At 48.3% G+C, this 57671-nt stretch carries 52 protein-coding genes and 2 pseudogenes (1 of these 54 running past the window's edge); 25 read left to right on the top strand and 29 right to left on the bottom strand.

Going from position 1 to position 57671, the window contains the following annotated elements:
• The first annotated feature begins 52 nt into the window (after positions 1-52).
• The 5 genes from kdpF (at position 53) to AB4Y93_RS23075 (ending at position 6953) form a co-directional block, all read left to right on the top strand.
• Complete coding sequence (gene kdpF / locus AB4Y93_RS23095) at positions 53-166, top strand: K(+)-transporting ATPase subunit F (RefSeq protein WP_441895456.1); 114 nt, start codon at positions 53-55, stop codon at positions 164-166.
• A 27-nt stretch (positions 167-193) separates the two neighbouring features.
• Positions 194-1873 carry a potassium-transporting ATPase subunit KdpA gene (gene kdpA / locus AB4Y93_RS23090; RefSeq protein WP_441895454.1) on the top strand — a complete coding sequence of 560 codons (1680 nt, stop codon included), beginning with the start codon at positions 194-196 and terminating at the stop codon, positions 1871-1873.
• Between the two features lie 25 nt (positions 1874-1898).
• Positions 1899-3929 carry a potassium-transporting ATPase subunit KdpB gene (kdpB, locus tag AB4Y93_RS23085; protein ID WP_441895452.1) on the top strand — a complete coding sequence of 677 codons (2031 nt, stop codon included), beginning with the start codon at positions 1899-1901 and terminating at the stop codon, positions 3927-3929.
• Positions 3930-3955: 26 nt separating this feature from the next.
• Entirely contained in the window at positions 3956-4561 is a 606-nt protein-coding gene (gene kdpC / locus AB4Y93_RS23080; protein WP_441895450.1) for a potassium-transporting ATPase subunit KdpC, read from the top strand.
• Positions 4562-4631: 70 nt separating this feature from the next.
• Positions 4632-6953: a histidine kinase gene (locus tag AB4Y93_RS23075; protein ID WP_441895448.1), complete on the top strand. Its 2322-nt coding sequence runs from the start codon at positions 4632-4634 to the stop codon at positions 6951-6953.
• Here AB4Y93_RS23075 and AB4Y93_RS23070 read toward each other — a convergent pair.
• Both AB4Y93_RS23070 and AB4Y93_RS23065 read right to left on the bottom strand, forming a co-directional pair.
• A complete protein-coding gene (locus AB4Y93_RS23070) occupies positions 6925-7614 on the bottom strand; it encodes an NAD-dependent epimerase/dehydratase family protein (RefSeq protein ID WP_441895447.1) in 690 nt (229 codons plus the stop codon). The genes AB4Y93_RS23075 and AB4Y93_RS23070 overlap by 29 nt on opposite strands.
• A gap of 105 nt (positions 7615-7719) precedes the next feature.
• Positions 7720-8772, bottom strand: a complete 1053-nt coding sequence (locus tag AB4Y93_RS23065) for an NAD(P)/FAD-dependent oxidoreductase (protein ID WP_441895445.1) — start codon at positions 8770-8772, stop codon at positions 7720-7722.
• Positions 8773-8988: 216 nt separating this feature from the next.
• Here AB4Y93_RS23065 and AB4Y93_RS23060 point away from each other — a divergent pair, with 216 nt between their 5' ends.
• The 5 genes from AB4Y93_RS23060 to AB4Y93_RS23040 all read left to right on the top strand — a co-directional run bounded on the left by AB4Y93_RS23060 (position 8989) and on the right by AB4Y93_RS23040 (position 13530).
• Complete coding sequence (locus AB4Y93_RS23060) at positions 8989-9969, top strand: iron-hydroxamate ABC transporter substrate-binding protein (RefSeq protein WP_441895443.1); 981 nt, start codon at positions 8989-8991, stop codon at positions 9967-9969.
• Positions 9970-9976: 7 nt separating this feature from the next.
• Entirely contained in the window at positions 9977-10990 is a 1014-nt protein-coding gene (locus tag AB4Y93_RS23055; protein ID WP_441895515.1) for a FecCD family ABC transporter permease, read from the top strand.
• On the top strand, positions 10987-11994 hold the full coding sequence (locus tag AB4Y93_RS23050; RefSeq protein WP_441895442.1) for a FecCD family ABC transporter permease: 1008 nt from the start codon (positions 10987-10989) through the stop codon (positions 11992-11994). Before AB4Y93_RS23055 ends, AB4Y93_RS23050 begins: the two co-directional genes overlap by 4 nt.
• A gap of 149 nt (positions 11995-12143) precedes the next feature.
• Positions 12144-12296 carry a hypothetical protein gene (locus AB4Y93_RS23045; protein ID WP_441895440.1) on the top strand — a complete coding sequence of 51 codons (153 nt, stop codon included), beginning with the start codon at positions 12144-12146 and terminating at the stop codon, positions 12294-12296.
• 268 nt (positions 12297-12564) lie between these two features.
• Positions 12565-13530, top strand: a complete 966-nt coding sequence (locus AB4Y93_RS23040) for an iron-hydroxamate ABC transporter substrate-binding protein (RefSeq protein WP_441895438.1) — start codon at positions 12565-12567, stop codon at positions 13528-13530.
• A 129-nt stretch (positions 13531-13659) separates the two neighbouring features.
• Here AB4Y93_RS23040 and AB4Y93_RS23035 read toward each other — a convergent pair whose 3' ends face one another.
• The 9 genes from AB4Y93_RS23035 to AB4Y93_RS22995 all read right to left on the bottom strand — a co-directional run bounded on the left by AB4Y93_RS23035 (position 13660) and on the right by AB4Y93_RS22995 (position 22664).
• Positions 13660-15525, bottom strand: coding sequence for an LTA synthase family protein (locus AB4Y93_RS23035; protein WP_441895436.1), 1866 nt, complete (start codon positions 15523-15525; stop codon positions 13660-13662).
• A gap of 51 nt (positions 15526-15576) precedes the next feature.
• Complete coding sequence (locus AB4Y93_RS23030; RefSeq protein WP_441895434.1) at positions 15577-16194, bottom strand: TetR/AcrR family transcriptional regulator; 618 nt, start codon at positions 16192-16194, stop codon at positions 15577-15579.
• 193 nt (positions 16195-16387) lie between these two features.
• Entirely contained in the window at positions 16388-17128 is a 741-nt protein-coding gene (locus tag AB4Y93_RS23025; RefSeq protein WP_441895432.1) for a hypothetical protein, read from the bottom strand.
• A gap of 18 nt (positions 17129-17146) precedes the next feature.
• Positions 17147-17818, bottom strand: a complete 672-nt coding sequence (locus AB4Y93_RS23020) for a polymer-forming cytoskeletal protein (protein ID WP_441895430.1) — start codon at positions 17816-17818, stop codon at positions 17147-17149.
• A gap of 18 nt (positions 17819-17836) precedes the next feature.
• Complete coding sequence (locus AB4Y93_RS23015) at positions 17837-18466, bottom strand: YhbD family protein (protein ID WP_441895513.1); 630 nt, start codon at positions 18464-18466, stop codon at positions 17837-17839.
• A 110-nt stretch (positions 18467-18576) separates the two neighbouring features.
• A complete protein-coding gene (locus AB4Y93_RS23010) occupies positions 18577-19674 on the bottom strand; it encodes a glucuronyl esterase domain-containing protein (RefSeq protein ID WP_441895428.1) in 1098 nt (365 codons plus the stop codon).
• Positions 19675-19836: 162 nt separating this feature from the next.
• The gene (locus AB4Y93_RS23005; RefSeq protein ID WP_441895426.1) at positions 19837-21072 is read right to left on the bottom strand and encodes an MFS transporter; all 1236 of its coding nucleotides are present in this window, start codon (positions 21070-21072) and stop codon (positions 19837-19839) included.
• A gap of 2 nt (positions 21073-21074) precedes the next feature.
• Positions 21075-21506 carry a MerR family transcriptional regulator gene (locus AB4Y93_RS23000; protein ID WP_441895424.1) on the bottom strand — a complete coding sequence of 144 codons (432 nt, stop codon included), beginning with the start codon at positions 21504-21506 and terminating at the stop codon, positions 21075-21077.
• Positions 21507-21695: 189 nt separating this feature from the next.
• Positions 21696-22664 carry a quinone oxidoreductase family protein gene (locus AB4Y93_RS22995; protein ID WP_441895512.1) on the bottom strand — a complete coding sequence of 323 codons (969 nt, stop codon included), beginning with the start codon at positions 22662-22664 and terminating at the stop codon, positions 21696-21698.
• A 187-nt stretch (positions 22665-22851) separates the two neighbouring features.
• Here AB4Y93_RS22995 and AB4Y93_RS22990 point away from each other — a divergent pair, with 187 nt between their 5' ends.
• Positions 22852-23685, top strand: coding sequence for a pentapeptide repeat-containing protein (locus AB4Y93_RS22990; protein ID WP_441895422.1), 834 nt, complete (start codon positions 22852-22854; stop codon positions 23683-23685).
• Positions 23686-23790: 105 nt separating this feature from the next.
• On the opposite strand, the gene AB4Y93_RS22985 is transcribed toward AB4Y93_RS22990, so the two are convergent.
• The 4 genes from AB4Y93_RS22985 to AB4Y93_RS22970 all read right to left on the bottom strand — a co-directional run bounded on the left by AB4Y93_RS22985 (position 23791) and on the right by AB4Y93_RS22970 (position 27904).
• The gene (locus tag AB4Y93_RS22985; RefSeq protein ID WP_441895420.1) at positions 23791-24648 is read right to left on the bottom strand and encodes a M15 family metallopeptidase; all 858 of its coding nucleotides are present in this window, start codon (positions 24646-24648) and stop codon (positions 23791-23793) included.
• An 83-nt stretch (positions 24649-24731) separates the two neighbouring features.
• Positions 24732-25829 carry an ATP-binding protein gene (locus AB4Y93_RS22980; RefSeq protein ID WP_441895418.1) on the bottom strand — a complete coding sequence of 366 codons (1098 nt, stop codon included), beginning with the start codon at positions 25827-25829 and terminating at the stop codon, positions 24732-24734.
• Positions 25813-26517, bottom strand: a complete 705-nt coding sequence (locus AB4Y93_RS22975) for a response regulator transcription factor (RefSeq protein ID WP_441895511.1) — start codon at positions 26515-26517, stop codon at positions 25813-25815. Before AB4Y93_RS22975 ends, AB4Y93_RS22980 begins: the two co-directional genes overlap by 17 nt.
• A 214-nt stretch (positions 26518-26731) precedes the next feature.
• On the bottom strand, positions 26732-27904 hold the full coding sequence (locus AB4Y93_RS22970) for a YhgE/Pip domain-containing protein (protein WP_441895416.1): 1173 nt from the start codon (positions 27902-27904) through the stop codon (positions 26732-26734).
• A 179-nt stretch (positions 27905-28083) separates the two neighbouring features.
• On the opposite strand from AB4Y93_RS22970, the gene AB4Y93_RS22965 reads away from it, so the two are divergent.
• Positions 28084-28701 (top strand): TetR/AcrR family transcriptional regulator, encoded by a 618-nt coding sequence (locus tag AB4Y93_RS22965; RefSeq protein ID WP_441895414.1) that lies wholly within the window; start codon positions 28084-28086, stop codon positions 28699-28701.
• Between the two features lie 38 nt (positions 28702-28739).
• Here AB4Y93_RS22965 and AB4Y93_RS22960 read toward each other — a convergent pair whose 3' ends face one another.
• Together AB4Y93_RS22960 and AB4Y93_RS22955 are read right to left on the bottom strand one after the other, a co-directional pair.
• Positions 28740-29657 (bottom strand): aminoglycoside phosphotransferase family protein, encoded by a 918-nt coding sequence (locus AB4Y93_RS22960; RefSeq protein ID WP_441895412.1) that lies wholly within the window; start codon positions 29655-29657, stop codon positions 28740-28742.
• A complete protein-coding gene (locus tag AB4Y93_RS22955; protein ID WP_441895410.1) occupies positions 29650-30246 on the bottom strand; it encodes a hypothetical protein in 597 nt (198 codons plus the stop codon). Before AB4Y93_RS22955 ends, AB4Y93_RS22960 begins: the two co-directional genes overlap by 8 nt.
• 166 nt (positions 30247-30412) lie before the next feature.
• Here AB4Y93_RS22955 and AB4Y93_RS22950 point away from each other — a divergent pair, with 166 nt between their 5' ends.
• Positions 30413-31477: an LLM class flavin-dependent oxidoreductase gene (locus AB4Y93_RS22950; protein WP_441895408.1), complete on the top strand. Its 1065-nt coding sequence runs from the start codon at positions 30413-30415 to the stop codon at positions 31475-31477.
• Positions 31478-31526: 49 nt separating this feature from the next.
• On the opposite strand, the gene AB4Y93_RS22945 is transcribed toward AB4Y93_RS22950, so the two are convergent.
• Both AB4Y93_RS22945 and AB4Y93_RS22940 read right to left on the bottom strand, forming a co-directional pair.
• Positions 31527-32321 (bottom strand): phosphotransferase family protein, encoded by a 795-nt coding sequence (locus tag AB4Y93_RS22945; RefSeq protein ID WP_441895406.1) that lies wholly within the window; start codon positions 32319-32321, stop codon positions 31527-31529.
• A gap of 11 nt (positions 32322-32332) precedes the next feature.
• Positions 32333-32791: pseudogene (locus AB4Y93_RS22940) on the bottom strand (sterol desaturase family protein); the annotation flags it as partial.
• A gap of 172 nt (positions 32792-32963) precedes the next feature.
• Here AB4Y93_RS22940 and AB4Y93_RS22935 point away from each other — a divergent pair.
• Together AB4Y93_RS22935 and AB4Y93_RS22930 are read left to right on the top strand one after the other, a co-directional pair.
• The gene (locus AB4Y93_RS22935) at positions 32964-34169 is read left to right on the top strand and encodes an MFS transporter (protein ID WP_441895404.1); all 1206 of its coding nucleotides are present in this window, start codon (positions 32964-32966) and stop codon (positions 34167-34169) included.
• Between the two features lie 100 nt (positions 34170-34269).
• Complete coding sequence (locus AB4Y93_RS22930; protein ID WP_441895402.1) at positions 34270-34635, top strand: FlxA-like family protein; 366 nt, start codon at positions 34270-34272, stop codon at positions 34633-34635.
• A 41-nt stretch (positions 34636-34676) separates the two neighbouring features.
• On the opposite strand, the gene AB4Y93_RS22925 is transcribed toward AB4Y93_RS22930, so the two are convergent.
• The 4 genes from AB4Y93_RS22925 to AB4Y93_RS22910 form a co-directional block, all read right to left on the bottom strand.
• A complete protein-coding gene (locus AB4Y93_RS22925) occupies positions 34677-36665 on the bottom strand; it encodes an ATP-binding protein (protein ID WP_441895400.1) in 1989 nt (662 codons plus the stop codon).
• Positions 36666-36852: 187 nt separating this feature from the next.
• Positions 36853-38448 carry a histidine kinase N-terminal 7TM domain-containing protein gene (locus AB4Y93_RS22920; protein ID WP_441895398.1) on the bottom strand — a complete coding sequence of 532 codons (1596 nt, stop codon included), beginning with the start codon at positions 38446-38448 and terminating at the stop codon, positions 36853-36855.
• Between the two features lie 74 nt (positions 38449-38522).
• A complete protein-coding gene (locus AB4Y93_RS22915) occupies positions 38523-39254 on the bottom strand; it encodes a class I SAM-dependent methyltransferase (RefSeq protein ID WP_441895396.1) in 732 nt (243 codons plus the stop codon).
• A 30-nt stretch (positions 39255-39284) separates the two neighbouring features.
• Positions 39285-40184: a LysR substrate-binding domain-containing protein gene (locus AB4Y93_RS22910; RefSeq protein ID WP_441895394.1), complete on the bottom strand. Its 900-nt coding sequence runs from the start codon at positions 40182-40184 to the stop codon at positions 39285-39287.
• Positions 40185-40303: 119 nt separating this feature from the next.
• Between AB4Y93_RS22910 and AB4Y93_RS22905 the strand changes: the two genes are divergently transcribed.
• The 3 genes from AB4Y93_RS22905 to AB4Y93_RS22895 all read left to right on the top strand — a co-directional run bounded on the left by AB4Y93_RS22905 (position 40304) and on the right by AB4Y93_RS22895 (position 43523).
• Positions 40304-41764, top strand: coding sequence for an MDR family MFS transporter (locus AB4Y93_RS22905; RefSeq protein WP_441895393.1), 1461 nt, complete (start codon positions 40304-40306; stop codon positions 41762-41764).
• 104 nt (positions 41765-41868) lie between these two features.
• A complete protein-coding gene (locus AB4Y93_RS22900) occupies positions 41869-42540 on the top strand; it encodes a response regulator transcription factor (RefSeq protein WP_441895391.1) in 672 nt (223 codons plus the stop codon).
• Positions 42537-43523 carry a sensor histidine kinase gene (locus AB4Y93_RS22895; RefSeq protein WP_441895389.1) on the top strand — a complete coding sequence of 329 codons (987 nt, stop codon included), beginning with the start codon at positions 42537-42539 and terminating at the stop codon, positions 43521-43523. Before AB4Y93_RS22900 ends, AB4Y93_RS22895 begins: the two co-directional genes overlap by 4 nt.
• Positions 43524-43572: 49 nt before the next feature.
• On the opposite strand, the gene AB4Y93_RS22890 is transcribed toward AB4Y93_RS22895, so the two are convergent.
• From AB4Y93_RS22890 to AB4Y93_RS22865, 6 genes and pseudogenes are all read right to left on the bottom strand, one after another.
• Positions 43573-45537, bottom strand: a complete 1965-nt coding sequence (locus AB4Y93_RS22890; RefSeq protein ID WP_441895387.1) for an FtsX-like permease family protein — start codon at positions 45535-45537, stop codon at positions 43573-43575.
• Positions 45534-46280 (bottom strand): ABC transporter ATP-binding protein, encoded by a 747-nt coding sequence (locus AB4Y93_RS22885; RefSeq protein WP_441895385.1) that lies wholly within the window; start codon positions 46278-46280, stop codon positions 45534-45536. The genes AB4Y93_RS22890 and AB4Y93_RS22885 overlap by 4 nt, the downstream gene beginning before the upstream one ends.
• Positions 46281-46751: 471 nt before the next feature.
• Positions 46752-47486 (bottom strand): GDSL-type esterase/lipase family protein, encoded by a 735-nt coding sequence (locus tag AB4Y93_RS22880; RefSeq protein WP_441895382.1) that lies wholly within the window; start codon positions 47484-47486, stop codon positions 46752-46754.
• A 396-nt stretch (positions 47487-47882) separates the two neighbouring features.
• Positions 47883-48740, bottom strand: a complete 858-nt coding sequence (locus AB4Y93_RS22875) for a class II fructose-bisphosphate aldolase (RefSeq protein ID WP_441895380.1) — start codon at positions 48738-48740, stop codon at positions 47883-47885.
• A gap of 260 nt (positions 48741-49000) precedes the next feature.
• Positions 49001-49111, bottom strand: a pseudogene (locus AB4Y93_RS22870) (LysR family transcriptional regulator); the annotation flags it as partial.
• Between the two features lie 220 nt (positions 49112-49331).
• Positions 49332-51305, bottom strand: a complete 1974-nt coding sequence (locus AB4Y93_RS22865) for a YhgE/Pip family protein (RefSeq protein WP_441895378.1) — start codon at positions 51303-51305, stop codon at positions 49332-49334.
• A gap of 137 nt (positions 51306-51442) precedes the next feature.
• Between AB4Y93_RS22865 and AB4Y93_RS22860 the strand changes: the two genes are divergently transcribed.
• The 7 genes from AB4Y93_RS22860 to AB4Y93_RS22830 form a co-directional block, all read left to right on the top strand.
• On the top strand, positions 51443-52330 hold the full coding sequence (locus tag AB4Y93_RS22860; protein ID WP_441895376.1) for an S-layer homology domain-containing protein: 888 nt from the start codon (positions 51443-51445) through the stop codon (positions 52328-52330).
• 104 nt (positions 52331-52434) lie between these two features.
• Positions 52435-53085, top strand: coding sequence for a GntR family transcriptional regulator (locus AB4Y93_RS22855; protein ID WP_441895375.1), 651 nt, complete (start codon positions 52435-52437; stop codon positions 53083-53085).
• A 146-nt stretch (positions 53086-53231) separates the two neighbouring features.
• Positions 53232-54209, top strand: a complete 978-nt coding sequence (locus tag AB4Y93_RS22850; protein ID WP_441895374.1) for a metallophosphoesterase family protein — start codon at positions 53232-53234, stop codon at positions 54207-54209.
• A gap of 35 nt (positions 54210-54244) precedes the next feature.
• Complete coding sequence (locus AB4Y93_RS22845; protein WP_441895372.1) at positions 54245-55069, top strand: metallophosphoesterase family protein; 825 nt, start codon at positions 54245-54247, stop codon at positions 55067-55069.
• A 19-nt stretch (positions 55070-55088) separates the two neighbouring features.
• Positions 55089-55874, top strand: coding sequence for a tyrosine-protein phosphatase (locus AB4Y93_RS22840; protein ID WP_441895370.1), 786 nt, complete (start codon positions 55089-55091; stop codon positions 55872-55874).
• A 34-nt stretch (positions 55875-55908) separates the two neighbouring features.
• Complete coding sequence (locus tag AB4Y93_RS22835; RefSeq protein ID WP_441895368.1) at positions 55909-57273, top strand: ABC transporter substrate-binding protein; 1365 nt, start codon at positions 55909-55911, stop codon at positions 57271-57273.
• A 50-nt stretch (positions 57274-57323) separates the two neighbouring features.
• Positions 57324-57671, top strand: partial view of a carbohydrate ABC transporter permease gene (locus AB4Y93_RS22830; protein WP_441895366.1) — the beginning only. It continues 621 nt past the right edge of the window; only the first 348 of its 969 coding nucleotides appear in the window; the start codon lies at positions 57324-57326; its stop codon lies beyond the right edge, outside the window.

Genomic DNA, 57671 nt, shown 5'->3' with positions numbered 1-57671 from the left:
ATATGGTGCTGCTTCTAGCAGCTGTATTCGTACTCTTCGCCGGATTTATGCAATGGTGCGACCGCTCGATTCAAGAGGAGGACAAACGATGATTGTCACACTCTGTCTGGCTTTACTTATCTTTCTCTATTTAGTGTACGCCCTCATTAATCCAGAAAAATTTTAATCCCTTAAACGATCGCGGGAGGTCAATATGGATATTTTACAGCTTCTAATCGTGATTGGCGTGCTTATTCTGCTCGTCAAGCCACTTGGCTCGTACGTCTATCACGTCTACTCGAATGAGCCAAACCGAACCGACCGAGTATTCGGGTGGTCTGAACGAATCATTTACAGCGTGATCGGCTTAAAATCGCGAGCAGGCATGACCTGGAAAAAATACGCGCTTAGCTTTCTTCTAACTAATATCGTATTAGTTGCCATCAGCTATTTGATCCTGCGCTTTCAAGGCGGGCTCCCTGGCAATCCGAATAACATCGGCGGTATGGAACAGACCTTGTCCTTTAATACCGTCATCAGCTTCATCACGAATACGAACTTGCAGCATTACAGCGGGGAGACCGGGCTTTCTTACTTCTCGCAGATGGCTGTCATTATGATGATGATGTTCACATCAGCGGCTACAGGCTTCTCGGTTGCGATTGCATTTATCCGTGGTCTGACGAGCAAAGGCACAACAATCGGTAACTTCTTCGAGGATTTCGTGAAGTCGCATACCCGGATTTTTCTGCCGCTGGCCGTGCTTGTCACGCTGGTACTGGTGGCTTTGCATGTGCCACAGACATTTGATCCGAACATAACCGCAACAACGCTAGAAGGTGCCACGCAAAATATCGCGATCGGACCTGTGGCATCCCTTGAATCAATCAAGCATCTAGGTACAAACGGCGGCGGTTTCTTCGGAGTCAACTCGGCTCATCCATTCGAGAATCCAAACCCACTGACGAATGTCATCGAAATTTTATCGATGTGGGCGCTGCCTGCTTCCTTACCTTATGTATTTGGACGATTTGCGAAAAACCGTAAGCAGGGCTGGGTTGTATTTTCCGCGATGATGACCTTGTTCCTTGTCTTTCTGGCAACGGTCTATACCGCTGAGCTGCATGGCAATCCGCTACTAAACAATCTTGGTGTGGATGCCTCACAAGGCAGTATGGAAGGTAAAGAGGTACGCTTTGGTATCGCACAATCCGCTCTGTTTACAGCCGTCACAACAGCAGCGACCACCGGTACGGTTAACAACATGCACGATACACTGACACCAATTGGCGGACTCGTACCGCTTGCCGAGATGATGCTTAACGTTGTGTTTGGCGGTAAGGGTGTTGGTCTCATCAACATGCTGATGTACGCCATACTCGGAGTATTTATCGCCGGACTTATGGTTGGACGTACGCCGGAGTTTCTTGGACGGAAAATTGAGCCGCGTGAGATGAAGCTCATCGCGATCGCCATTCTCGCCCATCCCTTTATTATCCTAGTGCCGACCGCTATCGCCTTCCTTACCGACCTAGGCCAAGGCTCAATTAGCAACCCAGGCTTCCACGGCATCTCACAGGTGCTGTATGAGTACACCTCATCAGCAGCGAATAACGGCTCCGGCTTTGAGGGATTAGCCGATAATACACCTTTCTGGAATATTACAACCGGACTGGTCATGCTGTTTGGACGATATATCTCGATGATTGCCATGCTTGCCGTTGCCGGTTCACTGGTCCGTAAGCAGCCTGTGCCAGAGACATCGGGTACATTCCGGACAGATAACGTGCTGTTTGCAGGGATTCTTGTAGGAACCGTATTAATTATTGGAGCGCTGACGTTCCTGCCTGCCGTTGTTCTTGGACCAATTGCAGAGTATCTGACGCTTCGCTAACGGATAAGGATGAGGTGAGTAAAAGGTGACTACGAAACGTAAATCTATGCTGGACTCCGCTATTTTAAGCCGAGCGGTCAGGGACAGCTTTATTAAATTAAATCCACTAACAATGATGAAAAACCCCGTCATGTTCGTCGTTGAGGTCGGTACACTTGTCGTACTGCTTATGACATTGCTGCCCGGCTATTTCGGTACAGAAGATCGGGTAGGCTTTAATCTGACGGTGTTTCTTATTCTGCTATTCACGGTACTCTTCGCGAATTTCGCAGAAGCATTGGCCGAAGGGCGCGGTAAAGCGCAGGCCGATTCGCTTAAGAAGAGCAAACAGGACATTACGGCTAACAAAATGGTCGGCAATAGTGTAAAACAAGTCGTATCTACCGAGCTTCGGAAAGGCGATATGGTTATCGTCTCACAAGGCGAGATGATTCCGGGCGATGGCGAAGTCATTGAAGGTCTTGCTTCTGTTGATGAATCGGCCATTACCGGTGAATCGGCTCCTGTTATTAAAGAAGCTGGCGGTGACTTCAGCTCCGTTACCGGCGGTACACGTGTCGTCAGCGACCAGATCAAGGTTCGCATTATGAGTGATCCCGGCGAATCGTTTATTGATCGTATGATCTCACTTGTTGAAGGCGCAAAGCGGCAAAAGACGCCAAACGAACTGGCTCTGAACACCCTGCTTACAAGCCTGACGCTTATCTTCTTGATCGTTGTCGTTACCCTGGCCCCTATCGCCAAATATGTTGGTGTAGAGCTGGATGTGCCCGTGCTGATTGCCCTGCTCGTCTGTCTCATTCCGACCACAATTGGCGGTCTGCTGTCAGCCATCGGAATCGCCGGTATGGACCGCGTGACACAGTTTAACGTATTGGCAATGTCAGGCAAAGCCGTTGAAGCAGCCGGCGATATTAACACAATGATTCTGGATAAAACCGGTACGATTACATTCGGGAACCGGATGGCCAGCGATTTCCTTCCTGTTAAGGGCTCAACCATCCAAGAGCTTGGCGAGTGGGCAGCACTCAGCTCGGCCAAAGACGAGACGCCGGAAGGACGCTCCGTATTAGAGCTGATGAAGACCAAGCAGCTCTCCTACCCAACTGAGCAGATTGAGCAGGCTTCCTTCATTCCTTTTACAGCTGAAACACGGATGAGCGGTACCGATTTGCCAGATGGAAGAAAAGTACGTAAAGGCGCCGTTGATGCCGTTAAAAAATGGGTATTGTCTCTAGGGGGTACTATCCCAGCCGATCTCGATTCCACCGGTGAAGCCGCTGCTGTCCTCGGCGGAACACCACTTGCTGTTTCCGTTGATAACCGGATTCTAGGTATTATTTATTTGAAGGATACCGTTAAACCAGGCATGCAGGAGAGATTCGCTGAGCTCCGCCGGATGGGTATCAAGACCATCATGTGTACGGGCGATAATCCGCTGACGGCAGCAACGATTGCCCGTGAAGCAGGTGTCGATGACTTTGTGGCGGAAAGCCGCCCTGAGGATAAAATCGCGCTGATCAAAAGAGAGCAGGCCGCAGGCAGTCTTGTTGCGATGACCGGCGACGGCACGAATGACGCCCCTGCTCTTGCCCAGGCCGATGTTGGGCTTGCGATGAACAGCGGTACAATCGCAGCGAAGGAAGCTGCGAATATGATCGATCTGGATTCCGACCCGTCGAAGATTATCGAGGTTGTGGCTATCGGCAAGCAGCTGCTAATGACCCGCGGCGCTTTGACCACGTTCAGTATTGCGAATGATATCGCCAAATATTTTGCCATCATCCCTGCGATGTTCATGATTGCGATCCCGCAGATCGATGTCCTGAACATTATGAAACTTGGCTCGCCTTCATCGGCGATCCTCTCGGCCCTTATCTTCAACGCCGTCATTATCCCGCTCCTCATCCCGCTTGCGATGCGAGGGGTTGCTTACAAACCGATAAATGCATCCAAGTTGTTAAGCAAGAACCTGCTTATCTACGGGCTTGGCGGCGTCATTGCACCGTTCATTGGTATTAAGCTGCTTGACCTTATCGTTCATATTTGGATCTAATGCGTTATTCGAAAGGAAGAGATCATATGAATCAATCCGCTTCATCATCCGCATCAGGCGGTGGCTCAATCCTGATCATCGCCATCAGAGCGAGTATCGCATTTATTATATTATGCGGCATTATATATCCGCTCGTGTCTACGGGTTTAGCGCAGCTGCTCTTCCCGCATCAGGCGAACGGAAGCTTGATTAAGAACGCAGAAGGCCAGATTATCGGCTCGTCCCTTATCGGGCAAAGCTTTACCGACCCTGCCTACTTCCAAGGGCGTGTATCGAGCATTGACTATAAAGCAGAAGCTTCCGGATCCAACAACTATGCGCCCTCTAATCCAGATATGCTCAAGCGGACGCAGGAATCGATTGCCGCATGGAAGGCAGCCAATCCAGACGTTCCAATCAGCAAGCTTCCGATTGCTCTGATTACCAACTCTGGTTCCGGCCTCGACCCGCATATTACGCCAAGCTCAGCTGAGGTTCAAATCCCGCGGATCAGCAAGTTGACCGGCTTATCGACCGATACGTTGGAACAGCTTGTCCAAAAGCATACCGAAGGACGTGACCTTGGTGTATTTGGTGAACCGCGCATTAATGTACTGGAGCTCAATATCGAACTAATCCAGCTTAGAAAATAAAGCAGAACGCCCCGCTTGCACTTGCAGGCGGGGCATTCACACGCTAAGAGGAAAGGAGGAACAACCCGTCATGGACAACGGCTACCGTCGAAAAACACCCGAGGAGCTTCTGCAAGCGATAACGAAGCTCCATCATGGACGGCTTAAAATCTATATCGGTGCGGTTAGCGGCACCGGTAAAACCTATCATATGCTGCGCGATGGCCAGCAGCTTCAGAAGCAAGGCATTGATGTCGTTGCCTGTGCTGTCTCGACGATGCAAAGGCCCGAGACGATGGAGCAGCTCATAGAAATCGAACGGATTCCCAGCATCCACTGGTTTAAGGAAGGAGTCGAATGGAAGGATCTGGACTTACGGGCCATCAAGACGCGTAATCCCGAAGTCTTGCTCGTTGATGGGCTGGCCCATCGCAACCGACCAGAGGCAGAGTTCCCTTCCCGGCTTGATGATATCAAGCATCTGCTCGCATGCGGAATAAGCGTCATGACGACGATCAATGTGTATGAACTGGACGGCGTCTGCGATCTTGCTTATCAATTAACAGGGATCGAAGCCGAGTATACCGTACCCGACGATATTCTCGAGCTTGCGGATGAGGTACGTCTTATCGACGTTTCGCCTGAGACCATCTTGACACGATTAAATGAAGGCCATTTGCGCAACGCCAAGACCCCTCACCTTCTCCGGAGGGGAAATCTTGATAAGCTGCGCGAACTCGCTCTGCGCCTGATGGCTGAGGATGTCAACGGATCATTGGAGCATCATCGGAGGAATCAAGGCCTTATTGGCCCCTCCGGCGCATCCGAACGAATACTTGTGACGGTACAGTATCATTGGAACGGCTCCATCCATGTCCGGCGCGGCCAGCAGGTGGCGAAGCGGCTCAGCGGGGAACTGCTCGTTGTATCGTTCATATCGGATAACACCTCTTTATCAAAAGAAGCAGCTGCATTTAAGCGTTCGATTGTGAAGCTCACGCAAAAGATTGGGGCATCCTTCGAGGAGCTGGTTGTCCCCCACCTTCATCGGCGCCTGCTGTCCCAGCATATTACCGAGTATGCGATGGCCCATGGTGTAACCCGCATTGTGCTGGGCCACTCCAAGCATACCTGGCTGCAGGAGCTGCTTCATGGCTCCATCGCTAATGGGATCTTGCAGCAAGCCAAACCAATCGATCTCTTCTTTGTTGCCGATCGTACAGATCAGGAAGGAGAACGTATTCTTCCTGCGAGGCATCGCACGGAGACCCGCTCTACTTATAAAAGACTCAGCATTGCCGAGAAGAAGCAAACGACTGAGCGTATGAAACGCGGCACCTTCAAAGTATATATTGGTGCTGCACCCGGAGTGGGAAAAACGTACACCATGCTCCGTGAGGGCAATGTCCTCCTCCGCAAAGGCATTGATGTCGTGATTGGTCTTCTTGAGACACATGGCCGCAAGGACACAATGGAGCAGGTGGCGGAGCTGCCCTCCATTCCAAGGGCACAAATAGCTTATAAGGATATGCTGCTGGAGGAGATGGACGTCCCTGCTATTCTTAAGCGATTTCCTGAGGTGGTCCTTATCGATGAGCTTGCCCATACGAATGTGCCGGGCAGCTTAAACAAGAAGAGATATGAAGATGTCCGTATCATTCTGGATGCCGGCATTTCCGTTATTTCCACCGTTAATGTCCAGCATCTCGAAAGCTTAAATGACGCTGTCGAGCAAATAACAGGGGTACGGGTCAGAGAGACGGTACCCGACAGCATGCTGCGCATCGCCGATGAAGTAGAGCTTATTGATGTATCGCCTAGAGCGTTGCAGGAACGGATGCGGGAAGGCAGAATCTATGCCATGGGCAAGGTCGAACAGGCGCTAGGTGCCTTTTTTCAGCTTGGTAACTTGATTGCCCTGCGGGAGCTTGCCTTGCGCGAAATTGCGGATGATGTGGATGAAAGGCTTGAGGCTTGGGAACGGACAGGGTCGCTGCGTGGCCCGTGGCGGAGGCAGGAGGTCATATTTGTAGCCATCACAGACCTTGCACAAGCGGATCGACTGATCCGCAGAGGCTTCCGTATTGCCCACCGGCTTAAGGCCGAGTGGCATGTCATGGTCGTTTATAATGGCGGCGGACATGCAATAGATCGTCGTATGAAGGAACTCCTTCAATTAACGGAGCAGCTAGGCGGAACGTTTGTTGTTAAAGAGGTGAGGCAGACACAGTATCTCCCGGCTTTTCTGCTCACCCATGCCAATGCGCTTAATAGTACTCAGTTCATCATTGGTCAGGAGAAAAGGAGCTGGCTCGCAAGAATGCTCCGGCCGTCCATCGTAAAAAAGATATTGCAGAACGGCCGTAAAATGGATGTGATGGTCGTTAGCTGCCTTCCTTTGCAAGAGCAATAATATCTTTTGGATCGAGAATATGGCGTTCATAACTCGTGTAAAAGGTTTGGATCATGGCAAGACCAACCTGCCGAAGCGTAATAAGATGATTGGGGAACAAAGGTCTTAAGATCGGATACAGCCATGTCAGCGCATAGGCCCATTTCGGGACTCTCATCTGCCCCTTCGTTGGGTGCATATAGCCTGGACGGAACATGAATGCACGTCGGAACGGTAGCTGCAGAAGGTGATTCTCCGTTCTTCCTTTCACTCTAGCCCACATCACTTTGCCCTGCTCCGTGCTGTCTGTGCTGGCGCCGGTTACATAACAGAATACCATGTCCGGGTTCAAGCTCGAGAGCAAGCGTGCAACATGCATCGTCAGATCGTAGGTGACACGGGTATAGTCTGCTTCCGACATGCCCACCGATGAGACGCCAAGGCAGAAATAGCAGGCATTGTATCCTTTAAGTTCATCTTGAATCGGGGTTAAGTCATAAAAATCCTTATGTATGATTTCCTTCAGCTTCGGGTGCGTAACACCACTTGGCCGGCGAGTAATAGCAAGTACCTGTTCGACATCCGGATGCTGCAGACATTCCATCAGAACACCTTCCCCGACCATACCTGTAGCTCCCGTAATAATGGCTCTTATTTTCTCTTTCGGCTGCTTTGCTTCCATTCTCGCATCTCTCCCTTATTAACAGGCACTACAATCATTATGGCATAGCCCTAGAAACAAAAAAAGACGAGGCAGATTCGTTCTGCATCGTCTTTCATCTATATACTAAGCCATCATTTGCTTCACAAGCTCGCGGTTCCGTTCTTTGAATACTTCATTATGGGATGAGACCATTCCGTATGCATTCGCATCCGGTTGGATGTAAGATTTCGCTCTATTCACCGCGTTGGCCGCGTCCTGGAATGCCCCAGCAATTAAATGCAGCTTGCCGTCATGCATCAGAATATCGCCTGCCGCAAACATTCCCGGCACGGACGACTCTCCGCTTGGACTGCCTTTCACATACCAATTATCCACCATCTCTATGTTAAGCTTGCTGTTCTCGAGCAGGGAGGAATCTCGTTCGTAACCGTGGTTAATAACAACTTCATCAATAGCCAGCTGCGACACTTCACCTGTCTCGCTATTGGTAAGCTCCACGCATTCAACGAGCTCATCGCCAGAGGTTGCTAGCAGCTTCGTAATCTCTGTATGGAACAAGCATTCCACCTTCGGGCTGTTCATCAATGTCGTTACATTCGCTTCATGCCCGGACAAGGCCTCTTTGCGATATGTAATGTAGATCTTCTTCGCGAATGGCAGCAGCTCCATCGCCCAGTCAACGGCCGAGTTGCCCCCACCGGAAATGATCACATTCTTATCCTTAAATCTCTTCAACGATTTCACCGTGTAATGAAGGTTTGTTACCTCAAACTTCTCTGCGCCCTCAATTGCGATCTTCTTTGGATTCAGAATACCGCCGCCAACTGCGATGATGACCGTCTTCGAATAATGGATACGTCCGGAGGAACCTTGCAGCTCGAAAATATTGTCTTCGTTACGCGTAATGGATTCGATCTTTTCATTCAGGACAACCTCCGGATCGAAAGTCAGCCCCTGCTTAACGATCTGCTCAATTAACTGTGCTCCTGGAGTAGGCGTTAAGCCCCCGATATCCCAGATCATTTTCTCCGGATATACATGCACCTTGCCGCCCAAGAACGGCTGGAATTCGATCAGCTTTGTTTTCATTTCTCTAAGCCCACTATAGAAAGTCGAGTACAGTCCCGCAGGACCTCCCCCAATGACAGTAACATCAAATAATTCTTCTTGCAGCATGAACACCCTCCTCAGAAAACCCACCATTAGCACTGATTATCATTATCAATAGTATAAGGCCTTTGAGAACATTTTTCAATAAGCGGTTGACAATTAGACTAAATCCCTATAATTTAGTAAATGGCACTAGACAATGATAATCATTATCATCATGTGTTGCATTATATAGCCTAGGTCGTTCATGTATTCCATTCTATTATAAGGAGATTAACACCCATGAAAAAAAACCTCATCTCCCTCATGATGCTCTTCGTAATTATTCTGAGCGCATGCGGAAACAACAACAACACGGGCAATAACGCCGGAGCAGAGAACACAGCTTCAAGCAACAATGACGGGGCAGCAAATGCATCGCCACCAACAGACACTGCTGCTGAAGCAACAGGAACCATCACCTTCCAATCAGAAAGTGGTCCAATGGAAGTGCCTGCCAACCCACAGCGTGTTGTTGTATTGTCTTCTTATACTGGTGACTTATTACAACTTGGCCTTACTCCTATTGCCGTCGACTCTTGGGCGAAAGATAATCCTAAATTCACTGATAAGCTGAAGGATGTAGCCGTAGTATCCGATGAAGATGTCGAGAAAATTCTCGAGCTGGAGCCGGATTTGATCATTGCCACTGATTCGACAAAAAACCTAGATAAATTAAAAGAAATCGCTCCAACAGCTGTGTTTACCTACAATAAAGTCGATTATTTACAGCAGTTTATCGAGGTTGGTAAAGCGCTGAACAAGGAAAAAGAAGCAACCGCTTGGGTCGAGGACTTCAAAGCCCGCGCTGCACAAATCGGTAAAGATATTAAAACGAAGATTGGTGAAGACTCTACGGTTACGGTCATTGAGAACTACGACAAGGAGCTGTACGTATTCGGCAATGCCTGGGGCCGCGGCACAGAAATCCTGTACCAGGCAATGGGCCTGAAGATGCCAGAAAAAGTAAAAGAAATGGCAATGAAAGACGGGTGGTATTCCTTATCGCTGGAGGTTCTTCCTGAATACGTCGGTGATTACCTGGTCTTCAGCCAAATGAAAGATACCGCAAGTGCCTTTATAGATACCGAGACTTACAAGAACATTCCTGCAGTTAAGAACGGTCATGTCATCACAGCGGATGCCCAAGGCTTCTACTTCAATGATGCCTATACGCTTGATTATCAATTGAACTTCTTCAAAGAGCAGTTCCTAGGAAAGTAAGCCGATGATGACACAGGAAACGAGACGCCCAATCCCATTTGTTATTAAATTGAGTGCAGGGATCCTGTTCTTTATCGCAATCTTTTTCCTGGCCATGGTGTTCGGCGCTGCCGACACCACGGTCCATGAAACATGGCTCGCGCTGACGTCACCTCACGATACAAGTGAGAAAGTGACGCTTTTGCGCGAAATCAGGCTGCCGCGAGAACTCGCGGCAATCTTTGTTGGTGCGGCACTAGCCGTATCCGGCGCCATTATGCAAGGCGTGACTCGGAATGCGCTTGCAGATCCGGGACTTCTCGGCTTATCTGCCGGAGCAAATGCCGCCCTTGCAGCAACGGTTGCGTTATTCCCTAGCATTAATTATTTTGGCATTATGATTGCATGCTTTATCGGCGCTGCCCTTGGCTCGATTCTCGTTATCGGGATTGGCGCAGCCAAACGAGGCGGCTTCTCCCCTATTCGCATCGTACTGGCGGGAGCAGCGGTTTCTACTTTTTTATATGCTGTTGCAGAAGGCATCGGCCTTACCTTTAAAGTATCCAAAGATGTTAACATGTGGACATCCGGCGGTCTGATCGGAACATCATGGGGACAGCTTCAAACGATTGTTCCGGTTATTGTGGTTGGTATTCTCATTGCAATCGCGATGTCGAAGCAGCTGACCGTACTTAGCCTTAATGAAGATGTAGCGACCAGCCTTGGGCAAAGGACCGGTCTTATCAAAGGCGTTCTGTTCACGGTTACGATTCTGCTCGCAGGCGCTTCCGTTGCGCTTGTCGGAAACCTAGCTTTCCTTGGCCTGATGATCCCGCATATGGTGCGTGCTATTGTTGGCCAGGACTATCGTTATTCCGTTCCGATGTCCGCTATTGTAGGTGCCTCCTTCATGCTGCTCGCGGATTTGATTGGCCGGACCGTTAATGCCCCGTATGAAACGCCGGTAGCGGCCATTATCGCGGTTGTGGGTCTGCCTTTCTTCCTCATTATCGTTAAAAGAGGAGGCAAAGGACTGAAATGATTTTATCGCATATGGTTCGGAAACAACGTATTATTCTCGCCATTCTATTTCTGCTTATCGTCGCGACGATCATTGTCAGCCTCAGCCTTGGCTATTCAACCTTGACCTTTAAAAGGCTGATACCTGTTCTGTTTGGTGACGGTACGAAAAATGAAAACTTCATTCTGTTCGAAATACGGATGCCGCGTGTCATTATTACTCTTCTGGCCGGTATGGCGCTTGCTTTATCCGGCTCTATTCTGCAAGGCGTGACCCGTAATGATTTGGCCGATCCTGGCATTATTGGCATCAACTCGGGAGCAGGCGTGGCGATAACGATCTTCTTCCTGTTCTTCCCGACGGAAGCTGGACCATTCGTCTATGCCCTGCCTGTTATCGCCTTTATCGGCGCTATAGCAACGGCATGTCTTATCGCTCTATTCTCCTGGAAACGGCATGCTGGCATCCAGCCGGTCAGTATGGTGCTTACGGGTATTGGCTTCCAAATGGCGCTTAGCGGCGTTATGATCGTGCTCATTTCCTCAGCAGATCGTGAGAAGGTTGATTTTATCTCCAAATGGATTGCCGGCGGAATCTGGGGAACAGACTGGCCGTTTATTTTGGCCATGGCACCATGGCTCGTCATCTTTATCCCGTTTACTCTATACAAGGCGAATCGCCTCAACATCCTCTCTTTAAATGAGCATGTGGCGGTTGGCGTCGGTATCTCATTGACGAAGGAGCGTATTGTATTGCTCTTCTCGGCAGTTGCTCTGGCGGCGTCTGCCGTGTCCGTCACAGGCGGGATCGCCTTCATAGGGCTGCTCGCACCGCATATTGCGAAAGCCTTAGTTGGCCCGCGTAATCAATTGTTTATCCCGATCTCCATCCTGTTTGGCGGATGGCTGCTCGTCTTGGCCGATACGATCGGCCGCCAGATCGACATTGCCGGCGGCTTGCCGGCTGGGATCGTCGTATCCCTGATCGGCGCACCGTACTTCCTGTTCCTGCTGCTGAAAAAATAACTGTTCTTCGGTTATCACAGGCTGGAATTTGCAATAAGACCCCACGAGGGTCTCATCGAGTAAAAATGATTTAGAGTTAATGCGATAAGACCCTCTCAGGGTCTTATTTCTTTATAGTTATCGCGCTATCCTACTTCCTGGCAGGTACAATGTCACTTGTTATGATGCAGTCAGCAAGCCCGATTAAGTCTGTTGTATATCTGCAGCTGGCAGGGGCAGCATGTATCCTTCTGCTGCCCTGGTCAGCTGCCTTGGGCTTTGGCCCTGCCTCCATTCGTGGCCTGGTGCATTCGGCCGTATGATCGATGAAGGCGAGCGTACGCTTCCCTTCTATATAATAAACCCACGAATAGCAGCTGCCTGCACCACTATTTTTTTGGTTTGAACAAACACTTGAACAAGTTATAGACAATCGAAAATCATACATTCATTGACAAATTACATATTCATTGAGTATACTTCTCAATTAAATGATTATGATTATCATTATTAATAGATGCACCTAAATAAGAGATTGTGAAGCTAATTCATAATTATTAGCACCATACTCAAAAGGGAGAATTACCTATTATGAAAAAAACGTCTATCCTGTTAGCCCTTGTCCTTATCCTCATCCTAAGCGCTTGCGGCAGCAATTCCAAGTCTGCGAATAATGCGAATGCGAACAACTCTTCATCCGCTGCACCGTCAGATTCACCTTCCCCAGAAGCCTCCGATTCCGGTACAATCACATACCAATCCGAGGAAGGGCCAGTTGAGGTGCCAAGCAATCCGCAACGGGTCGTGGTTATTACACGATTTCTGACCGGTAATGTAATGGCGCTTGGTGTACCACTTGTCGGTGTTGATCAGATGTCCAAGGACAATCCGAATTTTACGGATAAACTGAAAGACGCTGAAGCTGTTACAGATGAAGATGTTGAAAAAATCATGGAGCTCGACCCGGATCTCATTATCGGTCTCTCGGATATTAAGAACGTCGACAAGTTCAAGAAAGTCGCTCCTACCGTCACGTTCACGTACGGAAAAGTCGATTACTTAACACAACAGCTGGAAATCGGCAAATTGTTGAATAAGGAAAAAGAAGCTCAAGCCTGGGTTGATGATTTCTCAGCACGGGTAAAAGATGCCGGAGATAAAATTAAAGCGAAAATCGGCGATAAAGCAACGGTATCAGTCATTGAGACATTCAACAAACAACTTTATGTATATGGCGATAACTATGCTCGGGGTACGGAGATTCTCTATGACGGAGGATTCGGACTTCCTAAGCCGGAGAAAGTCGCTGAAGCGACGAAGACAGACGGCTACTTTGCCTTATCGACGGAAGTTCTTAAGGATTACATGGGTGACTACGTGATTTTCAGCAAAAACGCGGATGAGGATAATTCATTCCAAGAAACAGAAACCTATAAGAACATTCCTACAGTCAAGAACAATCATGTCTTCGAAGCTGATGCTAAGACCTTTTACTTTAACGATCCACTGAGCTTGGAATACCAATTAGACTTCTTCATCAAACATTTCCTCGGTTAGTAATCAACAAATGCGGCTGAACAGGGTGTAATCCTGCACAGTCGCATTTTAATTTGTTCAAAAAAAGGGCTATCCCATTGTCATCTATGATGACTTTGAGATAGCCCTTTGAATTATGGCTTAAGCTTATTATTTAAGAGGAAGCTGCGATACATAGCTGTCGGATAGATGCAACAGTTCTAGCGCTCTGTTGTACTCATCCTCAGTCACGCCGCCTTCTGTCGTCTCTGTACCATCAGCTACTTTATGGTTTGTTCCGTCTTCGTAGCTGATACCCGGAATATACAGGTTCTTTTCATCGATTACCGATCCGCTTGGCAGGAAGTGACGCATAGGAATCAGCTCCGAGCTTTGGTTCAGAAGGTCTTCGCCAAAGTGAATTTGATTAGCCAGCGATGCGCCCACCAGATTCGCAACTGTAGGCAGGATATCCACTTGACCGCCAACTTGATCTACTACGGATGGTTGAGTTACACCTGGAACGTGCATAATAAGCGGGATGTTGAACATTTCGGTATGACCATAATCTGTTCCAAGCATTTCTTTCATCAAAGCTTTCTCGTCATCATCAAGCGAGTACAGCGGCAGACCTTGATGATCACCGTACATGAGGACGATACTGTCATCCCACAGACCGCTCGATTTCAGACCGTCGATGAATTGACCAAGTGCATAGTCCGCATAATTTTGTGCTTTAATATAGCGTGTGACAAGGCTGTCGTCCTTGAATTCCTTCGGCAGCTCAATCCGGTATTTCGAAGTCGGAATATTGTATGGATGATGCGCACTCATTGAGATGACTTGCGCGTAGAACGGCTTATCGGCCTGATCCATCTTCACAAGCTCAGGAATTGTCTTCGAGTACAGCACTTCATCTGATGCGCCAAAGGCAATATGATCGTCATCGCCATAGAACGCTTGATCATAGAATTTATCCCAGCCGATTGCAGAATAGAGCTCTCTTCGGTTCCAGAAATCAACGGCATTTGTGTGGAATGTAGCTGTTGCATAGCCGTTCTCTTTCATCAGCTTCGGCAAGCTAGGCAATGCTTTATCAACGTTAACGTCAGTTGCCGCTTTATGCTTCGGTACGTACAACGACGTATTTACGACATACTCAGCGTCAGAAGTTGTACCTTGACCAACCATGGTATAGAAGTTTTTGTAATGAGTAGTTTCTTGAACCAGCTTATTCATGTTTGGTGTAATTTCTACACCGCCAATTTTCAGACCAATCAGGAAGTCCTGGTACGATTCCATTTGAAGAATAATAACGTTTTTGCCTTTACCTGCACCAAAGTATTTCGGTGCTGTTGGCTCAGTGATACCTTTAAGCTCATTGATTCTCGCCTGTGTAATTTGACCCATTGGCGTAATTGGTTCACTTTCCAGCATTTTATCAATGATATTGTACACTTCGTAATCGAGAAGACCCATTTCTTCAGCTTGCTTATTCTCGTTCATACTTGCACGGTTAGGCCAAACGTTAACAAGACAAACAACAATGGATAATGCGAATACGGCCATCCAAACTTTGCTGCGCACCGGACGAAGATCAGCCGATAGGCGGGCTCTCTTGAATTTCGGCAGAATTAAAACCGCCGCAATGACGATAATATCAAGGAAGATCAGCAAATAATAAGGATCCATCAGCGAGTAGGTGCTTTCCCCTACCTCCGCCATTTTATTAGCTTGGCTAAGAGCATCGGTATTAACAATAATGCCGTAATATTTATAATACATCAGAATCGCGAAGTATAAGGCCGTGAATAGCAGGTTGACTATCATGTAATAAAGCATCTTGCGTTTACCTGCAAAAAATTCGATCAGACAGAATACAGCAATAAAGAATGGAACCTCCGTCAGAATCGTAAGCCACGAGAAGCCATTATCAAACACAACATTACGGGCTACTATACTTTTAATAAGCAAAATAAGAAGGAAGTAGTAGAAACGTCTATTTAAGAATCTAGTTATTAGAGACACCCTTGTCATCACCTTTCATTTCAAATCGCGAAAAATAATCCTCAGCTGTCTATGTGTGGCTTAAGGATTTTTCCATAGATCTATTGTAAAATCCACATTCTCTTCCATGTATTTATAAACATCCGGTTCGTTAAGAAGCTGAATGCCAACCGATTTGCTCATAATCGCATGTAGGCTTGTAGACAAGAATTGTCTCGACGCTATCCGGAAATCAAGATCACGAATCTCGCCTCTCTCATGCCGGTCTTTCAGAAACTCTTCAAAGATGGCGCTCTGCTCACGGAGCAGCGTCGTCAATTGCTCAGCTTCTTCAAAGCCAAGCAAATCATTCTCACGGAACAAAATCCGTGTCAAATCCATATCCGCCGTAAATAACTCGTATATCCGGCGCTTGATCGTCATCATCGCGTCTTTTAGATCCAGATCCTCGATGACGCGGTTTATCTGCTGTATTTCTTTTCTACGGTGCTCGAAGCTTTCACGTAGCAACACCGACATGATTTCGCGCTTTCCGTCCGGAAAATAATGATAAAGGATACCGTCGCCCATCCCGATCTTCCTCGTGATTTCTCGTACTGGGGTGCCATGGTATCCTTTTTCTGCAAACAATGATTTTGCAGCTTCTAGTATTTTCTCACGCGTTTCGGCCGCTTGCTCTTTTCGGATGTTGCGAGACATCGTCGCCACCTCCTTAAAAGAATTGTTGTTGCTTAAAGCATACGCTTCGCAACAATTCTTACTTCGTAAGCATCAAATTGTTCGGCGACAATTCTTACTTCGTAACATAAGTTTCACTGAACGATCGCACAGCGAAATTTTAGCGCAAGGCCAATGCGATGTCAATCGATCTGCCAAAACATCACAAAATCGCCTAAACTTTTCGTTTATCTTTTACGACGGCGTCTTTTTTTTGTTCGAAATGTTCCTTGTATTCGACAAATCCAATCTCGCAGCCAGGTCCGATCACAACTTTGTTCCCTCTTACTATATCAGCAATTGTGTTTTCCAAATAGATATGATCTCCTTCCAAAACTGACACTGTAAGCCTTGCGCTGGAAGAAGGTTTGAAGATTAAACTGAGCGGATGCATTAAGCTCGCTTTCCGAATGGTAATCTGTCCACCGCCAATCTCATGTGCTTTGCAATCGCGGTACAGTTTAATATCCAGCTTTCCGGCATTCAGCAAGCCTCCGATTTCGAAGATCCCCCGTGCCGTGAACGATTCCGCCTCGCAATCTCCAGCCGTATGAAGCATTCCTCTTAAATTGATCTTCTCACTATACACGTCGTGCTTCGACTCAATCGTGCCAGATATATTCAGCTCCTTAAGCTGTGTTATCCCGCCGACTGCAACGGTACCTGATGTCTTGAGTATACCGCCTTTCAATCCGCCCTTGATGTCACATGTTCCTACAATACTTACCTGATCTGCAGCGGATAACGCACCGTTAATCTCCATCGTCCCCATACACTTCAACTTCTTGCAGTCTGTATCGCCCTCGATCGTACCTTCTCCAACAATCTTGATATTGTTATATATACCGCCCATGACGCTTGAGCTGCCGGTAATCGTTAGATTTCTTCTTGTCTTTTCACTTATAAGCTGGTTCATACAATCGCCTCCATCCTTTTAGACCTGAACATGTTTGATGATTTTGGAGCTGCTGTGCACATCAAGACTTTGCTTGTATTCCACATTACCAATCGTGCAGCCCGGACCAATCCTAACTTCCCCGCCGCGCACCATGTCAGCTGTTGTATTTTCAAGGTAGATTTGGTCGCCTTCAATAACCCCTGCATTCAGTTTGTTGCTGAATGGGCCCAGGGTGGATTGCAGCCACTTACCGAAGCCCTTACTAGACTGCTCACGGATATGAATATCTTCGCCGCCAATCTCCTCAATTCGGCTTGCGCCCTGCAAACTCAGTTTAATCTGCCCTGCGTTAAGCATCTCAATTTGCATCCGTCCATTGGCTTCAAAGGTTTCTGACTCACAGTTGCCTTTCACGGTTACCATGCCATTCATCCGGATATGCTCACTGATCATGTGGCCTTCTACCTTCAATTTGCCCTCAAGGTTAAACGTATTGGCGTGCAGACTGCCATGTATCGTAACGATTCCATTAATCACAGCTTTCATGGTTTTCAAGCTGCCTTGTAGATCGCCTGTGCCATCCACTTGAAACTCCGTACAGTTGACATCTCCTTCGATTTTGCCCATTCCTTCGATCTTTGCGAGATGAACATCACCGCCATTTGACTTGCCGATTCCTGTAATGATCAGCTTCCGATTATTTTCCATCAGATTTCCACACCTCCGTTATATCGCCATTAACTTCAATTTTAATTGCTCGATGAGCCCCGGCACATCCACTCGGAGGATGATCTTTACTCCGCTTTCGAAATGAATTTCTCCGCCGGCTGGGACAAGTAAGAATACCGAGACACCCATCTTCCGAAGCAGAATCAGATCACACTGCTGTTCCTTGAACTTCTTATAGTGCTCGAGGAAGGTCGGGATTAACGTCTTACCCTCCTCGAGGCTGATCTCACCCGTCTGCAGACAGTAATCAAGTACGTAGACACATAATGTCTGCTCGAACGTGTACAGCTCCGATTGTCCGATATAGACTTCAGCTGTTTTCGCTGCATTTGTTGAAACAATGTTTCGTTCTATTAATTGCTTCATTGGGATGGAAATCGCCTTTGATGCTGGTGAGAACATATCTGCAAGCTCATCTAAGGAAAGATCATCCTTCATATGAACAATTTTATCGATTCTGTCTAATATTTTTTGCTTTGGAAAAAATGTTTCTTGTCCAGTGAACGCTGACTTGCGGATAAACCACTCCTCAGGCAGCAGGTTTTTACGCTTCCACCGGTAAAGCTGCCCATAAGAAATGCCAGTAAGCTCCAGCAATTCCTTCTTGGATATCAATTCTTCTTCCATCATAACGCCTCCCTTCCGTTTAATATAACATAACATTGTTACGTTGTTAAGTTCAAAAAGAAGCCGTTCACAGAATTAATCTTCTGAAACGGCTTCTTTTTCAAATCGAATTAACCCTGCCAGGGCTCGTACAAGCTGGACTTGAAGTCACAGCTAACCGGCTGAATCCCTCTTAAGCGCCATTCACAAAACTCGAGCAGATGGTCAATATCCTCCTGCGTTCGGTTATGTCCGCCAGCTCGGTACGCGATACCAATCTGCTCGGCTGCACCAAGGAAATTAAATACCCGCTCCGCCTCGGCGTAGGAGACGTACATCCCTTCGGGGTTTACCCAATCATCCTCGTAACCGCCTGTTAAGAGCAGGGCTCTTGGTGCTATAAGTGCAGCCAGCTGATGCTGATCGTAAGGCAGCTCCGCTGGGTCCTTGAACTGAAGGAAGGTTGAGTTGAACCAGTGTGCTTCTCCTTCACTATGCAGCGCCTCAAGCGGCTCGCTTTTGCCGGCAGTCCCCCAGAGGTAGTTCTTCCCTTCGAATGAGTGCCGGAAGGAGGCCATTCCTCCTGCCCCCGACGCATGAGGATTCACAAGCGCGAATCGCTTGTCCATCATCCCAATAACAAGGCTGGCCTTGCCCCATCTGGAGAAGCCGGTAATAATGGTTCGTTCCGTGTCGAGGTCAGGATAAAGCTGCTGCTCAAGCGCATCCATAACTTTTCCCGCCGCCCAGCCTAAAGCAACAAAAATACCTGGATCGGCCATCTCCGCTGAGTATGGATACAGAGTGAAGAAAGCCCCTGTTCTTGCCGAATTGTCAGAAGCGATCTCCGCTGGCAGCAATGTAACTACTGCATAACCACGTTTGTTGGCCTGCTCGATGTGATTCGTCACAGTCGTACCTTCCGGGTGCCAGCCCTCTAATGAGCCAATCGTGAAGATGACTGGATAGGGTCCTTCCAGCGCACAATCTTCAGGCGGTAAACTGAACCTTGCGGTAAAGACAGCATTCGCCTCTCCCCGCGTAACATGAACCTGTAATCCCTGCTCTGTTTTGACATAAGATACCTGTTCTCCTGATGTTTCCGGCATAACACCATACATATAATAATGAAACAGCTCTTGCAGTTCCTTCGAGCGTTCTTCCCAGTCGGCTCTCGTTAGGACACGACGGCCATCCTGGAATGTAAACGAATCAGGCAATTTTCGCATGTTGCTGCACATCCTCCCATGAACATAGGTAAGTCGTGATTATACAGATACATCTATTTGCCGCGAACAATGTAAATCCCTTCCTTCCATGAATAAAGAGCTATTTCAAGCTGGCCCAATGGGACCAGAAGAAATAGCTCTCGTTTATTTTAGAGAGGGATATTAATGGCCGCCTGCCTGATCGACATGCTTCACATGCTTATGATTCATCAGGATGAACAGTACAGATAAGATAACAAAGCCTGCACCCACATAGAAAGGAATATGAGGGTTATACCATTCTGCCAGCTTGCCGGCGAAATAAGGCGCGATCGCCCCGCCAATAAAGCGCAGGAAGCTGTATGCCGCAGAAGCGGTGGAACGTTCAATCGGAGCGGCATTCATAACACCAGTCGTAATTAACGTATTGTTGTTCCCAAGCAAGGCACCTGCAAAAATAACACTTGCGATAATAACCCATTGCGTATCGGTCCAGATCGCCATCGCGAGCAAAGTAAGGCCAAACAGCGTCAGCATAACCGCCATCGATCTTACGGTGCCGAATTTCCGCTGCAGCCAAGGTGCCATAAATACGGAAGTAACAGCGAGCAGAATCCCCCAGCCGAGGAACACATAGCCGAGCCCATGAATACCTAAGCCCATTACAAACGGAGCATAAGCCATCAGCGTAAAGAAGCCGAAGTTGTAGAAGCAAGCCGTCAGACCAAAGACAACTAATGGACGATGTCTTAATGCCCGGAACGGATCGAGCAGAGAGGTTTTTCTAGAATTCGTAGCAGCTGCTCTTGGCGCGTGTGCTGCTTTGGGCATCATAAAGGTAATCGCAAGGAACGCGATAACCATTAGTCCAGCAACCCCCAGAAAAGGGCCTCTCCATGAGATCGAACCAAGCTCACCGCCAAGCAGAGGACCTACCGAAATACCAATACCAATAGCGGCTTCATAAAGGATAATTGCTTTTGTCACGCCGCTTTTGGACAAGGATACGATAGCAGTCAAAGCCGTTGCAACAAAGAAAGCATTACCGAGACCCCAGCCGGCACGGTAGCCAACAAGTGCCCATATGTTATTCGACAACCCGCCTAGCAGCGAGAAAATCGCAATAATGACGACACCAAGCAGGAGCGTCCATTTGATGCCAATGCGTGAGGTCACAACACCAGTAATCAACATGGCTACCGCCATAACCGCATTGTAGCTGGTGAACAATAGGCTTACTTCACTAGCTGATGCATGCATCTCTTCCGCGATAGCTTTCAAGATCGGGTCAACAAGGCCAATCCCCATGAATGCGATGATACCTGCGAAAAAAACTGCCCATACCGCACGGGGCTGGCTGAAAAACCCGCTTTTCTCTTCTGTTAACGAATCTGATTGAGATGAATTTGCCACGCTCATCATCACTCCTGTTTATATTTTGATTTGGCTTCGGTAATTCTATCCTTCAAGAGATGGATTTCCGATCGCATATTTTTCATTTTCTCAAGCTTCAGATCAATCAGCTCCAGCTGTTTATTAACTGTCTGCTCAAGCTCATTGATTTTCTGCAGCCGCAACTCCCGGTCTTCCGTTTGTTTGAACTCATCACGCTGATTAATGAACTCCTCGCTCATCGAAACGTACTGCTGCAGCTCCTGCAGCGAGAAACCAAGCACGTCCCGTGCATTAATTAGCTTCTTAAGCCGCTCTACGTGAGCATCGGTATATAGACGAAATCCGCCTTCACTTCTCTCCGGAGGAGTAAGCAGCCCAATCTCTTCATAATAACGTAGCGTTCGCTTCGTTAAGCCAACCATCCTCGCTACGTCCTCGATTTTGTAAAAGATGTTCATCGCCTCTTTCCTTTCTTTCTGTCCTTTTACGATACCACTAGATTAATGTTAACGTCAACGTTAACTTTAGCAAATTGACATTAACTCCTTCATTTTCCTCTATCGATAAGATGTCCTACTTACAGCAACTCCATTCGATAAAAAAGCCAGGATCACTCCCACACTGAGAATGTCCCGGCTTAGCCAATATTATGGAATAAGAATAATTTTACCGGTGCTTTGCCGGCTCTCCAGCAGACGGTGTGCTTCCGCGCCATCCTGAAGGGAGAACGCTCTATGCGTTTCCAGCCTCAGACTCCCGTCAAGCAGCCAGTCAAACAAATCCGATGCGCGCCGTATACGGTCCTCCCGTGTTGTTACATGATTCCACAGATCGCCGCCGGTTAATGTTTTCGACGTATCCATCAACATCCGCGGATCTACGAAAGCCGGATCTCCTCCCGCCATCCCGTAGAAGACGACCGTCCCCTTGGTCCGCACAGCAGCAAAGCTGTCCATCAAGGTTGAACCAACTGAATCATATGCAGCTGTTACTCCTTCTCCGCTGGAAGACCAGCTCTTGGCCGTCTCCACCCAGCTGCTGCTATAAAGCAGCACTTCGTCGGCTCCAGCTGCTAACGCCGCTTCCTGCTTTACCTCTGAAGAGACAAGCCCAAGCACGCGAGCTCCTTGCCGCTTCGCGAGCTGCAGCAGCAGCTGCCCAACGCCACCGGCTGCAGCATGGATGAGTACCTCGTCATCCGCATGCACCTTGTAGCTGTCATGCGTCAAATAATGCGCCGTCATTCCCTGAAGCAATACTGCCGCTGCTGTCTCAAAGCTAATATCTTCAGGAAGCGGAATGGCCTTCGCGAGCGGGACTTGCACCAGCTCTGCATTCGCAAATGGCACATCGCAGAAGGCGATGCGGTCCCCCGGCTTCAGCCCTTCAACCTCTGGGCTAACCTCTTCAATAACGCCAGCACCTTCGTAGCCCAATAGATAAGGCGGTTCACCCGCCAAATGATAGTTACCACGCCTGCGATAAATATCCGCATAGTTCAGCCCAATCGCCTTCATCCTTACCAATACCGTTCCCGGCTCAAGCAATGGTGCTGCAATCTCCTTATAGACCAATACCTCTGGCCCGCCAAACTGTTCAAATACTAATGCCTTCATCATGCTGTTCATCTTGCTGCTCCTTATATATCCTCAGAATTATTCTACTAAATATGCTTCGTAAGAGCTTTATTCATTCGTCACAACCATAACTTCCACTTAAAGGAGTATAATTGTTTTTTCCCTATATTCCCCTCCCAGCTTCTTATAAAATAGTGATTATAAAAGAGTAAAAGGAGGGAGTCCAATGCTCCTTGACCGTAAGGATTTAAAAGGGGATTGTGAGCGCTGCTTTGGCTTATGCTGCGTCGCACTTCCTTTTGCCGCTTCCGGGGATTTTGCGATCGATAAACACAGCGGGCAGCCATGCCGAAATCTGCAGGAGGATTTCCGATGCGGTATTCACAATAAGCTGCGGCAGCAGGGCTTTCGCGGTTGCACTGTATATGACTGTTTTGGTGCCGGGCAAAAGATTTCACAGATTACTTTCGGCGGGCGCGACTGGCGGCATAATCCACAAACCGCGAAGCAGATGTTTGGCGTTTTCCCTGCCCTATGGCATCTTCACGAGCTGCTCTGGTATTTGACCGATGCACTTGAGAAGCAAGCGGCCGAGTCCATTCATACAGAGCTTCGAGTGGCAATCGAGGATACGGAGCAGCTAACCCGCTTAAGCGTTGAATCATTGCTGGAGCTGGATGTCGCCGCCCACCGCGCCAAGGTGAATACGTTGCTGCTGCAGGCAAGCGAGCTTGTTCGGGCGCAAGCGCCTAAGAACAAGACGAACATTCGGCACAAAAAAACGATCGGACGTGGCGCAGATCTGATCGGTGCCAAGCTTCAAGGTGCGGACCTCCGAGGGGCTTATTTACGGGGGGCTTATCTCATCGCCGCCGATCTACGGAATGCTGACCTCCGCCACGCGGATCTCATCGGAGCCGATATGCGCGATACCGATCTAAGTGGAGCGGACTTACGCGACACTTTATTCCTTACTCAGGTTCAGCTTCAGTCTGCTAAAGGTAATTCCAGTACCAAGCTGCCTTCATCCTTCGTCCACCCCGCTCATTGGGACAAATAAAGCCGGTCACGTCTAAGACGATAGCCGGCTTACTTCGTTTATTGATACATGGCTTCGTTCTGGTGCAGCAACAAAAAAAGCGCACCCGCTGTGCGCTTTTCCCACTTATTCATATACCGTCACAATAACACCGTCATAATTGTTGCCGGAAATATCATACCGCTTGCCTTGCGGCACATTGACTGTCGCACTGTCTCCCACGATCGGATAATAAGTGACCGTATATTTTTGCCCGTCGACGGTGATGGATATCGCCTTGGTCTGTTTAAGCTTGTCCAAATATTGCTCCAGTGTAAGCTCCTGCTCCTGCATAATCGAGCTATGCGCTATACCAACATAACGGAAATGCCACGGCTCGTACTGGATACCCGTTATCTCTTCTTTCCCTTTCGGATAGCGCAAAATGAACCCATATTCGGCCGAATGCTTCTTCAGCCATTTGCCTTCTTCCGCTTCGTCCATCTTTGCTTCCGTTGAGCCAATATCAAGCGACACCCCAAGATTGTGCTCGCTGTGATAAGCTGGCAAGGCATAGTCATGGCCCATATCGCGATACAGCTGTTCCTGCTTATCGGCATCCCGATAGCCGCTGCTGATCAGAAAATGCTCAACGCCATCCTCTTTTGCCCCTTCAACCATCTTGCTAAACGACTTAACTACCGATTCCGACAGCTGAATGGAAGGATCCAGCAAGCCATAGCCCTTCACCAGATCTTGACGGTTCGAGAGCGAGACAATATCTGAGCGGATCCCTTCGGGATGCAGGGCATAGTCGGTATTGACGAGCAGCAGATCACCCTGATAGACCTGCTCTTTGCTGACGGTAATCATTTGGCCATCCTGCGGTGGCTCTGACGCATCATTTATTTCAACCTTGCTGTCATCGGCATCTTTTGTAATATAGTGTGAGACGCCATAGCTGAGCAGGATAACAAGTAAAAACGCTAATACCCACTTCCTCATGTTCCATTCCCCTTTGCTTGTTCATGCAACTAAGAATAGCGTTCACTTTTTAAGAAGAAGTGGGGAAAAAGTTAAAGTTTTTCTTAAATTGGTAATCGAACCGTAAATATGGTACGAATGGCGCTGCTCTCTACGGTGATCCTGCCTTGATGCTGCTCGACGATATTTTTAACAATAAATAAGCCAAGTCCCGTGCTTCCTTCCGGAGATCTGGCGCGATCACCGGTGTAGAACATATCGAACAAATGCGGAAGATCCTCCGGCTTAATCAACTCGCCGTAATTGATCACTTCCACAACAGCCTCGCCGTTCTCGATCCGCCCTTTCACATCGACATATTGGCCATCCTGGCCGTAACGGGCGGCGTTTGTCAGCAAATTCTCGAAAACCCGCGCGATTAGCTCGCCATCTGCTTCCATCATCAGTTGAGGAGGGAGCTCCAGCCTCGCCGTTAATCGGTTCTTGTTGAACAATGGGTAGAGCTCTTCATTTAACTGCAACAACAGCCCGGATAAGTCAATCGCCTGCTTGTCCAGCGTCAGCTTGCCATAATTCATTCGGGTCACTTCGAATAACTCATCAATGAGCCGTTCAAGACGCTGCGACTTATTAAACGCAATAGTGGCAAAATGCTTCATCTGCTCGGGGGTCAGCTGCTCATCACGGAGGATAAAGTCTAGGTAGCCCAGTACCGACGTAAGTGGTGTGCGAAGATCATGCGCTAAATTCAAGACGAGCTGATGCTTACTGTTTTCCGCAAAATCTCCCCGCTCAACGGCCTTCTGAAGCATCTCTCCCGCCGTATTCAAGTCATTGGCAATGATGCCAAACTCATCGTTCGAGGAGATCGATACTCCTCCCTTGAAATCGCCGTTTGCCAACCGATGAATGCCGCTCGATATTTCTTGAAAGTAGGCCACGTAAGGCTTGGTGAATAAATAGAAGAGCAAGAACGATAACGGCAGAAAGACGATAAGGAAAAAATTCAAATCGCCTATGTCGTAAATCCAGCCACGAGCTTGAGCGATTGGATCATCCGCATAGCGGACTCTCGAGTTATAGTACGACTGCAATAGCCTATATAACAGAAAAGTTATTGCACCGGAGATAAGCAGACTCATGACGAACAGCTCAATCATCCGGGTCCGGAAGCTACGCGTCTTATTAGCCTTGGAAGGCATAGCCGACCCCCCATACGGTTTTAATCCACTGCTTCTGCTTGTCGTCTTCGCCAAGTTTTTTGCGCAGCGTCCGAATATGTACCATCACCGTGTTGCCACCGCTCTCATAATAAGCCTCGCCCCATACCTGTTGAAAAATATGCTCCGCACTGAATACCTTTTTGGCATGGCTAGCCAGCAGGTACAGGATATCAAACTCCTTTGGCGTGAGCTCAATACGGTCATTGTACAAAGTAACGGTGCGCTGCTCGAGATCGATGGTCAGCCCTCCTGCGACAATCGTCGCTTGATTGGTGGGTGAAGCCGGCTGATTAAGCTGCTTGAACCGCCGCAGCTGGGCATTCACTCTCGCCAGCAGCTCCATCGGATTAAACGGCTTGGTCATATAGTCGTCGGCTCCCATAACGAGGCCTGTTATTTTATCGAAGTCGGATGTCTTGGCACTTAGGAAAATAATCGGCATCCGGTACTGCTGCTCCCGAATGACACGAATGACTTCGTAGCCGTCCATATGCGGCATCATAATGTCGAGAATAACCAGATCAATGCTGTTCCCTTGAACGAGACGAACCGCTTCCCTGCCATCGGCAGCCTTCAGAAGCTGATACCCCTCTTTGCCCAAATGGAGTGCGATCAGTTCTGCAATATCCGGGTCATCCTCCGCGATTAATATCGTTGTTCGCTGCATCCCCATATACTCAGTCCTTCTCATTTCTTATTTATTCCAAGTTTTATTGTAACCTCTAAGCCCCGCCATTACACGAAAAAATGAATTAGCCCGGTGCGCGTGCACCACAAGATACCATGCCCGCACTCTGTAGTACGGTTTTTCCGTCTTATTTGGTCTGGCGCCAGTAGGCAAAGAAAAAAGGCTGTCCCACTGGGACAGCCTAATCTTTGACTTACACTGCAGCAGATTGTTCCGCAGCGGCTTTGCCTTTCTTCACACCTGCGGCTAAGAGCAGCGCCAAGCAGCCGCTTGCAATGCTCCAAAGCACTGCAGCATTCGTGCTAACGGCCTTCAAGCCGCCGAAGTACATAATTTCACGCAGTCCACCAGCGACGAAGCGAAGTGGTGTCCACGAATACAGTAGGTTTTGCGTAGTATCCGACAGGAATTCTTGCGGCATGTTCAGGATCGGCATCGAGAAGAACATGAGCAGCACGAGAATCGCCATGGCCGGGAAACCAATCCAGTTGAGCAGCATGGACTGCATCAAGTAGAACGCCGAGCCGCCAAGCCATAAGAACAACCATGTATCTACAGCAGACGTCAGCTCCATGCCGTACCATCCGCTTGCCATCCAAACAAGGAAGCCAGATGCTGCGCCGACCAATACGATACCGATAATAGGCTGCAGCAGATGCGCCGACCACTTACGGCCAGAAGCCTTCTTAGCGCTGCCGCTTGCGAGGAACAGGATCATGGCGCTAACTAAGCTGCCCATCCACATGATTTGCGTCAGCAAGCCCGGCGCATTCCCGCTCGCATTGTTCGTGCCGATGGGATGGACTGTTTCTTCCGTCACCTGGATCGGAGTGAGCAGTGCTGTTGCTGCATCTACTGATATTTGATCCGTACGCTGGGACATCTGTTCCAGTGCGGACTTCGACATTTCAAGAGAAACCATCTTCATCACTTGACCAAGGCCTTGCTTCACAACGGTTGCCGCCTGCGTATTCATCCCGTCATTGCTGATAATACTCACAGTAGCCGGTGTTGGGGACGGTCCCATCAGCGAAGCCACCCCAGCACTCAAATCTGCGGGAAGCACCAGCGCCCCATAATAGTCACGGGAGTCGAGCCCTTTGCGAGCTTCTTCCTCGGAACCAACGATCTTCCAGCTGATCGGCAGCTGTTTATTTGACGTTAGCTGCTCCTTCAGCATTTCGCCAACAGCCAATTTATCGCCAGTTGACAGATCGACCGGCTGGTCAAGTACGACCAGTGCAACGGGTACATGTTGAGGTTTTGTGCCAAGCACAGAACCCATCATCGCCAGTCCAAACACCGCAAGTACAACGATAACGATCAGAATTCCGATCCATAACATTTTTTGTTTAAAGATTGCCATTTCATCCCCATCTCCCTATCTCTATAAATGAACATTGTGTTGATTAGTGATCACGCTGTTAATTATAATGAGAGACAGAGGAAATACACAATAATCATTACTCACCGTCATGTCCATTAATCATCACATAAGCAAGCAAGTGTTCATAAACGCAGCAAAATTGCAGAGGAGTCTAAGCCATGTCAGAGAAAATCGACAGGAGAAAAGCAAAGACGAAGCAGCAGATCTATGAATCGCTGATGGTTCTAATCAGGGAAAAAGGCATCGATCATGTTACCGTCACGGATATTACGAATCACGCGAATCTGAATCGAGGAACCTTTTACCTGCACTACCGGGATGTGCCCGACATGCTGCAGCAGCTGAAGGATCATGTGTTCAAAAGCGTCGAAAAGTATGTGATTAAGCTGAACTTTCGTGAAGCAATAGAATATGCCGACCGCAGGGAACCCTATCCACTAGGTATCCAAGTCTTTGAGGAATTTGCCAAGCACGCGGACTTCCTGAAGGTGATGTTTGGTCCAAACGGCGACCTTTCATATGCGATCCAATTCCGTAAGCTCATGGCTAATCATATTTATGAGAAGGTCAGCATTCCTGATGCTACTAACCTGAACGTACGACGAGATTATGTTGTCGCGTATATGACCTCGGCACATTTCGGTATGCTTATGCATTGGATTGAATCTGATCTTGACCAGACGCCCGCCCAAATGGCTTCTATTATGATGAATGTTGCCAATTATGGACCGTTCGCAACATTCGGGCTGAAGGAGATGCCTCCGGTCAAGCCATAAACAAAGAGCCCTCACTCGTGTGAAGGCTCTTCTTTTTATTATTGATAGGTGGTGTACCACTTTGGCACAAGAAGATCAAAGCCGTTATGGTCATCCCACACCTTATTCGTTCTGCTTAGCATATCGTCCAGCTCCTCCGGGCGAACACGGAGAATCCATACAATGGAGGACAGGATGGTCATCGCGGTATAAAGCGAATATAACGCCCAGAATGAATCATCAGGCTTTCCATTCTTATAATAGCCATCGATTTGACCCACCGCAAATGGAACACTAACCTCCACGCTGAAAAAGCCTGCTTTCAAAAATTCATGTATGGGATCTCCCCAGTCAAACCGGTTCACATCAATAACGCCGGAAAGCCTTCCATCCTTCACAATCAGGTTACCCACGTGGAAATCATCATGCTGCAGGATATTCGGGCGATTCTTCATAAGCAGCAGATTAGCTTCTATATAAGAGAACAGCTTGTCTTCAAAAGCCAGCTTAACTCCAATTTGTTCATAACTCTCCCGATATCGCTTATATTTCGCAACCGTACGGTCATACCATGGCTTGATGTCATCCGGTGCATGAATCTGATGGATTTTCCGAAGCTCCGCTCCCGCTTGCAGACCTATCTCATACTGGTGGCTTTCACTTAAGAGCGGCAGCTCGTCAGTCGCCTCACCGCCATCTATATAGGATAGCAGCATATATCCCCGTGCATGCTCCTGCAGCACCCCAATTGCGATCGGCCTTGAGCAAAGCACATCCTGATCCCGCATCTGCTCCAGCACATGGTATTCCTGTTGCTTACGCGCTTCATCTTCAAACGTATAAGTCCGGAGAAGGTACAGCGGCTGATCATTACGATTATAAGCGATATATTTATTATCGCTGGAATACCCTTTTTGAATCAGCTCCAGCCGTATACAATCTTGAAGCTCAGGTACAATCGCAAGCAAATCAATCATCCCTGTTCTCTGCCTCCGGTAAAAAGGTTATAAAATCTTCCGCATGAGCACGGATATATTGAGCCAGCCGGTGCATACTGCATGGCACCTCCGCTTGGAAACTTCTGTAGCATTCCTGAACCTGTTCTTTCAGATCTTCTTGCTGCTCCAAATCCTTGAACGTCACTTCACTTAAGTCACGGCCTTTCTGCAGGACATGAACGTCGAGCAGCACACGGATCTCTTCCAGAATACCTGACATCGCCTCATTCTCAAAGTACCTGAGCGCTTTCGTAATGCCCTCCCAATAACCAGGCTGGCTGAGCATTTGAGCGGTCCAGCAGTACAGCTCCATCGGTGATTGCTTGGCATGATCAAACCAGACGCCATACATGAACAAGGCCTGCTGCGATTGATTCAGCCCAGCAAGTGCCTGCGACTTTACAGCAAGGCTCTTCCCGCGGATCTGCTCCACGATTGGTCCCATACATGCCTGCCTTAATTCATCATCACCAAGCACCTCGAATAACTTCCTGCTTATTGTCACGAACAAAGTAACACCCCGTTTCATACAAAAGATACGCAAAATAACCGAATTTGTTGCACACATATATCCAATTCCCCATGGCTAAAGTTCGAATTTCATATCTCTACCCTGATTCGATCATCCTAAGACAACTGTCTTTTCCCGCCCTACTCCCGATAATCTTGCTAACTATAATTGAGAAACTTCAAAAAAATTAGTACACTAGAAGAAATGAAGGAGGCGGACTTATATGACCGAATCAGCAGTTAATTTTGAACTTGGCATTAGTACTTTTCTAGAAGCAAAACCTTATCCGGGTATGGGCGGGGCTTACAGCCATGCCGAGCGAATCCGCAACAGTGTCGAAGAAATGATCCTGGCCGACCAAGTTGGCCTTGATGTATATGGAATCGGGGAGCATCACCGGGCAGATTATGCAGCGAGTGCACCTCATGTTATTTTGGCGGCGGCAGCCTCACAGACCAAGCATATCCGCCTGTCCAGCGCGGTTACCGTATTATCCTCAGATGATCCGGTCCGCGTCTACCAAGGCTTCTCTACGGTAGATGCCATTTCGAATGGACGAGCTGAAATTATGGCAGGAAGAGGATCGTTTATCGAATCCTTCCCGCTGTTTGGCTACAGCTTAGAGGACTATGATGAGCTGTTTGATGAAAAGCTGGAGCTGCTGCTTCAAATTACGAAAGAGGAAAAAGTCACGTGGCAAGGTAATCACCGCGCTGCAATAAACAACTTGTCCGTCTATCCGCGTGCGGTGCAGGACCCGCTTCCGGTCTGGATTGCAACGGGCGGCAACCCGCAGTCGGCGATTCGTGCAGGCGCACTTGGCCTGCCAGTATGCTTCGCTATTATAGGCGGCATGCCAGAACGATTTGCTCCACTCGTTGAACTGTACAAGGAAGCTTACATCCGTGCAGGCCATGATCCGAAAAAGATGCAGATCGGCACGCATTCGCATGGCTTTATCAGCGATACAGAAGCTAGAGCAGCCGAGCTCTTCTACCCTGCTCAGCAGGCGATGATGAATGTGATTGGCCGTGAACGCGGATGGCCTCCATACACGTTTGAAGCTTTCGATGCGGCGCGCAGCCTGCGTGGTGCACTCTATGTCGGAGAAGCCGAATATGTAGCGGAGAAAATTATTTTGCTGCACAAAAACCTTGGCCTCACCCGCTTCTTCCTGCATGTCGACACCAGCTCGATTCCGCATAAAGATATGCTTCGTGCGATTGAACTGCTTGGCACCAAAGTGGCGCCTATTGTCCGTAAGGAAATTGCCGCGGCTTCGAAATAAAGATTAAAAAAAGTGCGGGCCGACAGACGGCTCGCACTTTTTTATTGGATTAATAGCTGAGATTTAGCTGCTCATCAATATACGCGAGCAGCCACTCTTGCTCGTATGGCACCCGCTCACGAAGTCTTGCGGCGGCGACTGGCAGCCGCCAGCGGTCGATATCTGTCAGGCTCGCTCCTGTGATCCTGCAATATTCGGTCAAGTAAGCATTGTTCAGTTGATGACTAAACGCTGGACTAATAGAAATCGGCGGCATCGCAAGGAATGGCGACAAGAAGATCATTGATGTTCTGGCGACATCACATAGCGGATCTCCCCTATTGGCATCCATCCAATCAATGGCCGTCAGTTGGCCATCTGCTTGCAGAACGTTATCTGGATGCAAATCACCATGACAGATGTATTCTCCATCCGGCAAACCTTCTAACACCGTTAGCAACAGATGAACTCTTTCCCCCAAGAAGGGAGCAGACTGCTCAATAAACTGCGCCAGCCGATCCTTTTGCCGAGGCAGCTTATCCGTCTTGCTGCGATGGATGTTTGCATGCAGCCTCGCAAATACTTCTCCGTTATGCATCACCCGTTCAGGATCACTTAGCATACTTCCGGACAGGGATTGGCCGGAGATTCTCTCATACAGCAGCCCCTTTCGCCCATCGACCTCCAGCTGCTCATAAACAGCCGGTGCAGGTACGCCCGCTTGATGTACAACCTGCCCAATCTCCGCCTCGTATGTAATCCAATCCTTCGGAATACCCTCATAATAGAGCTTCAGTGCTTGCCGATTGCCCCATTCATATACTTCAGCGGTCATGCCTTTACCGATTAAAGTCCCTTTGTCCATGCTTTCCCCTTTCAAGACGTCAGCGTCTGCCCGCGCTTCTCCAAATTTTTCACCGTATCACTCGTTGGCACATCCTTCTCATCCTTGAGCGTTCCGAAGAGCGCATCCACTAGCGGCGTAGATACGCCATACCAGTAATTCTCGTTCTTAAAATGATGCAGCAGATGCATCCGCTTATTCCATTTCCAGACCTTTGACGTCGGCTGGATGGGCCGATGCGCCACATAATGCTTCCACTCATACACAAGCAGCATCGCAACAAGACCTGCAGCGAAGGCAAAGGTCATATCAATCATCCCCGTAACCAGATAGAACAACAGCGCAAACGCGCAAAGGTTCGGCAGGCTGTACCAGACCGGCAGGAATAGAAGCTTCAAATCATGTGGATCCGTGTGATGATCATAATGCAGCCGCTTCAGAAATTTGAGGAACAAAGGATTCTTGGGGGCTTTCAGATGGAAGAAGAAACGCACCTTTAACCCCGTCTCCTTTGTTTGGATGATGTAAGCCCTTTCTTGTTATCATACCAGCAATTCCTATCCTTCAGCACAAAAAATGTTCTTGCTTATATGCCTTTGAAGCGAAATAATAGGGGTTATTATTCAGCACGGTGCTCGCGCAATAGAAAGGTTGTCTTTACAAATGGAAGTCTCACAACAATTGACCAGTAATAAAGGATCGCAAGGGCAAGCCTCCAAAGAGCGCTTCCCTATATCTGTCCTGTCCCTTACCGTTGGCGCATTCGCCATTGGAATGACGGAATTCGTCATTATGGGCATTCTCCCGAATGTGGCGAATGACCTGAATGTCAGCATCTCCTCTGCAGGACAGCTGATTACAATGTATGCCCTTGGCGTGGCGGTTGGCGCTCCAATCATGACCATCCTGACCAGCCGCATCCCTCAGAAAAACCTGCTTTGCATCCTCATGCTTCTCTTCATCCTTGGCAATGGGTTAGCCGTCGTAGCGCCAAACTACGCGGTGCTTATGGTCGCCCGGATGATTACAGCCTTAACCCATGGCACCTTCTTTGGCGTTGGTGCTGTCATTGCCTCTAATCTCGTAAGAGCGGATAAGCAGGCCGGAGCTGTGTCCATCATGATGGCAGGCCTCACGATCGCCAATATTATCGGTGTTCCGATCGGCACCTATATCGGACAGAACTGGGGCTGGCGGGCTTCTTTTGGCTCAATTGCGGTCATGGGTGTTCTTGCGCTCATTGGCATTATGATCTTTATTCCAAAATTACGGCTGAGTAAGCAGGTCAGCCTGATCCAGCAGCTCTCCGCCATAATCAGACCCAAGCTGCTCGTGTACCTGCTTATTACAGCACTCGGCAACGCCGGACTATTCGCCGTATTTACGTACATTACGCCTATGCTGACCGATATTACAGGCTTTGCTGAGCATAGCGTTACTTGGATTCTTATTCTGTTTGGCATCGGCGTAACCGTCGGCAACATTGTGGGCGGCAAGCTGGCGGATTGGAAACTGATGCCTTCCATCCTTGGTCTTTATCTAGCGATTGCTGTTATTCTGACAATCTTCACCTTTACCGTCCATAATGAAATAACGGCGGTCATTACCATCTTCCTATGGGGAGTAGCATCCTTTGCGGTATTCCCGGGACTTCAAGTACGCATTATGAGTCTAGCGCAGGCAGCACCTGCCCTCGCCTCCACGTCCAGCCATTCGGCCGGCAACCTTGGCAATGCAGCCGGTGCTTTCATTGGCGGCTGGGTCATTACTCATATTGCGCTTGGTGCGCTTCCATGGATCGGTGCGATTCTGGCTGGCTCCGCCCTGATCCTTGGTTTACTCAGCTATCGTACGGATCTTAAGAAATAAAAAGACATTCAGCTAACTTTCAGACTGTGTTCATGCTCCGTTCATCTTCCAAACCGATAAACCATGTGAACGTAGATCGCACATGGAAGAGGTGAACACATTGAATATTTCATCCGTATCGCAAAGCTCATCCTCTTACACTTCAAGCAGCGCTTCAGATACGACTTCCCTGGAGAAACAACTCGAGAGTCTGGAGAAACAGCTCAAGGAAGTCGCTCAAAGTAAAGATGATGCTAAGACGAAGGAAACAAAGACGCAGCAGCTTCAACAGCAAATTCAACAAATTCAGCTGCAAATTGCGCAAAAACAATCAAAGGCAGCCGATCAAACGGCTAATCAACAAAGCTCGAATCAACAAAACATGAATCAACAAAGTGCAGCAAGCAGCCAGCTTGGCGTCAACATGAGCCGGAACAACCAAGCTCTTAACGGCATGACCGGCAATACGATCGATATCCGTATTTAACAAACAAGAATCCCCTGGAGCAGCTCCAGGGGATTTGTTGTTTATACCGGTAATCGGATCGTGGCCGTCGTTCCCACGTTTGGTTCACTGCTGATTGTTAGGGTGCCGCCATGGGATTGAATAATCTTGAAGCATACGGTAAGTCCTAAGCCTGTTCCCGTCTCTTTGGTCGTATAGAACGGTTCACCAAGCCGGTCGATGACATGCTGCGGTATTCCAATTCCTTGATCGATAATATCAATGACAATATACCCCGTATGATCCCTCTTCAGATGAACATATAACGTACCGCCGTTTGGCATAGCTTCAAGCGAGTTCTTCATCAAATTGACGAGAACCTGCTTGATCTGATTGGCATCACATAACACGATTAGCAAATCCGGGCTTTTTTCAGCCGAAATGATCACATTCGTAATAATCGCCTGAGACTGCATAATCGGAATGATATCATCCAATAGCGACCCCATATCACAGTGAGTCATCTGCTGCCATTGGTTAGGCTTCGAAAGCAGCATAAACTCGCCAACAATATAATTAATCCGTTCCAGCTCCGTCAGCATCATGTCAAAGTAATGGCGGTTATGAACGGCCGAACGGTGCAGCAGTTGAGTGAAGCCTTTTAGCGCAGTCAGCGGATTGCGAATTTCATGGGCAACCCCCGCGGCTAATTGACCGATGACAGACAACTTCTCAGACCGAATCAAATGCTGCTCAGACAGCTTGCTCTCCGTTACATCCAGCAGCAATCCCGATATTGCAGGCTGCCCTCGGAAGTAAGCCGGAGCTGCCTGCATCTCGAGGAAAAGATCCGTCTGGTTGGCTTTGCGTGCAGCGACAGCAATCCGGGAGGTTTGCTTGAGACGGCAGATCGCGCTGAATTCCTGCTTTAATCTGTCGCGGTCCTCTTCCAGCATATAGCTCGCCAGCGGCTGGCCCAGCATCTGCCCCTGCTTGCAGCCAAACATACTCTCTCCATGCTGGTTCATATAGACCAGTCTGCCATTTTGCTCAATAAAGACGCCAAATAATGAGCTTTCTACGAAATTGCCGTAATTAACGCGAGACTGCATTAAAGCTGCTCCTGCAGATTCCAATTCATAGATGCCGACCGATAATCGAATCCCAAGCAGGACAACCGTCACAATAGCTCCTACGCTAATAATCGAGAAATCGCCAAGTCTGCAGATGACCGCAATGAGCGCCGCACAGACAAAGATGATAAGCGCATAACGTTTCACAAAGGTTTGTCTCGCTTCATTCCCCGGCCTGAGTGATGCTGTCTCCGTGTTCTTGTCCGGCAATGCAGCGAAGCCTATAAGCAGGATACCGAGAAACCAGCAACAATCAGACACCCATTCCCATTGATAGCCAACGGTTGTGTAAGGCAGCAAATAGACAAATGCCATGTTGCCTAATAATTTAATGATAAAACCGGATAACAGCAAGAGCTGCGATCTTCCTGAAAGCACCTTCTTCCCATACCAGCTGAAAAACAGCAGAAGGAATACCATAACGGCGCTAATCGAAGAATTAAACATGGTGTAACCAATCGTATCTTGGCCTACATAATGATGAGGCAGAATCGGTTTCATTTGAAAGTTCCAATAGAGGGTGGAAGCAATCGTACCGTACAATAAAATATCAAGGATGAACCGCAGAGCAAGATGCGAGCGGCGCTGATGGTACTGCATATAGATCGCGATAAAATAAAACACATACTGAATCCGCCATAATACCTCTGGAATCCCCATATAATCAGGTTCATGATTCCACATGATGGTAACGATCGTCCAGATGAGCTGAGCAACGGCATATAACGAGAGTCCGAGGCCATAATAGAACCAGAACCTCGTCTCTTTATACGATGTCCGAAGCAGTAAGAAGGAGGCATAAAATGCAGACAACGTCTGAAGAATATTACTGACGACTACCCCGGTGAACGATTCATTCCGCAGCAATATTAGCCATCCTGCACATAACACTAGTAGAAGAATACCAAAGTGTAACGAAAAGCTTTTGCCGCGAAACAAGGATGCTCCTCCCCTCATCTTCAATCCGCTATTACACACGTTTTCCTTTATTTACTATAATTCCATCTAGGACTATAAATTCCTTCTTATCTCCTAAATCAGACATCACTCTTGGCATTTCGCTATCTTTCGATAGCCTAATATGACAAAAAGAAGCATTTCCCTTGTTCAAGGAACATGCTTCTTCTTAGTTGCTGCTACTGGCTAAGCGAACTGTATTCCGGCCGCTGTTCTTTGCCTCATACAGCGCATTGTCTGCTGACTTCAACAGTTGATTAATACCGCCGTCCTTTTCCTCGCAGCCTCCCCGGGCAACAGCGATACCAAAGCTGGCCGTTACGGAGATTTCTTGCTCCGAAGTGGCTGCAACCATCGACTGTGCCGCGATCTCACTCCGTATTCGCTGGGCGGCTGCTTCCGCCGCTTCCCAAGATAAACCTGGCATGGCCATAACAAATTCTTCACCGCCATAACGGCCGAACACATCCTCCGGACGCAGTATATTCCTGCATACCTCTACGACATGCAGCAGCGCGCGGTCTCCTACATCATGGCCATATACATCGTTAATTTGCTTGAAATGATCGATATCAAATAATAACAGGGCAAGTGGTTCATCCTTGGTTATCGATTGATGAAGAAGCGCCTCGCTCAAGTGAATAAAATGGAGACGGTTGAATATACCAGTTAAACCGTCATGGTAGGCAAGTTCACGAAGCTGCTCCTGCAGTCTTACCCGCTCCGTCATATCAATCATTACAATCAGTTTGCTTGTCTCCTGACCCCCTTTGTTCCGAACAAAGGAAGAGCGGATTTGATAGTAGTAAGATTGATTACGGGCCGTCCACTTAATCTCATCATGGATACGCGGCGTCTCTTCTTCCCCACCTGCATGCAGAGCGAGTAAATTAACATCTGTATGAAGGGCAAGAATAGGCTCAATCGCCGTTCCAAGAGAAGAGGTAGTCAGTTCTGGCAGAACGGACGCCGCTGCCGGATTATAATCAACCAGCCGATTGTTCATATCCAGCACCAGTACGCCGTCGCTCATACTTTCAAATAAGGTATCACGCGCAACCGGTGCGACATTAAGCAGCCCCTTCGAGACGAGCCCCCACATATATAGAGCTGCAGTAATCGTCATAATGACGGGAATCGGATCAATCCCACCCGGTGTCAGGTTGCCGAGATATAGAAAGTCGCCAAGAAGCGGTAGCAATAGCCCGACGGTCATTATAATATGCTGAAGACGGTAAGAGGACCGCATCCGGTTCCAATAGAGCAGCAGTAGAACAACACCGCCAATCATACAGCCGAAGGTATAACCGCCTTGGATAATGTACCAAGGCCCTACATTCAGATCGACCTTATGGAGATCAGGCTCAATATGCAGCTCAATCGAGCGGTAATAGAAATGATGCAGGTCATTGGTGATAACAAGCACCAGCGTAATAAACGGCATTAGATACATGATGAAGCGCAAACGCCATTTCAAAAACCGTTCCATCCCAAGGAAATGCATAATGAGCATCAGACTGACCGGCGGCAGGAAGGGCATGCCGAAATATTCGACCGTAATCCAGAATTTCACTTCCGTAAGCGTGCCCGACGACAGCTCAAGAGCAGAACCAAATATATAGATAGCCGATAAGAAGCACATCGTGATAAATGTCTTCCCCATCAACTGCTTGGACCGGTTCGACATCACATAAATGCCCATGATGATATTAATAACACCAGCTGTCACCATAAGAGTCAGGACAGCAGAATAAGGTGTTCCCATACTTGTTACACTCCAATGTGAAAGTTTCGTTCTGCCACTGATCGTAACACAACTAGAAACAAATGTGGGAATTTCTATTTAAGTGCTGAGAGCAGTAGGAAAATCGGCCTGCGAGTCTCGTCGATCATATCCGGATATTGCTTCAAAGCATCCTCGGACGGACCAGGTTCCGCAACCTCTGTGACCCGAAACCCCGCTTGAATAAGAGCATTCATGATCGACGCCACCGTACGATGATATTTCACGACATCCGAATCCAGGAACCTCGCGATTCTTTGACCTTCGCTCTGATAGTGATCTACCGGCCAATGAAGCCGCTCCCCGTCAGACCCGTAATGCCAATCCTGCGCAGCAACCGCCGTAAAGATGGGATGCTCCATAGAGAGAATAAAGCTGCCGCCTGGTGCCAGGCTGTCATAAATCTTCCGGCAAGCACTTACGAAATCCTCAATATAATGAAGTGCCAATGAACTAATGACCACATCAAACTGTCCAGGTTCAATATCAATATCCTCAATTGCAGCCTGACGATAAGTGATATGTGGATCTTCGTTAAACGCCCGCGCCCGGTCGATCATTTTTTCCGAGATATCAATGCCAAGTACACTGCGAGCCCCTTGCTCCCGCGCATAACGGCAATGCCAGCCATAGCCGCAGCCAAGATCAAGCACATTCTTATCTTTCAGTTCAGGAAGCATACCGCGGAGAACATGCCATTCCCCCGCTGCCTCCAATCCGCCGATTGAGCGCGCCATTTGGCTGTATTTTTCGAAAAAGTCCGGATCATCATATTTATTTTGTTTCAATTGTCTCAGCCTCCTAATTCATAATTTACTTTACACTTCGATATACTCCAGGAACTTTCGGACCAGCCGATGCTGGCTGCCTTTCTTCGAATAGATGCCTCCAAACGTCCTGCTCGCATCCAGGCTATACCCCACAAGAGGAATCGCAATAATTCGACCGCTCTCTACATAAGGATCATCCCGCAGCATTAAGCTGGACATCAGGCTAATACCAAGCCCCTCCGCAACGCTTCGTTTAATCACTTCCGGATTGGTCGTTGTGAAGATGACATTGATGTCACCGCAAGCTTGCCGAATATCCTCAGTGACCCCATCCCAGAAGCTGCTCGCTGACAAAATAAAAGCATAATCTGCGAGATCCTTCAGCATAAGCTCCTTATTCAGCGAGAGCAATGAATCATTAGGGATGATCACTTGAAGCTCCCCTTTGTATTGAAAGGAATGGAACGCAATGGGTTCCGGTAGCCCGTCACTTGTATATTGGTTAAGCGAGATTAATCCTAAGTGTGCCTTGTCATGAATGATCTTATCGATCACGATCCGGCTCTCCATCTCGACAATCTTCACTTGAATTTGGGGATAATCCTTTCTGAACCTCGCTAACGCCTTAGGCAAAAAGGTCATGCTTAAGCTCGCAATCGTCGCAATGATTAGCTCTCCCTTATAAATGGAGGTAATCGATTGCACCTCGTCCTTGATCTCATCAACCTTCATTAGAATCTCGAGTACGATCTTGATGATCGTTCTTCCGTCTTCCGTTGGAACGGTTCCATAACGGGATCGCTTGAAGAGCGGAATACCAATCTCTTTCTCTAATATAGAGATGGACTGACTGATGGCCGATTGTGATACATGGAGGTTTAGCGCGGCTAGCGACATGGAATTCGTCTCGAATACTTCCTTCACAATCTCTAATTGTTCAATATTCATGGACGACCTCCGCTCTTCATATTAGCGTTGCTTATATTACCATCAAGAATAGATGGTATGACATCTGAATCCATTATATTATAATCGTCCTCACGTAGATATGTGGAGTGTGAGTTATTGTGAATGCAAAACAAGGGAACAACAGTTTCTGGTTTGTTATATTGGCCATCTTCTTCGGTAACTTCTCGTCTATCTTGAACTCAGGGACAGTAACCGTAGCTCTTCCTTTTATCATGAAGGATCTTCATGCGGACCTGAATGATACACAGTGGGTGACGACGGGCTTTATGCTCGCCATGGGATCAATCGCTCCAATCGTTGGTTATGTAGGAGATAAGATTAGTTATAAACGGCTTTATATGTTCTCGTTAGTAGGCTTCTTGTTTACTTCCATCTTATGCGGCTTCTCATGGAATATCGGGTCGCTCATCTTCTTCCGAATTCTGCAGGGCCTCTTTTGCGGGGCGATTCTTCCTGCAACGCTGACTATCGTGTATCAAGCGGTTCCGGCAGAAAAGCAGGCGCTTGGCATTAGTCTATGGAGTGTAGCCAGCATGTTCGCTCCAGCGATTGGGCCTACCTTGGGCGGTCTGCTCACAGAGTATTACGGCTGGAAGGCCATATTCTTCATGAACATTCCGCTTGCCCTATTGGCGATCGCCTTGGCTGCCCGCTATCTGCCTATGCAGCAGGTGAAGAAAGGCGGTTCCCTCGATTACGTTGGGCTATTTACCGTCATAATTGGCAGTACTTCACTGATGATGTATTTTACACAAGGGAACAAAATCGGCTGGGGCTCCGGCTTGGGACTGATGTGGATATTGCTTGGCGTGATCAGCATTGCGAGCTTCATATGGCGTGAGCTGACCGCCAAATCGCCGCTCCTTAATCTTCGGGTATTCAAGTACACAACCTTTACCTTCGGTATTATCGTTAACTGCATCATGACTATCGGTTTGTACGCAGGAGCTTTCTTGCTGCCAATCTTTATGGAAAATGCCCTCGGCTCCTCGTCCTTAACGGTTGGTCTTGCGATGCTGCCAGGTGCTTTATTAATGATCTGCGCCTCTCTCCTGTCGGGGAGGCTTCACGGGAAGATCAGTCCGGTCTATCCATTGCTTGGAGGTGTGATTCTGCTCGTTATCGCCACATTGGCGTTTAGCCACCTATCGATGACGACTTCGTATACCTTCATCATCGGCTGGATGATCTGCCGTTACGTTGGACTTGGCTTCTCCTCACCGAATATTATGACGCTGTCGATGAGTGCCATTCCAAGGGAGTCTACTGGCCATGCATCCGCTATTACGAACTGGCTTCGCCAGGTCATCGCCTCACTTGCCATCGGGATATTCAGCACGATCTACTCAGTCAGAACAGAGTCCCATTTCACTGAACTGAGTACCGGGGGTTCCGTTAAAGCATCTTTACAGGAAGAGGCCTCTGTTCTTGCCATGAACGATACATTTATGGTGGCTTGCATCGTTACCGTTGTTGCGATTCCGTTTATTTTCATCTTAAGCTCTCGCAGCAAACCTGCTGTACCTGCCGTGTCCAAATCTCACTTGCAAGGAAAATAGACATCAATCAAAGCCCTCTTTGTACATACGTGCAGAGGGGGCTTTCGCGATCCGAAAATGATATAATTTACCTTATATTTGTTCTTGGGCTAGGAGGAATCCTGTTGTTTCGGATCATGATTATTGAAGACGATGAGAAAATTCGGAGAATTGTGGCAGATGCTTTACGCAAATGGCAATACGAGGTCATAGAGCTAGCCTCTTTCGAGAATGTGCTGGGCGAGTTCGAAGCCGGACAGCCCCATCTCGTGCTGCTTGATGTAAACTTACCCGTGTTTGACGGGTTTTATTGGTGCCAGCAAATTCGTTCCGTGTCGAAGGTACCGATCATCTTTATCTCCTCACGCAATCAGAATATGGACGTCATTATGGCGATTAATATGGGAGCAGACGACTTCGTTCAGAAGCCGTTTGACCTCGGTGTGCTTGTCGCGAAGGTAAGCGCTCTGCTGCGCCGGAACTATACCTATCAAGATGAGAGTCTGCAGCTTACACATCGGCAGCTTATTTTCCACCTGTCGAACTCTTCTGTTCAATATGGGGAGCATACTGCCGAACTGTCACGTAATGAATTTATTATTTTGCAGACCATGATGCGCCAGATTGGGAAGATCGTATCACGGGATGATCTCATGCAGGTGCTGTGGAATGATGAGCAGTTCATTGATGACAACACGCTGACGGTTAACGTCAACCGGCTGCGCCGCAAAATTGCGATGCTTGGCATTGAAGACTTCATCGTGACGCGCAAGGGAATGGGGTACATTATCGAATGAATTTCTGGCGATTCCTGAAATACGAACGGCCTTATTTTATTTTATATGGCGTTGCTTTCCTGCTCATCATCACCGTATTTGCTACGGACCCGCAGTCGTCTTGGCATTGGCCGACGTTCTTTTATGCACTGGTGCTTGTGGTTCTCTGGCTGGCAGCCTTCACTGCCTATCGTTATACAAGGAATCTGCAGGCGATCCGCTTGATGCGAAGTGAGGATTCCGAGCCCCTCTCCCTGGAGGCAGAAGCTTATCGGGATACGCTTGAAGAGACCGGCATTACCCATATTCGGGCTTTAAATGAGGTTCAGTCGAAACAAAAAGACTATTATGATTTCATCATCTCTTGGTTCCATGAGATTAAGACACCTATCTCTGTTCTTCGCCTGATGCAGCAGACCGAGGTAGATCCGCAGAGCTTGAACGAGGAGCTGTCGCGTATCGAGCATTATGTGGATCAGGCCTTGTATTATGCGAAGCTGGACAGCTTTAATCAGGACTATGACATTGTGAACTGCGACCTGGAGCCGCTTATGAAGGAGGTCATCAAAGCCCACTCCAAAGTGTTCATCTCCAAGCGGATCCGTGTTCAGCTTGATTTGCCGCACATGATTGTACAAAGCGACTCAAAATGGCTGCTGTTTATTATCAATCAGATAATAACGAACAGCCTGCAATATACCGGCGAGCATGGAGTCATTACGGTGCAAACGGCAGCCACACCAGACGAAAAGCTGCTTATTCTCCGCGATAATGGCATTGGCATCGAGGCGAAGGATTTGCCCCGGATCTTCAACAGGGGCTTCACTGGGATGAACGGCCGCACACATGCGAAGTCGACCGGAATGGGCCTGTATCTAGCCCAAGAGCTGTCGAAAAAGCTTGGGCACTACATCACTTGCGAATCGGAGGCTGGCAGTGGCACAGCGTTCACGATTCATTTCCCAAGGCATCATGACCCGTATCTGAATACGCTGCAGCGGTGAGAATAACTGTAAAAACAAAAACCCGTCCAGTGGACGGGCTTCTGTTTATTTATGAATTCCTATTAATTATCCGGTAATAGAGATTCGTCGAAGACGAGTAGAACACCAGATAGATCAGGAAGTAGATCCCCATAATGCTCCATACGATGCCAGGCAGCTCCGGGAAATCCTTCACGGAATCAAGAATGAAGTATTTGATAATGGTCCAGCTGTACAGCAGCCCAAGCACGATTGGCGGCAGGAAGACGAACAGCAGCTGCTTACGGATCACACTGCGGAACTGACTGTTCTCGGCGCCTAGCTTGCGCAATATCGAATACTGGAGCCGTTCTTCGGTCGCTTCGCGAAGCTGCTTGAAGTAGATCACGCTCGCCAGTGCGAAGGTCGCTATTAGAGCAAGGAATCCGGCTGCGAACAGCAGAAGGGAGGAACTCTCGATCTGCTTGGAGTACACATCAGCGAATGAGGAGTAGTACGTACCCTCCGTTTTGGAGACAATCGCATGTACTTGCTTCGACAACTCATCTGCATTTTTCGCATCTGTCAGCCCGTAGATCTCGAATGTCTTCTTATCCGCATGGCTGGCTAATTGTTGGTATGCTTCATCCGAAATCACGAACACCGCTGCTTTCTTATCCATCGCCAAGACCGGATCGGTAGCCCAGCCAAGGTAGGCATAGTCCTTCTTCATGCTAATCGTAAAAGTCTTCTCTTCATCTGCCTTTACCGTAAAGCTTGGTCTCTCCCCAGCGGCAAACGTCTTCGGAAAATCCGATCCTTGCGCTAGAGATACTGCCTCCATACCCTGCAGATCAACCTGCTCTTTATCGCCACGAAGTGCTATTAATTCATTATAGTCTTTCTCCGCAATGAGCCATAAGCCAGGAATATAATACTCCGGATTATCAAAGGCGATGCCCCGATCTGTAACTGGACTTACAACTAATGCCTCTGGCTTCAGATGGTACCGGATTTCATGATCTGAGCTATTAATCGTTTCCTCAACCTGCTCATTCGTGGAAGGATCGAGCGACTCATACGCGATGTCATTTGGTACATTCATGCCAACCGCTTCAAATTGAACCTTATAGTTAATGGTCACAAAACAAAGCAGCATGATAATAACCGCACTAAACAAGGAAATAAAGGTTAGGTTAAGCGTATTGCCTCTGATCTGAAAACGCAGCGAGGACGTCCAAAGTACGGTGTTTCCCTCATGATATTTTTTTCGGCGGCTGATCAGCCGCAAGAGCCATCCTGCGAACTGACGGAAGAACAAGTAAGTTCCACCGATAATGCCGATTGCAGTGGCGATCATACTGTACGTTCCGTAATCCTTCCAGACTGCGGAGCCTTGACCGCTGCAAATTAGTACAAATGCCATAACAATCAAGAAAACAGCTAGAATCGCCATTGCTGCGGATACGCGAACAGGTTTTTCTGCCTTTTGATTCGCATGGAATAACTCGGTCAGCTGCACTCGGTTCACGAGAACATAGCTTTGCACGCTGACGATTACGGCGATAAGGAGGATAACTCCCGCCGCTGCTGCCATTGCCCCAAGCGGGAAGGATAGTGACACCACCTGATCATACTGCATTAAGTTCATGAGCAGCATGCCAAACAGCTTCGATAAGAGCCCTCCCAGCAATATCCCTATAACCAATGAAATTACACCCATTATCAGCGTTTCATAAAAGACCATACGTACAATTTGTCGTTCTTTCAATCCGTACAAGAGGTACATGCCGAATTCCTTTTTCCGCTGCCGCATGAAGAATGAATTCGCATATAGAATAAAGAAAATATTAAACAGGAAGATAACGATCGAGGCGATCGCCATACCCGTCTGGAACATCTCGCGGTTCTGCATAGCATCGATAATATCCTGATTGAACATCAATGACGAGAAGGTATATTGAATGATGACGCCAATAATCATAGACAGTAAATAAATCGAATACAGACGGAAGTTCCTTTTCACATTCCGAATCGTAAGATCGAGCAGGCTCATCGCAGCTTGCCCCCTATTAGGCTTTGCGTCTCCAGAATGCGCTCGTAGAATGCCTTCTGTGGCTGCTCACCTGCATAAATTTCACTAACAATTGCACCATCCCGCAGGAAAATAACCCGCTTGCAGTAACTCGCCGCATAGCTGTCGTGTGTGACCATCATAATTGTTGTATGAAATGCTGCGTTAAGCGATACAAGCTGCTCAAGCAATTGGGTTGCGGAACGCGAGTCTAGTGCACCCGTTGGTTCATCGGCGAAGACGATTGCCGGCTCTGTAATGATGGCGCGTGCCGAAGCTACCCGCTGCTTTTGCCCGCCGGATATTTCGTTCGGGTATTTCTCGAGCAGCCCTTCAATATGTAGCGCTTCGAGAATCGGCTTGAGCCTAGCTTCCATCTCCTCTGCCTTGTAGTTACGAAGTGACAGCGGAAGCAGAATATTTTCTTTTACCGTCAACGTATCGAGCAGATTATAGTCTTGAAAAATAAAACCCATCCGCTCCTGCCGGAATTGCCGCAGCGACTTCTTCTTCATATCGAGCAGCGATTTCCCCTCAATCCATACCTCGCCGCCGCTGAGCTGATCAATCGTAGACAACACATTCATCAGCGTTGACTTTCCGGATCCCGAAGGCCCCATAATCGCAGTCAGCTCACCTGACTGTATCGTTATATCAATGTTTTTCAATACTGGCGTCGCTCCGTAGCTTTTGGACAAATTTTTGGTTTGGATAACTGTCTCCATGATAAAGCCCCTCTCCTCTTTCTATCTATTAATATAGACATATCAAGAGCGGGCATCCATCGAAGTAAGGGATTCTAAAGTGACGTTTTTGTCACACACTAGGACTAAACACTGCAGTACGGTTTTTCCGTCTTATTCACCCTCTAATCGACCTCCGCACTACCTCACATGCGCTGTAGTACGGTTTTTCCGTCTTATTCACCCTCTAATCGACCTCCGCACTACCTCACATGCGCTGTAGTACGGTTTTTCCGTCTTATTCACCCTCTAATCGGCCTCCGCACTATCTCATATGCGCTGTAGTACGGTTTTTCCGTCTTATTCACCCTCTAATCGGCCTCCGCACTATCTCATATGCGCTGTAGTACGGTTTTTCCGTCTTAGGCGGAAAGGAGTTTTTTCGAAGCTGCCACTGTAAATGTACGGAATAAAAAAAGCCGTCCCCATCGGACGGCATTCATAACCCTGGCTCTATTTCGACCCCGTATCCATCTCTTTGCGGAGCGCGTCTGCCCACAGCTGATACCCCTGCTCTGTAAGATGGCAGGTATCAAAAGCGATCTCTCTCGGCAGGGTACCGTCTGCGGCTAGCATCGATTGCCCGATATCGAGGAACCTTACGCCCAGCTCCGCAGCCAAATCGGCATACAGCACATTCATTTGACCGATCAGCTTTCGGCGCGGATCCTCCGGCGATTCTTCTCGCGGGAATACCGCCATCAGAATAATGCGTGCCGAAGGAGCATATGTCCGAACTCGCTCCATAATTGCACGCACCCCGTCTCGGACTTCTTCTGCTGAACTGGCACGAGCATTATCGGTCTCACTCGTATTGTTCGTACCAATATTGATAACTACCCACTCAGGAGACAGTCCCTCCATTTGCCCGTTATCAAGGCGCCAAAGTACATTCTGCGTCCGGTCCCAGCCAAAGCCAAGATTCAGAACACGCCGCCCGCCAAAGACGGATTCCCATGCTTGTCCCTCACCGTGCTTAGTTGTCGACTCCGGGAGTCCTCCCCAGAAATGTGTAATGGAATCTCCGATCAGCACAATCTCAGGGTTAATTTCATTCTTAATCTTCAGCACCTGATCATGCCGCTCCCACCAATCGTAGCTGTCCTCTTCCAGCTTTGTCGCTGGAATAACGGCCGTATTCACCGTATCGGCTTTCATTAACTTGTTGCTTTCCGCTGTCTTGTTCATCCCCGGTATCCCCTTGCCCCATAAATTTGACTCTATTATATCGCAATTCGATAACCTATCGACCGAATATTTGCAGTCACCAAAAAAAGCCATGAACTCCACTCCTAAGGTGGACAGTCATGGCTTTTATACAGGGGCTATCTTTAACGTATCTTTCTCTTTCTACGGTGGTAAATCATCCAACCCATAGCAACAAGTCCGGCCGCCAGCAGCACACCAAACAAAATAATATAAGATAGATGGAACATACTTTCATTCATTTGCGTAACCTCCTTGCAACAACACTTACATAATAGGATGGATCTACAGCGCCAAATTATGCAGATGCGTGACATAACAAAAAAAAGGCTGAACAGCTGCTATTCGCAGTGTTCAGCCTTTTCGTATAAGGATAACTTACGCTTTGTTCGAAGAACCGAACTCGCGGATTTTACCCATAACTGTTTGTTTGATCGCTTCACGACCTGGAGCCAAGAATTTACGTGGATCGTAAACTTCGGAATCCGCAGTCAGGATTTCACGAGCAACTTTAGTGAACGCAATTTGGTTCTCTGTGTTCACGTTGATTTTTGCAGTACCCAGGGAAACCGCACGTTTGATGTGCTCAGTAGGGATACCAGTACCACCGTGCAATACGAGTGGCAATTTGATTGTTTGGCAGATTTCTTCCATTTCTTTGAAGCCCAGTTTTGGCTCGCCTTTGTAAGGGCCATGAACGGAACCGAGGGCTGGAGCCAGGCAGTCGATACCTGTACGTTGTACAAGCTCTTGGCACTCTTTAGGATCAGCGTAGATAACGCCTTCAGCGATAACGTCGTCTTCTTGGCCGCCAACTGTACCCAGTTCAGCTTCTACGGAAACGCCGCGCTCGTGAGCGTAAGCAACAACTTCGCTAGTGATACGAACGTTGTCTTCGAATGGATCATGCGAAGCATCGATCATTACGGAAGTGAAACCAGCGTCGATAGCTGCTTTACATTTGTCAACGCTGGAACCATGGTCCAGGTGGATTGCAACTGGAACAGTGATTTTCATTTCTTCGATCAAAGCGGATACGATGTTCGTAACAACTTTGAAGCCGCCCATATAACGAGCTGCGCCTTCAGATACGCCCAGGATTACTGGGGATTGCTCTGTTTGAGCAGCGTCAAGGATTGCTTGAGTCCATTCCAGGTTATTGATGTTGAATTGACCAACAGCGTAACCGCCTTGCAAAGCTTTGTTCAACATGTCTTTCATTGATTCCAATGCCATTGTTAAATCCTCCTCGAATAAATGACTAGACCTTTCAATCATACCCAATTCAACTGCTGTTATGCGGTTCCAACCGGCAGATCTATCGGCCCGAACGGAATGGGCGTATGTACTCGTTCACGTTCTCTTTAAGTCAATATGTTATCACAAAATTCTACATAAGACTACCTATAGGCAGACAAGCCTCCCCATATGGAGAGTAAACCAGAATAAATTGTCATCTGTAAGCGCTATTATAGAAGAGATATGCGGAGCAGGAATTAAGCCCCCTCAAGATTTTTGAAATAATCGATTACAAACTGCCGGAACCTTTGCGCCGCAACTGATAAATAATGCTTTTTGGACCATACCAATCCTGTCGTTACGTGACAATCCGGAATTAATACATTCCCTACGTTGGAGCTAGTACAGTGAATCCTAGGTTGATCGTATGGACGACGTACGTAGATTGTATTTTGTACAGTCAAATTCACTTCAAAGGACTCTACAACTGCCAGGGAAGGTATTTTGACTGCACAGAATCCAATTTAGACTACCTATCTAACACTCCTGTCCATTTTTCACTGTATGAGATCCAGTCTACCAGGTAATCTAAATTTTCACAGGCATTTGCTGCTCATCCCTATCCCGTTTCTTGGTCATTGCGAAATACAGGCTCGTCAGCATGATAAAGATCGCAATGTAAAAGGCAAGCCGCCCGGCCTGCGACCACATATGAGCGAAGTCGCCGCTCGATATCACATCCCTGTAGCCGCGAATGCTGTAGGTCATCGGCAGCCACGGATTCATCGCCTGCGCCCAGCTCGGCAGCAGCTCATACGGGAAGGTGCCCGCGCTTGAGACAAGCTGGAAGATCATGAGCAGCAGCACCACGAACCGGCCGGGGTTATCGAGCCAGGTCACAAAGGTCTGGACAACAAATATAAACGTAAACCCGGTTAATACGGTGTACATATAAAATAACGGCACGCTCTGCACCTTTAATCCCAGCACGTACAGAATAACCGTGCTTAATATAAGGGACTGCGCTAGACTCATCACCCCGAAGGTGAGCAGCTTGCTGAGAAACAATGGAAAACCGTCTGCCTCGTCCGACGAAGATCGTCTCGCCGAGAACATTGTCGTGAAGACAAGCGAACCAGCGAATAAGGCCATCGATAGAAAATAAGGCGATATCCCGTTGGCATACAGCCGGACCTTCCGGTCATCATTCGCTACTATCGTTACCGGCTCGGCGACCATCTGGATGGTCTTCTCGTCTGCATGAAGACTCGCCGTCTGCTTCGCGGCATCAGATAGCTTATCCGCCAATTGCGCCGAGCCCGATGCCAGCTTATCAGCACCTGTACCAAGCTGGTCAGCTCCAGTTGCCAGCTGGGAAGCCCCGCTTGCGAGCGTACCGCTTCCAGCAGAGAATTGGCCGATGCCGTCCTTTAGCTTCTTCGCGCCTTGTGCCAGCTGTACTGCCCCTTGTCCAAGCTGCTTACTGCCCGAGACAAACGCAGGAAACTTCGCCCCTAATTGCTTGAGCCCACCCTGCAGCTGACCTTGTGCTGCGGCGAGCTGCGTTGCGCTTTGCAGCAGCTTGCTCTGCCCATCACTTAACTGCTTACTGCCAGCGAGCAACGCCTGCAATGCCGGATCGGATGCTAGTTCTTCGTGGCTGTCTATCAGCTTCTGAATACCAGCATAAAGAGCATCCGCACCATCCTTCGCCGATCCTATGCCGTCCTTCAACTGTCCCGTTCCATCCGCCAGCTTATCCGCCCCCTGCTGGAGCTGCGTTGACGCAGCGCCTAATTGCTCTGCCCCGCTGGATAGCGCTGCAGCACTGCTGCTCAGCTTTTGCAGCCCCGTATTCAGCTGCGATGCTCCATCCTGAAGCTGACCAATGCTGGAGTGAAGCTTCGCGGCTCCGCTGGACAACTCATGCAGTTTGCTGCTCAACGTGCCCGCTCCATTATCGAGCTGAACGGCTCCGTCATGAAGATCGGAAGCACCTTTAGCTAGCTGGGAGAGTCCATCCGATAAAGCCGTGAATTGCGAAAGCATGCTTCTGGAGTACGCTTCGGTGAGGTTTTGCGACAGCTTGTTTCGCAGCTCCTTTGTCGCATTTTCGCTGATCTGCCCGGATATAAAGTTGTAGAAGCTGTTCGATTCGAAAATAATATCTGCCTTCTTAGGAGTTGCACTCGTTAAGGAAGCCGCATTCTCTGAGAACTCGGCAGGTATGGTAATCGTCGCGTAATAAAGGTTGCTAATCATCCCCTCCTTGGCAGCCTGTTCGCTTACAAAGCGCCAATCGAAGGTTTCATTATCCTTCAATTCCTCTATAAACTCCTCGCCGACATTCAGCGGCTTTCCTTCATACTCCGCTCCTTTGTCCAGATTAACAACGGCAACGGGCAGATCTTGAAGCTGGCCGTACGGGTCCCAATTCCCCTTAATCAAGAAACCGCCATACAGCATCGGAACGAGGGCAACGCCAATAAACGTAACGATAAGCATCCTATTTTTCAGAAAATAACCTACATCCTTCTTAAATACATGAAACGGATTTGCCATCCATTATCCATCCTTTACCTGTCATTCATCGTCCTCCTATTATTCGCACAGCCTCCCACTTCCATTCGACAGCTATTGCATTTGTGATCTCGTACACTTTAATAGGAGAACAAATCGGGAAGGGAAGTGATGCGTGGATGAGTCGATGGAAACCTCTGATACCGCTGCTTATAGGATGTTGTCTCCTTACCTTTGCAGTAACGGGCTACGCCGCCTCAAGGACGGCATACGAAGAAGCGGAACAATCGTGGGCCGCCCCAGCATTAAAGGAATGGCTCGACTTAGGCTGGCTTCAAGGTTATCCGGATGGCACAATCAAGCCAAATGAGCCTGTGACAAAGGCGGAGATGGTATCGCTGATGAACAGAGCCTTCGAGCTGACGGATACGGCCCCCCTCTCCTTCCAAGATGTATCTACAACGGACTGGTTCTACACCGAATTCTCTAAAGCCGTGAAAGCAGATTACATAACCGACTTCGAAGACGGCAGGATCATGCCTCTGCAAATCATTTCACGGCAGGAAGCGGCTCTGATGCTGGCATCCTTCGTCCATCTGGAACTGCCAAGAGAGAAGGTGCCTCCCTTCAAGGATAAGGACCTGATTCTCGAAGCGGATCAGGGAGCGGTTGCTAGCCTCGCTGAAAAGGGGATTATTAAAGGCTATCCTGACGGCACTTTCAGGCCCGCTGCTCCCGTCACCCGTGCAAGCGCTGTCTTTCTAATTGATGCGATGCTGAAATCAGGAATTGTAAACCGAACTTATTCGGCTCCAGGCACCTACGGGTTAGACTCGGCGGTCGAAACGATATATGGGAACGTGACGTTGGCCTCTCCTGACATTACATTGCGGAATATGCATATTAGAGGGAATGTGATTATAGATGGAGGAAGCGGTGACTATCATCTGATTCATGTGACAGTAGATGGTAATATTCAGCAAGGCGAAGGCTCGCCGACTGTTCATTTGGATGACTCAAGAGTCCTTGATAATGGCGGGGATCCGGAGGAGGCTGCTGCGCAATAGTGACTGCAGAAGACAGGACTGCCATATTGCTTAGTGGCCCTATAGCATTCTTTTTAGAATATTTGTTACTATTAAGCTAAAAACTTACAAAGGAAACTGCTGATATGTCTTCAACCTCTTTGGAAACAACTGCTTACCGTGAAATCCGGGAGCGGATTATGCGGGCAGCATATATGCCTGGCTCTATGCTGTCAGAGAACGAGCTTGCTGTTAATCTTGGCATGAGCAGGACGCCAATCCGAGCTGCTATCTCCTTATTAGAGCGGGAAGGGCTTGTGGGATCCTTCCGGGGAAGAGGCGTCATGGTGAAGGAAGTATCCGCCCATGAATTCAGCGAGATGTATGAGGTTCTTGTGTCCATGCAGCTGTTCGTGCTGGATACAGCCGTTAAACGCAAGCTAACCTTTGACTTGGAAGCCATGGCTCAAATACTAGAGCAGCAGCAATTAGCTATGGAGCAAAGCGATTATTACGGCTACTACAATAACAGCTTGCAGTTCACAGAGACGATTCTCCGTACCATCCATAATGAAAGTATGCTGCAAATTATGGAGCTATATCGTGGCCGTTATGTGTTCAGTACCGTATCCTATCGCATAAAATATCCCCAATACCAGCCTAGCCGCTCTGTTCAAACGAACCGCAGAATTTACGAAGCCATAATGAGCGGTGATATCGCCGCAGCCAAAGCCGCCATATCCGAGCAATACTCGGATACTCACGAGCATTTTATCGTCCATGGCTTGATGAAATAAGTTCATAGATCGCACAAACCGGAAGCTCTCTGAGCTTCCGGTTTTGTTTTTGAATTTTACAAATATTCAATCTCACGATTACACACGACTTACATACAACCTGCATACTAAGCAAGAAGCAAAAAGTTATGAGGAGGAAATACAAGATGACAACCATTCAATTAGGCAAGCAAATATCGGGGATCTGGTTCGATGAAAAAAACTTCTCAACAGATAAACGTCCATGGTTTGGCGAGCTTCCACAACTGCCTGCAGGAGACTTTTCCTTCGCAGTAGTAGGAGACCGCTGTGGTCTGGCAACACCTGGCGTATTCGAGAAAGCACTGGACCTGCTGACTGACCTCAAGCCTAGCTTTATCCTCTCCGTTGGTGACTTGATCGAAGGTTACTGGCGTGATCCAGCCGACGTTCATGAAGAGTGGGACGAGATTGATGCAAAAATAGCAGCGACCGGCGTTCCTTTCTTCCAAGTGGTCGGCAACCATGATTACGGCAATCCCATGATGGCTGACGTCTGGAGAGCCCGCAAAGGCTTCGAATATTATGCATTCCGATTGAATGATGTCCTCTACCTGGTCGTAAATACCGAGAATCCGCCTCATGAGTTCCCTGATCTCGTCCTCGACACCATTAAGAAGGCAACAGAGCTGTTCAAACAACACCCAACTACACCACTTCAAGAGTTGTTCAGCGGCATGGCGACGATGTCACCTGAGGAAGCCGCAGCGCTCAGCAAGCTCGATATCGCCATCGGTGAAGAGCAGCTTGCCTTCTTCCAAGAAGTATTAGAGAACAACCGGGATGTGAAGCACACCTTTGTGACCATGCATAAGCCAGGCTGGAAATCGGACAATGCTGATTTCGCAGCAATCGAGCGTATGCTTGAGGGCCGCTCCTACACGGTATTCGCCGGTCACTTCCACTCCCTTGAATATACGAATGATTCCGAAGCTTCCAAGCAATACATTCAGCTTGGCCGTACCGGCGGTTTGACGCATGGCGGCAATCGTTCAGACGAGAACCTGATTCTGTGGGTAACGATGAAAAACGGTGTTCCAACCTACCGGGTTATTCACCTGGATGGCGTTGACGCGGTTGAAAATTACGAACCACAGTACCACTAATCTTTTATAGATCCGAACAATAGGAGGCCCTAACCATGGAAAAGCTGAAATTCATTCACCTGACAGACACGCATATGAATGCACCTCATACCGACAATATGTTTTCTAAGCTCAATCTAGCTGAAAAAGTAAAAAGCGTATTCGCCCATATTCATGATTCTAAAGTTTCCCCTGCTTTTGTTGTCATTACAGGCGACTTGTCGCATGAAGGAAATGTTCAGGATTATGCATACATCCGCACGATTGTTGACGAAGGTTCGGCACTGCTGAATGTACCTGTCTATGTTGTACTTGGCAACCATGACCACCGTGCTCCATTCCGCGAGGGCTTCCTGCAGGAAGAGGCCTCCGAGCAGCCGTATTTTTACTCCCACACGATTCAAGGCGTTCGTCTGATCGGCCTGAATTCCCAAATCAAGGGCCATCACCACGGTGAGATCGATACCGAGCAATTGGCTTGGCTTGAAGAAACGCTCCGTACACCGGCTGAGAATGGTACAATCGTAGCCCTTCATCATCCACTGCTTAATATTAACGGCATGCCTGCCGACCACCTGCTCGCTAACCGTGAACAACTGGGTGCTGTGCTTGAAGGCACAGACGTCATCGGCGTTGTGGCCGGCCACGTGCATACCAACAATGTAGGCACCTATAAAGGAATCTGCAACGTTGCGGCAACGGGAACAGCCTTTGGCGGTGAAGCAGCTGAAGACAATCAATTCAAGATGGTCGACTTCTGCGGCTACAACATCGTCTCCGTCTTCGAAGAAGGGATTACTGTACAATCCATTGCTTTGCCTGGCATGCAGGAAGAGTTTTTCCGCTTCTCCCTTGAAGCAGCAGCTGCCCACAACGAATAGAAAGAAGGTTCCTTTCATCATGACGAATCAAGTTATGCCTGCAAGCTTGCTCCCCCTTCAAGGGGTGTTTAATTTCCGCGATATGGGCGGTCACCGGACGGCAAATGGCCGTACCGTCAAGAAAGGCCTGTTATTCCGCGCAGCGGAATTAACTGGGCTGACTGCTGAAGATCATCTCTTACTTAATGAGATCAACTTCCGCCATGTTTTCGATTACCGCAACCTTGGCGAAGCGGAGCAGAAGCCAGATCCGCAGATTGGACAAGCGGTTAATATCCGTATTCCCGCGAACCTCGCTTCTGAGGATGCTCCCCATATGGATCTTGAGCAAGTATTTGCAAATGGGCTTCATAAGCAGTTTTCCAATACCATGCTCATCGACTTGTACGCAGCTCTTCCGATTCGGAACGCTTCCTACAAGCAACTGATGGAGCTGGTAAGTAAACCTGAAGTGAATCTGCCGCTTGTTCATCACTGCGCCGGCGGCCGCGACCGTACGGGTGTTGGCAGCATGCTGATCTTGTTGACGCTTGGCGTACCTTATGAGGCAGTATTGGAAGATTACTTGCTGTCTAATGTGACGCTTGAGAAATTCCATCAGCAAATGTTCGACATGGCAGCCAAATATGTCAGCACGGAAGATCTCAAAGCTCTTGAAGAAGCGATGCTGCTGCAGGAAATCTACCTGAAGGCATCACTAGACAGCATTACTCGTGAGTACGAAACATTCGAACGTTATTTATTGGAAGAGTTCGGCATTGATGAAGCGCTCAGACAGCAGATTCAGGACTATTGCTTGGAATAGTATCCAACCAAAATTATAGCGGGGGTAATAACAAATGAAACGTTTGGCAAAAGGCGCTATCGCCCTTATGACGGTAGGCTCACTCCTCTTGACCAGTGCTTGCGGAGCGAACAGCGAATCGAATAACACATCCGGCAATGCAAATGCGTCGGGAGACAACAACAAGGCAGCAAATCAAGTTGAACTCGGAACGCTCGACCCAGCGAATCCAACGAAAGTGACGTTCTATTCCTACAGCCTTGCTTATCCTACGATGAAGGCTGGTATGGAGCAGCTGATTAAAGAGTTTAACGACACGGTCGGCAAAGAAAAAGGCGTTATTGTTGAAGGCGTGCCTGATGCAACCTTCCAACAATACAAAGCGGATATTTCGGCTGGCAAAGAGGTTGACGTTGTTCAGCATACCTTTAACTTATTGGACAGCTCCCGTCTTGGACTTGGCTTTAAAGCTTATGAGGACGTATTCCCAAAAGCTGAGCTTGATGAGCACCTGAAGGGTATCTCGCCAAACGCGCTTGAGCTTGGCAAAATCGACGGTAAAATGTACGGACTTGCTTTCACGTTCAGTACGCCAATCGTCTTCATTAACGGCAAGCTGTTCGAAGAAGCTGGTCTCGATCCGGCTAATCCGCCGAAGACTTGGGATGACATTAAAAAAGCATCACTTCAAATTAAAGAAAAAACAGGCAAAGACGGATTTGGTCTCTCTCCACAGAACGGCTGGGTAACGGAAGGCCTGATCTTAAGCAACGGCGGCCATGTCTTGTCCAAAGACCACAAGCAAGCTGAGTTCGCGAATAAGGAAAGTGTAGATGCCATCTCGATGTGGAAAGACCTGTACACGAACGGTGCATCTGCTAAAGGTACGGACGCTGAAGTTTCTGAGCAATTCATGGCTGGTAACCTCGGTATGTATGTTTCTTCTACATCGCTGTACAGCGGCATTAAGAAAGCTTCTGAAGCAGGTGGCTGGAAAGTATACGGCGGAGCGCTTCCGCAATTCGGAGACAAGGAATCGATTCCTGTTAACTCCGGTTCTGTGCTGGCTGTTCGCCCGGATTCACCGACGAAAAATGCAGCGGTATGGGAGTTTATCAAGTTCGTAACAGGTGACAGAGGTTATACGATCATCACGTCCCAAATCGGTTACCTGCCGCTTCGTACTGGTCTTGCTGATGATCCGAACGGTCTGAAGGACTTTGTTGAGCAGAACCCGCTGTACAAAATCAACCTTGAGCAGCTGTCTCGCATTCAACCGGTTGCGATCTGGCCAGGTGAAAGTGCAACAGAGATGGCTACTGCCTTCACGGATGCGATTGTCAAATCAGTCAGCACGGATGCAGATGTAGAAAAAACCCTTAAAGAAGCACAAGACCAAATCAACAGTATGATGCCTTAATAGCAGCCATAACACTGGAGAGATTGCTCCTCCATAAGAAAGGAATCGTTATGAGCCAAACTATCGAAAACTCGTATGCCCCCCCTTTAAAGGGGAACCCCGCAATCGCAAGAAGAAGTCTAAATAAAGCTAAGCTGTGGCGGCGTATTAAACCGTTCCTCTACTTGGCTCCTGCTCTTATTTTGCTAAGCGTCTGGATGTATAAGCCGTTAATTACGACCTTCTATCTGGCCTTTCATAAGTGGAACATGGTTCCTGGGACTGAAAAGAAATTTGTTGGTCTCGATAATTTCGATCGCCTGTTCCATAACCCGGCCTTTATCGATTCTATTGGCAACACCGTCTTCTACACGGTAGGGCTTCTGCCGTTCTCGATTCTTATTCCGCTTGTCCTTGCC

The organism is Paenibacillus sp. YAF4_2, from assembly GCF_052113225.1.
In the GTDB taxonomy this organism is placed as follows: Bacteria; Bacillota; Bacilli; order Paenibacillales; family Paenibacillaceae; genus Pristimantibacillus.
The sequence above is the reverse complement of the archived record's forward strand: the minus strand, read 5'-3'. Positions and strand labels throughout refer to the sequence as shown.

Excerpts from the sequence above, each read along its gene's own strand:
- AB4Y93_RS22970 (WP_441895416.1), bottom strand. The coding sequence starts at position 27,904 with ATGGCAATCTTTAAACAAAAAATGTTATGGATCGGAATTCTGATCGTT.
- AB4Y93_RS22975 (WP_441895511.1), bottom strand. The coding sequence starts at position 26,517 with ATGCAGCGAACAACGATATTAATCGCGGAGGATGACCCGGATATTGCA.
- AB4Y93_RS22980 (WP_441895418.1), bottom strand. The coding sequence starts at position 25,829 with ATGCCTTCCAAGGCTAATAAGACGCGTAGCTTCCGGACCCGGATGATT.
- AB4Y93_RS22845 (WP_441895372.1), top strand. The coding sequence starts at position 54,245 with ATGGAAAAGCTGAAATTCATTCACCTGACAGACACGCATATGAATGCA.
- AB4Y93_RS22860 (WP_441895376.1), top strand. The coding sequence starts at position 51,443 with ATGAGTCGATGGAAACCTCTGATACCGCTGCTTATAGGATGTTGTCTC.
- AB4Y93_RS22955 (WP_441895410.1), bottom strand. The coding sequence starts at position 30,246 with ATGTGTGCAACAAATTCGGTTATTTTGCGTATCTTTTGTATGAAACGG.
- AB4Y93_RS22895 (WP_441895389.1), top strand. The coding sequence starts at position 42,537 with ATGAATTTCTGGCGATTCCTGAAATACGAACGGCCTTATTTTATTTTA.
- AB4Y93_RS23045 (WP_441895440.1), top strand. The coding sequence starts at position 12,144 with ATGTCACTTGTTATGATGCAGTCAGCAAGCCCGATTAAGTCTGTTGTA.
- AB4Y93_RS22990 (WP_441895422.1), top strand. The coding sequence starts at position 22,852 with ATGCTCCTTGACCGTAAGGATTTAAAAGGGGATTGTGAGCGCTGCTTT.
- AB4Y93_RS22910 (WP_441895394.1), bottom strand. The coding sequence starts at position 40,184 with ATGAATATTGAACAATTAGAGATTGTGAAGGAAGTATTCGAGACGAAT.
- AB4Y93_RS22840 (WP_441895370.1), top strand. The coding sequence starts at position 55,089 with ATGACGAATCAAGTTATGCCTGCAAGCTTGCTCCCCCTTCAAGGGGTG.
- AB4Y93_RS23025 (WP_441895432.1), bottom strand. The coding sequence starts at position 17,128 with ATGAACCAGCTTATAAGTGAAAAGACAAGAAGAAATCTAACGATTACC.
- AB4Y93_RS23035 (WP_441895436.1), bottom strand. The coding sequence starts at position 15,525 with ATGACAAGGGTGTCTCTAATAACTAGATTCTTAAATAGACGTTTCTAC.
- AB4Y93_RS22935 (WP_441895404.1), top strand. The coding sequence starts at position 32,964 with ATGGAAGTCTCACAACAATTGACCAGTAATAAAGGATCGCAAGGGCAA.
- AB4Y93_RS22945 (WP_441895406.1), bottom strand. The coding sequence starts at position 32,321 with ATGGACAAAGGGACTTTAATCGGTAAAGGCATGACCGCTGAAGTATAT.
- kdpA (WP_441895454.1), top strand. The coding sequence starts at position 194 with ATGGATATTTTACAGCTTCTAATCGTGATTGGCGTGCTTATTCTGCTC.
- AB4Y93_RS22965 (WP_441895414.1), top strand. The coding sequence starts at position 28,084 with ATGTCAGAGAAAATCGACAGGAGAAAAGCAAAGACGAAGCAGCAGATC.
- AB4Y93_RS22985 (WP_441895420.1), bottom strand. The coding sequence starts at position 24,648 with ATGAGGAAGTGGGTATTAGCGTTTTTACTTGTTATCCTGCTCAGCTAT.
- AB4Y93_RS23040 (WP_441895438.1), top strand. The coding sequence starts at position 12,565 with ATGAAAAAAACGTCTATCCTGTTAGCCCTTGTCCTTATCCTCATCCTA.
- AB4Y93_RS22885 (WP_441895385.1), bottom strand. The coding sequence starts at position 46,280 with ATGGAGACAGTTATCCAAACCAAAAATTTGTCCAAAAGCTACGGAGCG.
- AB4Y93_RS23055 (WP_441895515.1), top strand. The coding sequence starts at position 9,977 with ATGACACAGGAAACGAGACGCCCAATCCCATTTGTTATTAAATTGAGT.
- AB4Y93_RS23010 (WP_441895428.1), bottom strand. The coding sequence starts at position 19,674 with ATGCGAAAATTGCCTGATTCGTTTACATTCCAGGATGGCCGTCGTGTC.
- AB4Y93_RS23000 (WP_441895424.1), bottom strand. The coding sequence starts at position 21,506 with ATGAACATCTTTTACAAAATCGAGGACGTAGCGAGGATGGTTGGCTTA.
- AB4Y93_RS22865 (WP_441895378.1), bottom strand. The coding sequence starts at position 51,305 with ATGGCAAATCCGTTTCATGTATTTAAGAAGGATGTAGGTTATTTTCTG.
- AB4Y93_RS23075 (WP_441895448.1), top strand. The coding sequence starts at position 4,632 with ATGGACAACGGCTACCGTCGAAAAACACCCGAGGAGCTTCTGCAAGCG.
- AB4Y93_RS22950 (WP_441895408.1), top strand. The coding sequence starts at position 30,413 with ATGACCGAATCAGCAGTTAATTTTGAACTTGGCATTAGTACTTTTCTA.
- AB4Y93_RS22875 (WP_441895380.1), bottom strand. The coding sequence starts at position 48,740 with ATGGCATTGGAATCAATGAAAGACATGTTGAACAAAGCTTTGCAAGGC.
- kdpC (WP_441895450.1), top strand. The coding sequence starts at position 3,956 with ATGAATCAATCCGCTTCATCATCCGCATCAGGCGGTGGCTCAATCCTG.
- kdpF (WP_441895456.1), top strand. The coding sequence starts at position 53 with ATGGTGCGACCGCTCGATTCAAGAGGAGGACAAACGATGATTGTCACA.
- AB4Y93_RS22920 (WP_441895398.1), bottom strand. The coding sequence starts at position 38,448 with ATGGGAACACCTTATTCTGCTGTCCTGACTCTTATGGTGACAGCTGGT.
- AB4Y93_RS22890 (WP_441895387.1), bottom strand. The coding sequence starts at position 45,537 with ATGAGCCTGCTCGATCTTACGATTCGGAATGTGAAAAGGAACTTCCGT.
- AB4Y93_RS22850 (WP_441895374.1), top strand. The coding sequence starts at position 53,232 with ATGACAACCATTCAATTAGGCAAGCAAATATCGGGGATCTGGTTCGAT.
- AB4Y93_RS22855 (WP_441895375.1), top strand. The coding sequence starts at position 52,435 with ATGTCTTCAACCTCTTTGGAAACAACTGCTTACCGTGAAATCCGGGAG.
- AB4Y93_RS23065 (WP_441895445.1), bottom strand. The coding sequence starts at position 8,772 with ATGCTGCAAGAAGAATTATTTGATGTTACTGTCATTGGGGGAGGTCCT.
- AB4Y93_RS23030 (WP_441895434.1), bottom strand. The coding sequence starts at position 16,194 with ATGTCTCGCAACATCCGAAAAGAGCAAGCGGCCGAAACGCGTGAGAAA.
- AB4Y93_RS22995 (WP_441895512.1), bottom strand. The coding sequence starts at position 22,664 with ATGAAGGCATTAGTATTTGAACAGTTTGGCGGGCCAGAGGTATTGGTC.
- AB4Y93_RS22960 (WP_441895412.1), bottom strand. The coding sequence starts at position 29,657 with ATGATTGATTTGCTTGCGATTGTACCTGAGCTTCAAGATTGTATACGG.
- AB4Y93_RS22835 (WP_441895368.1), top strand. The coding sequence starts at position 55,909 with ATGAAACGTTTGGCAAAAGGCGCTATCGCCCTTATGACGGTAGGCTCA.
- AB4Y93_RS23070 (WP_441895447.1), bottom strand. The coding sequence starts at position 7,614 with ATGGAAGCAAAGCAGCCGAAAGAGAAAATAAGAGCCATTATTACGGGA.
- AB4Y93_RS23060 (WP_441895443.1), top strand. The coding sequence starts at position 8,989 with ATGAAAAAAAACCTCATCTCCCTCATGATGCTCTTCGTAATTATTCTG.
- AB4Y93_RS23020 (WP_441895430.1), bottom strand. The coding sequence starts at position 17,818 with ATGGAAAATAATCGGAAGCTGATCATTACAGGAATCGGCAAGTCAAAT.
- AB4Y93_RS22880 (WP_441895382.1), bottom strand. The coding sequence starts at position 47,486 with ATGAACAAGACAGCGGAAAGCAACAAGTTAATGAAAGCCGATACGGTG.
- AB4Y93_RS23005 (WP_441895426.1), bottom strand. The coding sequence starts at position 21,072 with ATGAGCGTGGCAAATTCATCTCAATCAGATTCGTTAACAGAAGAGAAA.
- AB4Y93_RS23015 (WP_441895513.1), bottom strand. The coding sequence starts at position 18,466 with ATGGAAGAAGAATTGATATCCAAGAAGGAATTGCTGGAGCTTACTGGC.
- AB4Y93_RS23050 (WP_441895442.1), top strand. The coding sequence starts at position 10,987 with ATGATTTTATCGCATATGGTTCGGAAACAACGTATTATTCTCGCCATT.